Origin of the sequence: Pseudoalteromonas sp. KG3 (assembly GCF_030436385.1) — a bacterium.
Classification (GTDB): domain Bacteria; phylum Pseudomonadota; class Gammaproteobacteria; order Enterobacterales; family Alteromonadaceae; genus Pseudoalteromonas; species Pseudoalteromonas prydzensis.
In genome coordinates, this window is sequence record NZ_CP098523.1 from 657,461 (window position 1) to 715,131 (window position 57,671).

Consider the following 57,671-nt stretch of genomic DNA (forward strand, 5'->3'; position numbering starts at 1 on the left):
AAAGTTAATGACAAATCAATTGCTGACGCCAATTTACTCGCATACTTTCAATAATCGTTAATTCAATGAAGTAATAAGATGGTCAAGTAATGCACGCACATTGGTTGCCACAAACTGCCGCGGTGGATACACTCCCCAAACGCCCTCAGGTTTTGGCTGATTATTGGTTAAAATAGGCACTAGATCACCCGCCGCTAAGTCTCTTTCAATGTAATAATTGGGCAATTGAATAATACCCAAGCCTTTTTTAGCCGCGTCTGCTAACGCCCAGCCACTGTTACACTGCAAACGCCCTGCTATTTTAATGTGTTTATCACGCCCTTGTTCACAGACACGCCAGTAACTACTGTTACCGACTAAACATTGATGATATTGCAATTCAGCTAAGCTATGAGGCTCACCAAAACGCGCTAAATAGGCTGCTGAGCAGCAAATCACAAAATGACGTTCACTCAAACGGCGTGCTTTTAAGCTAGAGTCTTTTAAATGACCCAGACGAATAGCCAGATCAAAGCCCCCTTCAAGCAAGTTTTCTTGCTCATTACTCAATGCCATCTCCACTTCGACGTCGCTGTGCTGTTGCATAAAGGTGTGTACAGCAGGCATTACAAAACTTTCACCATACATCACCGGTGCCGTAAGTTTGATTTTACCTTTTGGTGTACTTTGTTGTTGTGCAAGTACCCCAGTGGCATCGTCTAGTGCATGCTGTAAGTGCTTGGTCTGATGTAAAAACACTTCCCCTTCTTTGGTTAGCACTACTTTTCGGGTTGTGCGGGTCAACAGTTGCGTGTTTAAACGCTGTTCAAGCTGGGTAACATGGCGACTTATATGCGCCACGGATACTCCCAAAACGGTGGCAGCGCGGGTAAAACTGCCTTCTTCTCCCACTGCGATAAACTCATCTATACCTGACCAGCGACTCATTATTACCATACTGTAAAAGTGTTTTATAGAAATGAAGATTATCATTGTTTGAGAAACAAATAAAATAGCGCTATTGTTTTAAACCATCCATGTAATTAATAAAAAGAGAGAGCCCATGTCAGAGTTCATTAAATCAAAAGCGGCAATAGCTTGGGGACCGAATCAACCATTATCTGTTGAAGAAGTGGATGTGATGATGCCTAAAAAAGGCGAAGTCATGGTCAAAATCACTGCAACAGGTGTTTGTCATACCGATGCTTTTACACTTTCTGGTGCAGATCCTGAAGGGATCTTCCCTGCTATTTTAGGCCATGAAGGTGCAGGTGTTGTCTTTGCTGTTGGTGAAGGTGTAACTAGTGTTGAAGTAGGTGATCATGTGATCCCGCTATACACCGCTGAGTGTGGTGTATGTAAAATGTGTACCTCAGGTAAAACAAACCTGTGTTCAGCAGTACGCGAAACCCAAGGTAAAGGGTTAATGCCAGATGGCACCACCCGCTTTTTCAAAGATGGTCAACCAATTTATCACTACATGGGCACGTCAACGTTTTCTGAATACACAGTGCTGCCAGAAATTTCTTTAGCCAAAGTAAATAAAGAAGCCTCTTTAGAAGAAATTTGCTTACTAGGCTGCGGCGTAACAACGGGTATGGGTGCAGTGACCAATACGGCAAAAGTGCAAGCTGGTGATACGGTAGCTATTTTTGGTTTAGGTGGCATCGGGTTATCAGCCATTATTGGCGCAAAAATGGCCGGAGCGTCACGTATTATCGGCATAGATATTAATACCTCTAAGTTCGACCTTGCGACTAAATTAGGCGCTACAGATTTGATCAATCCAAAAGACTTCGACAAGCCAATCCAAGAAGTCATTGTTGAAATGACCGATGGCGGCGTTGATTTCTCATTTGAATGCATCGGTAATGTTGATGTTATGCGTTCAGCCCTTGAGTGTTGCCACAAAGGTTGGGGTGAATCGGTGATCATTGGTGTTGCCGGAGCAGGCCAAGAAATTTCGACTCGCCCGTTCCAGTTAGTCACAGGTCGCGTGTGGCGTGGTAGCGCCTTTGGTGGCGTGAAAGGCCGTTCACAACTACCAGAAATTGTTGAACGTTACATGGCCGGCGAATTTGCATTAAATGACTTTATCACTCATACCATGGGCCTTGAAGACATTAACGACGCATTTGATCTGATGCATGAAGGTAAAAGTATTCGTACTGTTATCCATTACTGATCAAAGTAGCCACACTTAAGGTGTGGCTTTTTAGCGAGGATATTATGTTAGATAATTTAAGTTCTGCAAAAGTCAGCGGTGGTTGGCATAAACAATATAGTCACATTGCAAACAGTACTCATTGTACAATGCGTTTTGCGATATTTTTACCGCCAGGTGCAAGCCAAACCAATAAAGTGCCCGTGTTGTATTGGCTATCAGGGTTAACTTGTACCGATGAAAACTTTATGCAAAAAGCAGGTGCCTTCAAAAAAGCTGCTGAGTTAGGCATAGCTATTGTTGCACCAGATACGAGTCCCCGTGGTGACAATGTGCCAGACGAGGACAGTTATGACTTTGGCCAAGGTGCAGGTTTTTATGTTAATGCCACACAAGCGCCCTACAACACTCACTACAATATGTATGAGTATGTAGTAAATGAGCTACCGGCTTTAATTGAGCAACACTTCCCAGTGACCGATAAAAAAGCTATTAGTGGTCATTCTATGGGTGGCCATGGCGCGTTGATGATTGCCCTACGCAATCCACAAAATTACACCAGTGCCTCGGCGTTTAGTCCCATTGTGAACCCAATAAACTGTCCGTGGGGGCAAAAAGCGTTTAGCCAGTATTTAGGCGATGATAAATCGACGTGGGCACACTATGATACCTGTGAGTTAATGAGTCAGGCCAATGAAACTGATTACCTACCCATGCGTATTGATCAAGGTGAAGCTGATAACTTTTTAGTTGAACAACTAAAAACTGAACACTTATTTATGCAAGTAAATGGCAAAGGCTACCCTGCAGAAATTAATATGCATGCAGGTTATGACCATAGTTACTTTTTCATCAGTAGCTTTATTGACGAACACCTATTATTTCATCAATCGTATTTGCAGGCTCAGTAGTCTGCTTCTGTGTGAGGTTGTCAGGCGTTACTTCCTCACACTCTTTTAGTGTTTTAGTCACTCTTTTACAGATCACTTGCGGCTCTGCTTGCTGTTGTACTAAGCCAACCAAAAACCTATCTACTTCAATACCCAAATCAGTAAATGATAAAGTCTGTTGTTCAGCAACTGGCACTGCTTTTTGTGGTGCAATATGTGCCGGAGAAAGCGCTAAATCTGCATCAGCGTTTTCATCTGCTTTTGTATAAATAGTACTATCAACAAGCACCCCCGCAACCGTGCATGCTGTGAGTGAACATGAAATCGCTATGACTAAAAACAACGTCCTATACATAAACTATCCCTAAACCTTAGAGCAAGACAAACAATCATCGTACTTCTAATTATAGGGTCATACCCAGCATAACTAAAAAATAAAGTTTGTAATAAACTGTAGGTGTTTACTTAACCCTGTAAAATTTACTCAGTCACTTTTAATCTCATTTACATTCAATAACAAGCTATTGAAATTAAAGTATAAATAGTAGGTGGATTATTGGATTACTTTTTGCTTATTGATATTTAGTCAATAACGCAGGGAAAAATAAAATGGAATTCGATATACAGTTCGACGAAATGCTAAAAAACTTAGTCCATTTAGGTATAGCTTACATATTGTCTTTACCTATGGCGTACGATCGTGAACATTCACATCATGGCGCGGGCTTGAGAACTTTTCCTTTGGTGGCTGTGGCATCTTGCGGCTATGCTTTAATAGGCATGTCAGTACTGACCTCGTCTGAGGCAGAATCAAAAGTGCTAGAAGGAATAATTACGGGGATCGGTTTTATAGGGGGCGGTGCAATATTAAAAAACAAAAACTCTACTTACGGAACAGCTACCGCTGCAAGTATCTGGAACATGGGCTTAATAGGTATAGCAGTAGCATTTAGCCGTTTTGAAATTGCCATATTAATGGCCTTTATTAATTTTGTAACCCTAAGATATGTAAAACGTTTTAAATAAAGAAAACCGGTATCGCTACCGGTTTTACAATAAATTATGCTTGGCTATTTTCAGCCTGGCTTGCCATAAACTCGTTAAAAGTACCGTGGAAGTTAACCACTTTTTTGTCACGAATATCAATAATACGCGTTGCCAAAGATGATACGAATTCACGGTCATGGCTGACAAAAATTAACGTCCCTTCAAAACCTTTAAGCGCATTATTTAACGCTTCAATGGCTTCCATATCCATGTGGTTTGTCGGCTCATCCATAACTAACACATTGACATCTTGCATCATCAACTTGCCAAACAATAAGCGGTTTTTCTCACCACCTGAGCAGTTTTTAGCTTTTTTATTCGCATCATCGGCGGTAAACAATAAGCGGCCAAGCATGCCACGTACCATTAAATCGTTATGTTTAGCTGTACGCCACTGTGACATCCAATCAAATAACGTTAAGTCGTTATCAAAATCTTTGCTGCTATCTTGTGGGCAATAACCAATAGAAGCATTCTCTGACCACTTCACAACGCCATGGTTCGCTTCAAGTTCACCTACTAAACAACGAATAAAGGTTGATTTACCAACCCCATTTTCACCAATAATCGCTAGTTTTGAACCGGCTTCTAAAATCAGCTCGCCGCCTTCAAACAATACTTCGCCATCAAAACCATGGCCGAAATCTTCTAAAATCAATGCTTGGCGGTGCATCTTTTTACCTTCATCAAAATACAATGACGGCGCCATACGGCTTGATGATTTAACCTCATCTAAACTGATTTTATCCATGCGTTTAGCGCGTGAACTTGCTTGCTTGGCTTTTGATGCGTTAGCACCAAAGCGATTTACGAAATCTTGTAACTCTTCGATTTCCGACTGCTTCTTGGCATTGCCTGCAAGCAACTGTTCACGTATAAGCGTTGATGCTTCGATGAACTTTTCATAGTTACCTGGGTAAATACGCAGCTCGCCGTAGTCAATATCAGCCATGTGTGTACACACAGCATTTAGGAAATAACGGTCATGAGAAATAATGATCATAGTACATTTACGTTGGTTAAGCTCCTGCTCTAACCAGCTAATAGTATGAATATCCAAGTTATTTGTAGGCTCATCCAGTAATAAAATATCTGGATTTGCAAACAAGGCTTGGGCAAGTAGCACGCGCAGTTTCCAACCAGGTGCCACTTGCGACATTAAGCCAAAATGAAACTCTTCTTCAATACCCGCTTTTAACAAGATATCGCCAGCACGACTTTCTGCACTGTAGCCGTCCATTTCAGCAAACACACTTTCCAGCTCAGCCACTTTCATACCATCTTCTTCACTCATTTCAGGGAGTGAATAAATACGCTCACGTTCTTGCTTTATTTTCCATAATTCAACATCGCCCATGATCACCGTATCAACTACCGTGTATTGCTCAAAGGCAAATTGATCTTGGCTCAAGTTACCTACTTTTAAGCCAGGCCCGATTGACACATTGCCTGACGTTGGCGCAAGCGAGCCATTGAGGATTTTCATAAAGGTTGACTTACCGCATCCATTTGCGCCAATTAAGCCATAACGGTTACCGTTACTGAATTTAGCTGAGATATTTTCGAACAAAGGTTCGGCACCAAACTGCATGGTGATATTAGCGGTAGAGATCAAGATGAATTTCCTAAGCAATTACTGGCAAGTTAACGATTCATAAGTAAGGAAAAGTTAATACAGACAATAAGACGGTATAAAGAGGACGCGAATTATACAGGCAGCTTGGCGACTAGTCGAGCTTAGTCTCACTTATTGATCAGCAATAACAGTTAATCTATAAATAATGCTTTATCTGGTTGCTTGTAATGTGCAAAGAGCATCTGTATGTCTTCAACAAGCACTCTGCCCGTGGAAAGCTGGGGTAAATTATCTAAAGCAAAAAAACCAATTTCAGACACTTCTAAGTTAAGCTTAGGTGCGCCACCAATCAATTCACATAAGAAGAATAGTTTATAAATATGCTGTGCAGATATAGGTAAATAAGCATGAAGTGCGCGATCTTTTAATGCAATTAACTTAGGGTTAGTGACCTGATAACCTGACTCCTCTAGCACTTCACGTATGATCCCTTCGCGAGGAGCTTCATTAACATCAGCCCAGCCTCCTGGTAACGACCATTTATCGTCAGTTCGTTCTCGCACTAGCAAGATTTTATTATCAACAATTACGCCTGCGCGCAAATCAACTTTAGGGGTTGGATAACCTTGTTCATCAATAAATAGGTTTTCAACCCTACTGACAGGTTGCTCAGCAAGCGAGGCTAACATTTGGTGACTAATATCAGCTAATTGCTCATAACGCTCCAAGTCATAACCATCTTTTGTATAGGTTTTACCTGTTTGACTAATGGCCTGTATTTGTTTCGCCCATGCTAACCACTGCGACATATAACTTTAATCTCGATTTAATCTAGCTACTTTTGATTCTACACAACAAAGCCGTGAATACAAAAAAGCGAAGGCACTGCCTTCGCTTTTACTCAAATAAACCGCTTATGCGAGCTTGTCTGAGGCGACTTTATAAGTTGGATCTTCTATTACATTCACTTCAACTAAATCACGTGCTTTATGCAGTAACAGAGCGCAATCTTTACTTAAGTGGCGAAGGTGCAACTGCTTGCCTGCTTTGGTGTATTTATCAGCTAACGCGTCAATGGCTTCAATAGCACTATGATCGGCGACTCGGCTGTATTTGAATTCGATGATAACGTCTTTCGGATCGTTTTTAACATCAAATAACTCTGCAAATTTTTTCACTGAACCAAAAAATAATGGCCCATGTAGCTCATAAACTTTAGAGCCTTGTTCATCAATGTAATTGGTTGTGAAAATATGTTTTGCATGTTGCCATGCAAAAACTAAGGCTGAAACAATTACACCCACACATACCGCAATAGCTAAATCAGTAATAACAGTCACGCCTGACACTAACACAATAACAAACGCATCTGACTTTGGTACACGCTTCATCATTTTGAAACTCGCCCACTCAAATGTGCCTAATACCACCATAAACATCACGCCAACCAGTGCTGCAAGTGGGATCATTTCAATTAAGCCTGCAGCAAACAAAATAAACGCGAGCAACATCACTGCTGCAGTTATCCCTGATAAACGCGAGCGGCCACCTGAGTTAATATTGATCATCGATTGACCAATCATTGCACAGCCACCCATTGCACCAAAGAAACCACAGGTTACATTTGCAGCACCTTGACCAATGCACTCTTTATTACTTTGACCACGGGTTTCTGTTATTTCGTCAATTAAACTCAATGTTAATAAAGATTCAATTAAACCAATCGCGGCTAAAATAAGCGCATAAGGGAAAATAATTTTAAATGTTTCTAAAGTAAACGGCACCATTGGGATATGGAATTCAGGCAAACCACCAGCAATCGTCGCGGCACTGTCACCTGTCATGTCTTTTAAGAAATCAAGTACTGTACGTGCTTCTAGATCAAAGCCCATCACAATGGCAGTGACTGTTACAATAGCCACTAAGGTGGATGGCACCGCAGTCGTTAACTTTGGTAAAAAATGAATTATAGCCATAGTTAATGCCACAAGTGCCAGCATTATCATCATCGGCGTGCCGGTCATCCATTGCACACCACCTGCGCCATCAGACACTTTAAACTGGCCAAGTTGGGCGAGGAAAATAACGATCGCGAGTCCGTTTACAAAGCCCAGCATGACAGGATGCGGAACCATACGTATAAACTTACCCAGTTTAAACACCCCAGCCAGTATTTGCAGTAGCCCCATCAGTAGTACAGTCGCAAATAAATATTCAACCCCATGATCTAACACTAAACTTACCATAACAACAGCAAGTGCACCGGTTGCACCAGAGATCATACCTGGGCGGCCGCCAAAAATAGCGGTGATCAAGCCAACAATAAATGCTGCATATAAACCAACTAAAGGCTCTACATTTGCAACAAACGCAAATGCAACAGCTTCAGGCACGAGCGCAAGCGCAACCGTAATACCTGATAAGATATCGTTTTTAGCAGAGCTTGGCGCCTTGCTTAGTAAGTTAAACATTGAATTCCTCTTGCGGGTATGGGATCAAAAAAGCGCTGAATTCTAACCAATTAAGTTAAGGTTAACAATTGCGGGAAGGGGAACAGGCTAAAGTATACAATTATTCTAGCCTGTTTAAAGCGATATTAAAGTGGTAATGATGTACTGCGTTTTACACACGTCATGGTTACATTTGAATGTACTTCTTGAACAAGCTCAAGGTTTAATAAATTATCTCGCACAAACTGTTCATAGCCTTCGATGCCTTTAGAAATAATTCGCAGCATAAAATCCATAGTGCCTGCCATGCTGTAACATTCCGTTACTTCATCATAACTTAAGATCAGTCGTTCAAACTCAGCTAGATTAGTGCGACCATGATTCGATAAACGGACGTGCGCATACACTAACATATCAAAGCCAAGTTTCTTTTCATCTAATAGGGCAACTTTGCCTTTGATGTAGCCATCTTGCTCAAGTTTTGCAATACGACGCCAACACGGTGACTGAGATAGGCCTACTTTATCGGCTATGTCTGCGGTCGAAAGACTAGCATCTTGCTGTAACAGTGCCAAAATTTGGCGATCTACGTGATTTAGAGACATTTTATTTCTTTTTTATTTTACTAAATTGATTAAATTATACATGGCTTTAGCAATCGAGTCTTGTGTTTTTATGCATTTTTTATGCTTAACTAACCATATTTACCACTAATAAATGGATTCGATATGCGCTCTGTAACTACTTTAGTGTCAGGTCCATGCCCTGAGAGTATTCTGGTTTCATCTGGCAAAGTGAGAATTTGTTGCTTAATTGAGTTGAGTAACTGCTGTGCATCCCCTTTCGGAAAATCAGTACGCCCTACTGAGCCTTTGAAAATCACATCACCAACAAGAACAATCTTATGCTCAGCTTCATAAAAGACAATATGGCCTGGGGTGTGACCCGGACAATGACGGATCTCAAAGCGCAATTCACCTAATGGGAAAATATCACCATGATTTAGCCAATGCTGCGGATAAAAAGGAGTAACCGGTGCAAAGCCAAACATTTGTGCTTGCATGGGTAATGCATCAAACCAAAATAACTCGTCTTGCTGTGGGCCAACTATATCAACGGCAAAATGTTCAGCGAGCACTTTGGCAGCGCCAACATGATCAAGGTGACCATGAGTCAATAAAATACATTGCAGATTAAGCGCATGCTTAGCGAGTTCAGCAATGATTTTTTCAGCATCACCACCTGGATCGACCACAGCAGCTTGGCGTGTTTGTTTACAAATAACAATCCGACAGTTTTGTGCGAAAGCGGTGACTGGTAGAGTAATAATTTCCATAGCTTAATTCTTTATTTTTGAAGTGTCTGCAAATGTCATCAGCACAGGATACTTTAAATAGGCTTGATCATAAAACGGTGTCTGTTTATAAAGCCAGTTTAAACGTGCTTGGGGATCTTTTGCAAACGCAGCATCTTCACGAATTTTTTTATCAAACTCTAGTGCTAACGCAGGTTTATCTTTGAGCATATGACGAGCATATGGTGCTAATGCGTAGTTTTCCATATACTCAGTACGTTGAAAAATAGTATTAAACTCACCCCATGCAAAAAACGAATCAGGTGCCTTTGGATGTAAAAGATGGGTGGCTAATTCACCTAACGGTTGTGCAGTATCTACTTTAGACCAACCAGTCAAATTCTTTTCAGCTACATCAACAAAGTTAAAATCAGCACTGACTCTAAAGCGACCTTCAAACGGTGCTTTATCAAACTCATGGTTTGTCACTACAGCCACTTTTAAATTTGCAGGTAACGCATCTGTCGTAACAGTTTGCACCGCAATGCCATGTAACTTAAGTTTTTCGATGATCTGTGGATACGCAGGCGGAATATAAAACGCGCTAGGCACAGTAATGGTTGTTTTGACGTCTTTTTGCCAATAGATTGGCAACGCATCATAATGTTGCTTTTCACTTAAGTATTTCACTTCCATCTGACCACTTAAGGCACTTTGGCTGCGCGTATATTTAATGCCTTCAAATGCCACGGTATCGGGCTGTTTAGCGTAGCTACGCTCTACAATCAGTTTACTTGGGACAAATGCCTGCTCTTTTTTAACTGCATCTGCTAACTGCTGGTGATGCTGTGCTAATGCTGATATAGCCCCATCTAAAAATACATAGGTGCCAAGCACGCGTTGCTTATAGGGTTTAAGCGAATGGTTTTCAACAAGAATAGTAGGTAAAGAACGTAAATCGCCCCAACCGTTGGAATAGCGAGGCGTGGCAACCCACCCTGCTAAGCCCTTTTTAAACTCACGCTTATCCATGACAAATACTAACGGCCCGGGAAGGTGGCCTTGCGCTTGTAATTTTTCGTCAATTACCGGTTTAAAATATTGATTGAGCGCATCTGAAACACTCGGTGACTCACTAGCAAACACCGGATTGTAGCCATAAGTGACGTCGTACTGATAATCTGCGCCGTCGGTGACGTGCACATCAATATATAAATCCGGGTTAAACTGTTTGATCACCTTTAATACGCCACGCACTTCTGGGGTATCTAGCTTAGTGTAATCACGGTTTAAATTAAGATTGTTAGCATTGGTGCGAAAACCCATTTCTACTGGGCCACGTTGGTTTATGCGGTTAAACTGGCTACTACGCTCATGACCATCCACATTCAAAATGGGAATAAATAAGATATTTACTTGGCTTAAAATATCACGGCGCTTACCAGTTGCAATATCACGCAGTAACATGAACATGGCGTCTTTGCCGTCAATTTCACCCGCGTGGATCCCGGCTTGAATAAAAATCGTCGGCTTTGTATTTTGCATTAACTGAGTAGGCGTAAACGCGCCTTCTTCACTGGCAACAACCATTTTAATCGCACGGCCGCTGGCACTATGGGCAATAGTTTGCACTTGAAACTGGGTCGGATTTGCCGCGACAAGGCGGTCAACAAACGCCATTGTTTGCTGATAGTTAGGCGATTTTAGTCCTTTGCTAAGTTCGAAGTCAGTGGTTAATGGGCCTTTTTGTTGTATCAGTGTCAAACTATGCCCTTGCCAAGGTAGTAATGGCGGTAAATGGCTATCTAATGTGGCAGCAGTAGCACTTAACAATAATAAACTGGCGATCATAGGACTCTCAAACGTTGGCCTTTTTAATAGCTTGAAATTATAACAAGGAAAAATGACAGATCGCGTAAACTGCGGTGATTCAACAAAAAAATGCAGCCAATGACAATTCGTAAAGTTTAAAGCAGTAGTATGCGAGCATTAAAAAAGGCGCTATAGAAGCGCCTTGCCAAACAAGAATTATGTGCTTAAAACATATCTTGATAAGGATTCGTTTTAGTAAATGCAATTGCTTTGTCAAAACCTGGGATCTGCATATCGGTTTGTGAAATAACAATGTCATTTTCATCAATCATGCCATCACCAAAGCGATAAATTAGCTCATACTGGCCTAAATCGGCTTGCTGTTGGTAACTGGTTTGTGCAGCCGTGACGGTTTGATTTGTCACTGCGTATGCTTTCATCACATCACTGCCATGGCGTTTTGCTAACATTTCCATGGTTACCTTTGGAGATAACACAGTAGCTGTAGCATTATTACCACCAAAGCCTTTTGAATTGATAAAGGCGATATCCATATCAGCACATTGATAATGCTCAGTACGAATATCTAAATGTTGGTTATACACATCATCAGCCACTTTATCTATAGTGGTAATACCCGGCATAATGTTGTGACTAAATACTCCCAGTGCCATAGCTAGTTGATCGCCACTTGCAGGTGCAATGGTATGCCCTACATACGCTTTAGGCGCGGCAACTTTCCAGTTATCGATTGCAAAGGTTTGCGCTACACGATGATAAATTAGGGATTCAGTTACACGGTTTTGCGGTGTACTTGAGCCATGCGCTAAAATAAAGCTGCGTTGCTGAACAGCTTCCGCACCTAAGATATTAGCCGCTAATGCTACAGATTTTGCCATGGTGATGTAGTTACCAGGCCCAGGTGCTGTGATCGATTTTTTTACGCCATCAGCATTTACAAACACATCAGCTACTGAGCCCATGATATCGGCACCTAGCGATAATGCGAGCGCATCATCCATTAAAATCGCGACTTGCGCGCCTTCACCGATGGTAAAGCCACAGTTTTCACCAAATGGACGACTGGTACGACGATGATCTACCGTCTCAGTGTTATCTAAACGCTTTAGACCTTCTTCGTTAGCCAATGCGCCCATATTACCAAAACCTTCAATGATCTCAGGGGTAATAGCACATTCTGAAGACGCGACAACAGCGACACGAGTTCGCCCAGCTTGAATATCATTCACAGCTGCGCGTAGATTATATAAAAACGTGGCACAAGCCCCTGATGTGGTGAACGTAGTACCCACATTACCGGTAACATAAGCATTGATAAAATCAGTAGACATGGTATTTAAACCAAGTGCTAACTGTTTAGTGCTAACACGCTCGCCTTGCTGGCGCGAACGAATTAAACCACCAAGCCCTTCATCATTCACTTGCCCTACAACAGACGCAGAATAAGTACCAATTTGATCTGGTTCAACACTGTTCATGATCTGTTGCCAATCAAGGCCAGTTGAGCGAATTGCATCCGTTGCCGCAAAAATGGTGGCTTGTAAACCACGCGGTTGGTAACGACTGTTATACATACTGGCAGGATCAAAGCCTGTCGGTAATTGCCCAGCTGCTTTTATTGGGTTGTCACGGGTGCTGTCGTGCTTTATATCAAGCTCAGCACTAATGGTAACTTTTACTTTTTTATCGGCTAAATCTTCAATTAACCAGCTTGACGGAATTGGCTGCGGTAAGTCACGACGTCGTGCTTCAAATACGATAGCTTGCTCATCGCTAAGCGTTAATGTCATTTTTTGCTGCCACGGCGTTGCATCAACATCAAAATGGTTTTCTTCAATTTTACGGATCAACGTACCAGCAATAATTTGTTCGCCAAATTGTGCTTCAATATCGCTTTGCTTTACTAAATTACCTTGTTGGTCTCTTAATTCGCCCTCTTGTAATGATACAAGATTCATTAAAGTCGCTAAACCTAGGAAAGTTTCTTGACGTGCGTCGGCAGTCAAATTATCTAACACGATACGACGATAACCTTGATGAAATGAGGTACGGCCCGCGGCGTTAATTCCGCCCATGCCGACAATAACGGGTAATGCTGTCATAATTTACCTTGAGAAAACGTGTTATAGGAGAAGTAGCTAGTTTAGATGGATTTTACCGCCAACATTGTGCTTAAATAGCCAAATAACAAGCCTAACAGGCCAAACGTAACTGGTCGGAGCAATTTAATGGACAAAAATCTCAAACATAGCCCGTTACAGATCAGTATTTTGGTCTATCAGCATTTATTGATCACTAGTTTAACGCTACCTATTGAGATGCTCAGAGCGGGAGAAGCCTACGCAAAAGGTCATGCAAAAGGCGATGGAATAACAATGCAGTTTAGGCCACTGCTGATCAATTTGATTGCAGAAGATAACAAGCTGATTCAAAATCGCAGTGGCTTGGCAATTTTACCTGAATACACCTATGCCGACGCTCCGTATAGTGACTTGATCATTGTTCCTGGTATTTGGCGCAACCCTCGCCCTGTTGTTAGGACAAATCAAGGCTTAGTAAAGTGGCTTACGAGCAGTTGGCAGCAAGGTAGTTCAATTATTGGTGTGGGTACTGGTAACTGTTTAGTCGCTGAGGCCAACCTATTAAATGGTCACCCAGCGACAACCCACTGGCATTACGCAGAGCAATTTAAGCGTGATTATCCACAGGTATTACTCAAACCTGACTTTTTCATCACCCAATCAGAACGTTTATACAGCGTGGCAAGTTTGAATGCGTTAGCAGATGTGATCGTGCATATTATTAGTCAATATTATGGACAAGCAGCTGCTCAGCATGTTGAGCGTAACTTTTCACACGAAATACGCAAACCTTATGAAGATCAGCGCTATCTTGAGGGAGCTGTAGATAGACACCCTGACGAACTGATTGCGCAAATTCAATTTTGGCTAAAAAACAATTTAGCCGCAGAGCAAAGCCTAACCGAGGTGGCGCAATTATTTGGCTTAAGTTATCGTTCGTTTACACGCCGGTTTAGAGTTGCGACCAATCAAAGCCCGATTGAATACTGGCAACAACTTCGGGTGCAAACGGCAAAGGAGTTATTAGCATCATCAAACTTATCAATTCAAGAAGTGGCACTAGAGGTGGGCTATAACGACCAAGGGCATTTAACCCGCGTGTTCAAAAAATTACTCTCGCAAACCCCCAGTGATTACCGTAACGTGGTGAGAAGAAAGTTATTTGGCAATTAATTAAACAAAAAACGCCACTTAATCGTGGCGTTCTTGCTCTTTTTTATTGCCTCTGTAATACCGTTTAGAGTAAATTTTCACATGCCGATGGACACCTTTACTCAAACTTTTAAACTTAGCTTCAAGCACATCCACCCCATATAAAATCCCAACGACCAATATCGACAGTTTAATTGCTGCTAATAAGTTATTAGTCGCGATCACCACCCCTATGGCTGCTAATACCCAGATTGTGGCAGCCGATGTAACTCCTACCACAGCACCATCTTTAGCGAGCATCACTCCAGCACCTAAAAAGCCGATGCCAGTAATAATTTGACCAACCACGCGCGAGTGGTCAATCACATCACCATGGAGCATAAACGCTGTAGCTAAAAACAAATAAGTACCTAATATAATCAGTACTGAGGTTCTTATTCCTACTGGTTTGCCCCGTAACTGGCGTTCCATACCAATCAAAGCACCACAAAATGCAGCACTGCCAATAGCTGACCAAGAATAAGGGGCAATATCTAAAAGTTCATATACTGTCACTGTATTTCCTACTACAACATCATATCGCTAGCGCCAAAGCGGTGCTCAAGCGAGAACTGCCAAAACTAGCCATTTTCATAAAATCACTTCTTGCGATTGGTACGTGTTGGCAATCAATCGCCAGTTGTTTGTCGCTTTCACAAAACGGATCGTGAACATATAAACAATGCGCATCCAAGTGAGTCACACACACCCAATGCGGCGATTTTTTACCATCAAAACGATAGGTGCTGATCAACAACACCACGGCCATTTTTTCGCCAAGCCATCGCTCAATCTGTTCAAGCGTTAATTCTTGGTATTTAACATCCAGTTTGTGGTTAATTGCTTCGACTACAAATTGATTGTGGACCGTATGTAAAATCGCCTTTTTGTTGTCGTTTCTTACTCCATCAACAAACAATGTATCGCGGTTATTAATAATAACTTGCGCTTTAAAACCACGTTTATTTGCCGCAAGTGCCAGTCCTAATGGATGACAACCACCGTGACCTGAGGTCATGAATATGGTGGTTGCTTCTCGCCAAATATCAAGTTCACTGACTTGCGTGATAGTGGTTCTTTTTATTGATGACATTGCCATCAATAAAGCCGCAGGGCCACAGGTAAACTCGGTTGTTTGCTGATACCACGGTGTGTCCCGCGTAAACTCAAGCTCATTGGTATTACGAATGTTTTTTTGCATTCGTAACGCATCACTGTGATCGTCGTAATAATCGCTATATTGACCAAATACCCGATAGCCAAGTTTTTTATACAAGGCAATGGCGGCTAAATTATTGACTGCCACTTCAAGGCGCATAAACACCCGCCCACGCTCAGCCGTGGCACGTTCAAGCGCGTTTAGTAATTGCTGAGCAATGCCTTTACCTTGTGCTTGTGGTGTTACTGCTAACGAATATAAACGGGCTAAACGTGTGCCTTTATGACACCACACCAACCCGTACCCAAGTAATTGATTAGCCGATTCAGCGACTAACAAGATACCGTGTTTCGCTATGATCCAACGCTTTAAACTACGTGCGCTTAATCTATCTTGGCTAAAACTTTGTTGCTCTATTGCAAGTAGTGCCTGTAAATCAGCCTCTGTGGCAGCGCGTACTGCCACATTATGATCAGACATTAACCTCGACCTCGGGCTTCAAGCCGCTGTTTAAATTCATCCATGATGATCATATACAGCTCATCGCCCAGGTAGCCATCTTCAACTTTATGATCAATGCTTGGGTTATCGTTTACTTCAAGCACATAAGCACGGCCTTGATGCTCTTTTACATCAACGCCATACAAGCCTTTACCAACGGTTTTACAGGCTTTTAGAGCTGCATCAAGCACCGCTTTTGGTAGCTCAAAGGTTGGCAGCGTTTCAAAACCACCAGAGAAAAACCGTTTCGCATCATGGTTGTATATTTGCCAATGATTTCGCGCCATTAAATAACGACACGCATAAATAGCACGACCATTTAGCACCCCTACTCGCCAATCATACTCGGTATACATATACTCTTGAGCTAGCACTAAAGCGCTAAATTCAAACAACTCATTGAGTTTAGCAACCAACTCGGTGCGATCCGCAACTTTATACACCCCCTTAGAAAACGATCCTTCCGGCATTTTTAGCACTAACGGATAGGTGAAGCTATCTTCAAGTTGAGTGATGGTTTCATCACTTTGATCTGCCACCACCAAGGTTTTTAAACTCGGCACTTTTTGGTAATTAAACGCATCGTGTAAATACACTTTATTACAACAACGTAAAATAGACTCTGCGTCATCAATTACTACTAATCCTAAGCTCTGTGCTTTGCTTGCTAAACGATACGTTGGATGATCAATTGCTGTGGTTTGACGAATAAACAACGCATCAAACTGAGCGATATTATCTATCTCATCAAAACTCAGTGCCTGCGCATGAATACCATGTTTACCGGCAGCTTTAATGAAGCGTGCAATCGCATCTTTATCACTTGGTGGTACTTTTTCATTGTGATCGACCAAAATTGCCATATCCCAACGAAAACGTTTTTGGGTGCTACTAATGCGCCACTGCGTTTGCGTAAACTCAGTTAGTTTAGCTACAAAGTCCTGGTGCTGTTGGTCATTCAATGACGCCAATGAACCTTGTTTTAATAGCCCTTGTTGATCAACAAATAAAATGGGTGATGGGTACTGTTTAAATACGGCTTTGGCTGCTTTACTTTGTAATTCATTAACTGCATGACCAAAGTATAAAGCATCAGTAAGCACGCCAATGTTGAGCATCAAAGTTTGCCCGCTGCGCAACGCATTTATGGTTTTAACACTCGGTAAAACTTGGTGTTTACGTGCTTCTGCAAGTAATGAGCAATAATAGCCTTTACTCAAGTATTGGCTTGAGTCGCATAAATTAATAATGCGCGTTTTTGGCTCATTATGCTTTGGATAATCTCGTAAGTAGGTATTGAAGGTAATTACGTTTTCGAATGAGTGAGCAAGTGACTGCTCGTTGTTATCAACCACAATCAAGGTTTTAAACACGACTTTTCCTAAAATAAGTCAAAATAAAAATATATAAAAATCAATTTAAATAGAAACACCCATACTGCTAAGTAATAGTTGTGCATAACACATGTACTTAACAGGATGGGTGCTTTAGATTTAGCTACTGCTTAATCTACAGGTGATTTATAAAGGGTTTTTATTCGTCTTACCAACGAGTAATTTTTAGCGTTAGGATAAGTAAATTTAATCAATGACGTTACAATTAGAATATCTAAAAAAACGCCTTTTAGAAAGTATCGAACCTCCATCTAAACCATTGAATATAATTGAATTTAAAAATGTATTGTAGCCGTAATTGATGGTTTAAAGTAGGTTAATAATAGTCAATTGTTGGCTTTTCCCGGCAATACTCAATGTCACCTCATCATCGCATCGCTTATTTAATAGTGCTTTACCTAATGGCGCATGGGGAGTCAGTACTTGAACCTGATATTGCTTATGTTCGACAATTAATCCTCCCGCATTTGGTCCCATATAAAACCATGCCTGTGCCCCTGTTTCATACTCAACACAGACCAACGCCCCCACTATAACTTTGTCGCTGATGACTTCTTTAAAGCTTTGTTCAAATTGTTGAATACTCAGATAACATTCATTCACTCGTTGCGCCTGCCCTTGTGCTAAGTAAGCTGCCTCTAAGCCAAGTGTGTCGTATTTGTTTTCTGCGACATTCTCTTCATGGGTTGCTGCGTCATGTGCTGTTTTAGCCGCTGATTTTGCGGTTTCTAACTGAGCAGCTAAAGCAAAGCGTAAATGCTCTATGAAATGGGTTTTATTGATCATGTTATCTATTCGTCATCAGTAATAAAGGCAAAGGAATTAGTTGACGCTATTAGCGCTTATTTAGCAATCCATGGCGTCACTTTTAGCAATGGTGTAGAGATAGCAAATGCGGTTTTATCATCTTGCCATTGCTCATCGACACTGACATGACAAACCGATTCTTGACAGTCAAAAGCTGGATCAGCGATAGTCACTGGTGAAGTAAATGTCAGTACCACTCCTTTTTGCTCAGGTAATAAAAAGCTCATTAATTTACTAACAAAAAATCCAGATAAGTTGGAGAGTAACTCATCAAACTCGCCGTCAAGCTGGTATAACTGGTGCTTATTTAGATTACTGTTAGTGAACTCGCGAGCTTCTATTTGCAGTTTTAACTGACAATCATGGTTTTCATTAAGTGGCTCAATCACAACCACAGCTTTGTTTGTATCAAGCTGTTTGTCGTACGGTAATAATAACTGAGCTTGCTCTGTGTAATTGAGTGGAAATTCTTCTCGCTCAGTAATAATGCGGCCATTTTTAATTAAACATTCCTCATTAGTGGCTATATCAGTGATATAAAAATTAACTTGGGCAAATTGAAAATCACCTTTATTAACCACTTTTAATCGGTCGTAAAAACCATCATAAGAAACCACAAACTCTTTAGCTTGAGCAGTAAATGCAGCCATAGAAACAACAGCAGCAGCTAGCAGGTTGGAAATATAACGATTGGTATTATTCATCAAAGTAAGCTCTATTTTGGTTGATCATCTGATTTAGTTCTTCAATATACTCTTCACCGCGCTCAGAATATGAAGTCAATCCGTAGCTCAATTGAGTAGCTGTGATCGGTTTCTGTTGCTGACGTAAATCGGCGCGAATATTGCGTAACTGTTTATAAGCTGCATGGGTATTAATGTTTTTGAAATATGAATTAACCGCTGCACGCACAGATTTAAACGCTGCAACTTCATGTTCTGCGCCGCTGTTACGGCGATTCGGCACCATACCGCAGCCTTTGCTATAACACCATTGACCAAAAAAGTTTAAACCAATGCGAGCAAAACGTGAGGTTCCCCATGCAGATTCGTTGGCAGCTTGCATCAATGCCAATTCTTTGGGAATGATGTCAACGCGACGCAGCGCTTGCTTTAACACTAAACTGTCTATGGTCGCTGGTAATTTATAACTATTTAAAATCGTTTTAACTTGTTTAGTTTGTGTACTACTTAGTGGCTCGTCATATTGCACCATCATCAACGCAATTTCTAACGTAGCTCGCTGTTGTAAAATCTTCTTATTTTCAGCTTCAATATGTGGACGAATAAAGTCGAAAAACGCATGTTTTTTTTCTTTTACATCAGTAAAACTATTAAAATCAGGTAGTTTGACATTGTGTAAGGGTTTTTCTGGTTTTTTAATTGCGGGTTTGGTTGCAATTGTTTCATTATCAATTAATGAAGTCGATTTTTCTATGAATGGGTAACTCAACGCCCAGATAAAAAATAGGCTAACAATTAAACGAAAAAGGAACTTTAGCATGTATTCTCTCAAAAAAACTAACATATATGCATGGTCTATCCACATGCATGTGACTGGCCATTATACCTAACCACTCAAATAAAGGCGAATATCCACACCTGAATGATTTATAATCTAAAAAAATCGGCTACAATTAAGCTCATATAAACCTTGAAGAAGTTTTGGATATTCATTTCATGGAATTAGATTGGCAAAGTCGTATTATTGATCAAAAGAAACACCGCCCTAATGATAACCGCTCACCTTGGCAGGTGGATCGCTCCCGTATAATCCATGCAGCCGCATTTCGTCGTTTACAGGCAAAAACTCAAATAATGGGCATTGGCTTAAATGATTTTCATCGCACACGGTTAACCCATTCGTTAGAAGTGTCACAAATTGGCAGTGGCTTACTTCGCCATCTAGAAAAACAACACCCTGATTTTAACCATTTTCCCGATCCCAGTTTACTTGAAACACTGTGCTTAGCTCATGATATAGGTCACCCTCCTTATGGCCATGGTGGCGAAATTGCGCTTAATTATATGATGCGAGATCATGGTGGCTTTGAAGGCAACGCGCAAACACTCCGAATTGTATCAAATCTTGAGCCATACAGTGATGGCCACGGTATGAACTTAACGCGGCGTACTTTGCTTGGGTTTATCAAATACCCTGCTTTTATCGATGATTTATGGCACACCATACCCAATCACGAACCACAACGCGCTTATATCAAAGCGGATGACTGGCGACCAGCGAAAGGCCTTTATAGTGATGATAAAGCGACGTTCGACTGGATCATAGCCCCACTCACTCCCGCAGATAAACAGCGCTTAGGCCACTTTAAAGCAATTGATGAGTTTCGCTCTAAAACCAGCTTTAAATCCCTCGATGCTGCCATTATGGAACTTGCCGATGATATTGCTTATGCAGTGCATGATCTTGAAGATGCCATTGCAACGGAGCAAATCACCCTTAAAGAATGGCAAAATCACGCTTTGCCTGCACTTGCCCACGTTGAGTGTGAATGGTTAATACACAGCAAAATAACCGAGCGGCTATTTTTAGGCAGCGAAGCACAACGAAAAGATGTGATTGGTGAATTAGTAAACTTGTTTATTACTCAATCATCTATTACACATACTGACTGTGTATTTGATAGCCCAATTTTAAATTTCACTGTGGTATTGCCTGAAAGTTACCAGCAGCTACTCGATGCACTAAAGTCATTCATTTATCAACGACTGATACGCGCATCACATATGCAGCAAATTGAATTTAAAGGGCAAAAATTAATCATTGAATTATTTGAAGCATTTGCCTGTGAGCCCTTACGGCTATTGCCCGAAACAACGGCGAACATATTTCGTCAAGTACAACAACAAAACGGCAATACGCAACGGGTTATTTGTGATTACCTAAGTGGTATGACAGACGAATATGCGTTTAAAACGCATCAACGTCTGTTTTCAAGTAATAATTAAAAACTCACCATGACAAAAACATTGCAAGCCTGTTTGATAGCCCTGTCAGTAGTTTTAGTAACGCCCAGTTATGCTAAAACCCCTCCTTCAGAGTCGCGATTTGAACAGGTTCTCAGTACAGCACATGCTTTATATAAAGATGTACAAGCAGGTGCAAATGCAGATTACATTCCTGCTCTAGCTAAGGTCGATTCCAACTTGTTTGGTATTGCCATCGTAACGGCGCAAGGCAAAGTGTATAGCAAAGGTGATGTTGATACGGAGTTTTCAATTCAGTCAATTTCCAAAGTATTTACCCTCTCATTAGCAATGGAGCAGCAAGGCGCGGATGCTATTCAAGAAAAAATTGGCGTAAATGCAACGGGCCTGCCATTTAATTCAGTGACCGCCATCGAGCTTAATCAAGCGCGTGCCGTAAACCCTTTGGTTAACGCAGGTGCTATGGCGACTGTCAGCTTACTCGACGGCGATACCGATAAACAAAAATGGGGCTCAATTGCGCATTGGTATAATGATTTTGCAAACCGAAAATTAACGGTACTTGATGATATTTATAAGTCCGAATCAGCGACCAACGGCCACAACCGTGCCATTGCTGAATTATTAAAATCATACGATCGTTTTTATGCTGACGTTGATTTAGCGCTTGATGTATACACTCGCCAGTGCTCTGTGGGAGTCACCACAAAAGATTTAGCAATGATGGCCTCGGTGCTGGCAAATGCAGGCGTACACCCTATCACGGGTAAAAAACTGATGGAGCCAGAGAATGTATCCCGTGTATTAGCGGTAATGACCACCGCGGGACTATATGAAACCAGCGGTGATTGGGCATATCAAGTGGGTCTGCCAGCAAAAAGTGGCGTTGGTGGTGGGATCATTGCCGTGGTACCGGGTAAATTCGCCATTGCGGTATTTTCACCAAAATTAGATAAAGCAGGTAACAGTGTACGCGCACAACTTGCTATTGATTATATTGCTGAAAAAACGGATGTAAGAATATTTTAAACGATTAACAAGAAAAAATGCCGCAGCAATTGCTGCGGCATTTTTTCTTGTATTACTCAATTACAGTGATTTAATACCCATGTTGTAAAGCGTAAAGCCATAGATATCTGCATATTGATCAATAATTTTGCTGGTTGGTGTACCGGCACCGTGACCTGCGTTAGTTTCAATGCGGATAAGATACGGATTGTCGCCTGCCCCTTTAGCTTGCAGTTCTGCAGCAAATTTATATGAGTGTGCTGGCACTACACGGTCATCATGATCGCCCGTAGTGACCAAAGTCGCAGGGTATTTAACCCCCGTTTTCACATTATGAACTGGTGAATACCCTTTCAAGTACGCAAACATTTCTTTACTTTGCTCACTGGTACCGTAGTCATAAGCCCAGCCGGCTCCAGCTGTAAATGTATGATAACGCAGCATATCAAGCACACCAACAGCAGGGAGTGCGACTTTAAATAGTTCTGGGCGTTGAGTCATTACAGCACCCACTAATAAGCCACCATTTGAACCCCCTCGCACCGCTAAGTAATCACTTGACGTGTATTTTTCGGCATTTAAGTATTCAGCTGCGGCAATAAAATCATCAAATACATTTTGCTTTTTAAGCTGTGTACCTGCATCGTGCCACTTTTTACCATACTCGCCGCCACCACGAATATTAGCAACCGCATAAACGCCGCCTTGCTCCAACCACGCTGCAATTGTTGAGCTAAAGCTTGGTGTCATACTGGCATTAAAGCCACCATAACCATATAAGATTGTTGGGTTTTTGCCATCTCGTTTTAAGTCTTTTTTATAAGAGATGATCATCGGCACCTTGGTACCATCTTTAGATCTATAAAATACTTGCTCAGACGTGTACGCCTCTGAATCAAACTGCGCACCAGATTTACGATACACTTCAGAGTTCCCCGTGTTTACATCAAACGAATAGGTGTTACCCGGTGTGGTGTAATTGGCAAATGAATAATACAAAGTGGTACTTTCTTTTTTACCACTAAAGCCACGCGCAGTGCCCACACCTGGTAGGCTAATTTCACGCACTAACTTACCTGTTTTATCGTATTGTTGCACTTTAGAAATAGCATCGACCATGTACTTAGCAAAAAAGAAATCGCCACCTTTAGACATGCTTAATACATTGTCTGTTTCTGGGATCAAATCCTGCCACTGCGCAGCTGTTGGGTTTGCCGCATCTACCGTCACCACTTTTTTATTCGGTGCATTTAAGTTAGTAACTAAAAATAACGTGCTGCCATCGTTATCTAATAGATATGTGTCTGAGTTGGTATCACCAACAATCGTCACTAACTCACTATCAGGCTTGGTTAGGTCTTTAATAAACAGTTTATTACCTGAGGTAGACACGCTGGCTGATATTAATAAATAACGGTTATCACGGGTTACTGAGGCACCAATGTAACGGTGTTTTTGTTCATCCGTACCGCCAAAGATCAGCGCATCGGTAGATTGTGCTGTGCCTAACTTATGGTAAAACAGTTTATGTTGATCAGTCTTTGCAGAGAGTTCACTGCCTTTAGGCTTATCATAGCTTGAATAGTAAAAGCCATCGTTACCGACCCAAGACAAACCACTGAATTTTACATCAATTAATGCTGATTCAAGTTGCTCTTTAGTCTCGGTATTAATAATGATCACTTTACGCCAATCGCTGCCACCTTCAGAAATCTGATAAGCAGCCAATGAGCCATCTTCAGAGAACGTAAGACCCGACATTGAAGTCGTACCATCTGCACTGAACTTATTTGGGTCGAGGAATACCTCAGCTTCGCCTTCACCTTTTGTACGATAAAGTACATATTGATTTTGTAAGCCATCATTTTTATAGAAGTACGTGTAATCACCTTCAGTAAATGGCGCTGTTACTTTTTCATAGTTCATCAGCTTTTCAAGGCTGGCTTTTAATTTATCGCGATAAGGAATATTCTCAAGGTACGAGAAAGTCAGGTTATTTTGTGTTTTAACCCACTGTGCAGTATCGCTGCTCATGTCATCTTCTAACCAGCGATAAGGATCTGCAACCTGTTCATCAAAATATTGATCAACAACAGTCCCTTGTTTTGTTTCAGGATAAGTAATAGATTGAGTAACAGTCATGGTTGGTTTGGCATCTTTTTCCGCGGGCATTGATACTGATGGTGATTCAGTACAACCCCAAAGCGCAACTAAAACGGCGCAGCTAATGGCTTTTTTTAACATTGTTATGATCTTTGGTTTATTTGTTAGAACTCGCACGGTATAAATTTAGTTTAAGCTTGTCTAGTACAATGAGATCAATGCACCTATTATCTGTAAAGAATTGTAAAACCCTGTATGTTAACCCTTAATAACAAAAAAGATAACTAACATGAAGAGTACGCCTGAATTTACCAGTTTTAAACGCTTTTACCCTTACTACTTAAAAGAGCATAGAAATGTAACCTGTCGTCGCCTGCATTTTGTTGGCAGCTCCTTAGTACTGATAATCATTTTATACGCACTGTTTAACCAACAATTTATGTTATTGTGGTTGCTTCCCATTGTTGGCTATGGCTTTGCCTGGGTTGGCCATTACTTCTTCGAAAAGAACCGCCCCGCGACCTTTAAATACCCGTTTTATAGCTTGTGGGGTGACTGGGTGATGTTTAAAGACATGTTAGTCGGAAAGATTAAGTGGTAGTAAATCTGCTACCCTTTTTACAGCATTGCTTTGAAGTAATTATCGAGCAATAAGTCGATATCTAGTCCTGTTTTTGTCGCGCTTCAGTGATATAGTTAACACCATTTTCGCTATTCAAGATATTAAAATGTATCGATTATTTGAACGGATGATTAAGCCGTTTCCACAGCAACAACCTACTCAGCCTCCAGCAACGTTATTTGCGTTTTGCCGTCATTACACCAAGGGCATGGAAGTCTCGCTGTTCTTTATGTCGCTTAGTGCAGCATTACTAGCAATTTTAGAGGTATCTTTATTTAGTTATATGGGTCAGCTTGTTGATTGGCTCAGTGCTTATACACCCGAAACATTATTTGTTGAGCAAAAATCTGAACTCATAAAAATGGCGCTTGTGCTGCTTGTTGTATTGCCGACGGTGGTATTTTTTCATTCAGCAATACTACATCAAGCTTTATTGGGGAATTACCCAATGTCAATTCGCTGGCTTGCACACCGTTACCTGCTACGTCAAAGTGTCAGCTTTTACCAAAACGAATTTGCCGGACGGATTGCTACCAAAGTAATGCAAACCTCCCTTGCTGTTCGCGAAACGGTGATGAAATTACTCGATGTACTTATGTATATTGTGGTGTATTTTGGCGCGATGGTGTTTTTAGTTGCAGAAGCTGACTGGCGGTTAATGATCCCATTACTGGTGTGGTTAGCTTTGTATATTTTGATTCAAATGTACTACGTGCCTAAGCTCAAAAAAGTAGCCAGTTCACAGGCTGATGCCCGCTCTGAAATGACAGGTCGCATAGTTGACAGCTACACTAACATTTCCACTATTAAATTATTTTCTTACACACAACGTGAAGAGCAATACGCAAAAGACAGTATGGATGTGTTTTTACAACCTGTTTATAAGCAAATGCGCTTAGTTACTAGCTTGAATTTTGCTATTCAAACCCTTAACTACTTCTTGGTATTTAGCGTTGCAGCACTGTCATTGTATTTATGGACCCTCAGTGCTATTAGTGCTGGCGCAATCGCGATTGCCGTCAGCTTAGCGCTGCGCTTAAATGGCATGGCACAGTGGATCATGTGGGAAATTAGTGGCCTATTTGAAAACATTGGCACTGTTGCCGATGGTATGAAAACTCTATCAAACCCGATAGAAGTTGATGATCAACCCAATGCCGACACCTTGCAAGTCAGCGCAGGTGCTATTGAGTTTAAACAAGTACACTTCAATTATGGCAAAGCCGCCAATGAAACTCAGCGTGGCGCGGTGATCAATAGCTTAAACTTAAACATTAAAGCCGGTGAAAAAATAGGTTTAGTGGGTCGCTCTGGAGCTGGTAAATCAACGCTGGTTAATTTATTACTGCGTTTTTACGATGTAGATAGCGGCAGTATTAATATTGACGGTCAAGACATCTCAAAAGTGAGCCAAGAAAGCTTACGTAAGTACATTGCGATGGTCACCCAAGATACCTCTTTATTACACCGCTCGGTAAAAGAAAATATCTTATATGGCCGACCCGACGCCAGTGATGAAGAAATGTTGTGCGCGGCCAGACAAGCCAAAGCACTTGAATTTATCGCCGATCTTGAAGACAGTAAAGGTAATAAAGGCTTTGCCGCGCAAGTTGGCGAACGAGGTGTAAAACTCTCCGGCGGACAACGCCAACGTATCGCCATTGCCCGCGTGCTGCTTAAAAATGCCCCAATCCTGATTTTAGATGAAGCAACCAGCGCGCTTGACTCTGAAGTCGAAGCAGCTATTCAAGCCAGCCTTGATGATTTAATGACAGGAAAAACTGTGATAGCGATTGCCCATCGACTCTCCACTATTGCGCAAATGGATAGGCTTATCGTGCTTGATGACGGTGGTATTGTAGAGCAAGGTAGCCATGACGAACTGCTGGCGAAAAATGGCATTTATGCCGCTTTATGGGCGCATCAAACCGGTGGTTTCATCGGTGTAGAATAACTTTTACCTAACCACAACACCTCGCTAAGTTGCAAAATCGAAACCCAGTATTTTGCAACTTAACCAGCTAAATTTTTCTGCACACTAAAAGCCAGCCAAGCTTCAAGCAGCATTGCAATTAAAATCGATTTAAACCTCTTTAAAACCAAACTGTTGTGCGTTTCTATGGCAATTACTCTCATTGTTGTTGCTTGTTAAAATGGGTTGCTATTGTTGCAAAGTAACGCCTTGATATTAAACCCGTGTTAAACGCTGGGTTCTGCACCTTGAGGTGGTTTGGGTATACTGCTATAATCGCGGCCTTTCATAGCCGGCGTAATTTGTCAGAGTCTCTTTTCTTTAGCTCTGTAATACGTGTAAACGCTAGTAGTTTAATGACAGCAACCTGTATAAGCGAAATTATCCATGAGCGAAAATAGTCACATTAAAGTCATCGTTGGCATGTCCGGCGGTGTTGATTCTTCTGTATCAGCTTATCTATTAAAACAACAAGGCTATCAAGTTGAAGGCTTGTTTATGAAAAACTGGGAAGAAGACGATAATGATGAATATTGCGCTGCGGCAGATGATTTAAAAGATGCCCAAGCGGTCTGTGACAAGCTTGGTATTGAGCTGCATACAGTTAATTTTGCCGCAGAATATTGGGATAACGTGTTTGAGTATTTCCTTGCTGAATATAAAGCAGGTCGTACACCGAATCCAGACATCATGTGTAATAAAGAAATCAAATTCAAAGCCTTTTTAGAATTTGCAGCCACCGCCCTTGGTGCTGACTTTATTGCCACCGGCCATTATGTGCGTCGTGAATTACGTGATGACAAATACGTTATGTGTCGTGGCCTTGATGATAATAAAGATCAAAGCTACTTCTTATATACATTAAGCCATGAGCATATAGCACAAACGCTGTTCCCAGTTGGTGATATAGCCAAACCTGAAGTGCGTCGCATTGCAGAAGAGCAAGATTTAATTACTCACGATAAAAAAGACAGCACTGGTATTTGTTTTATCGGCGAGCGTAAATTTAAAGACTTTTTACAAAAATTCTTACCTGCACAACCGGGTGTTATTGAAGACACCGATGGCAATAATGTTGGTGAGCATGAAGGCTTGATGTATCACACATTAGGACAACGTAAAGGTTTACTAATTGGTGGCATGAAAGAAGGCTCTGGCGAACCGTGGTACGTGGTTGATAAAGATCTAGATCGCAACGTATTGGTTGTTGGTCAAGGTAAAGATCACGCCCGCCTATACAGCAATGGCTTAAATGCTAACCAATTACACTGGGTTGACCGTGCTGGACCAAAAGGCACCACGCGCTGTACAGTAAAAACGCGTTATCGCCAAGAAGACATCAACTGTACCCTACTCGTTGGTGATGATGGTTTCGCAAGAGTGTTATTTGATGAGCCGCAAAAAGCCGTAACGCCTGGTCAATCGGCAGTATTTTATGCCAATGAAGTGTGTTTAGGTGGTGGTATTATTGACTCGGTGATCAAATAATGAATGAAAACCAAGTCATGGCACTTGCAGCCATGTGCCAAGTTGCCAAACAAGTACAAAAAATTGCACAGTATGGCAGTAGTAATGACTACGAGTTAGAAAAACTGTTAAACAGCATTGTAGAAACATCGCCAGAATCACCCAGCGATGTGTATCAAGGCACTGAAAATCTGCGTGATGGTTATAAATGTTTACTTAATCAACTCAGTGCTGGTGAAAAGAAAGATGTAGAAATCGTCAAATACGTTGGCGGTTTAATGCAACTGGAACGCGCTTTAAGCGCCAAAGCAAGTAGCTTAGCGGAACTTGGGAAAAGCATTGAAGATGTTAAACGACGCCTTGATCACTTTGCCATTACCGATGACACTGTGATAGCTGCCCTTGCCGATATTTATTCAAAGGTGCTTAGCCCCCTTGGGCACCGAATTCAGGTTTATGGCAAACCTGATTTATTAAAACAGCAATTAGTACAACACAAAATACGTGCATTATTATTAGCAGGTATTCGCAGTGCAGTATTGTGGCGACAAATGGGCGGTAAACGCCGCCACTTTTTCTTTGCGAAAAGAAAAATCATCGCCATTGCTAAAAACCATATTTAATTATCGTTCAAAACTAAAATTTAGGAGTTATTATGGAGCTTTCAGCGTTAACAGCTATCTCTCCGGTGGATGGTCGCTACGGCAGCAAAACCACTGAACTACGCAGTATTTTCAGCGAATTTGGCTTGATCAAATACCGTGTAACAGTCGAAGTTCGTTGGTTACAAGCCCTTGCAGCTGCGGATGCTATCCAAGAAGTACCGGCATTTAGCGACGAAGCCAATGCTTTACTTAACGCGATTGTTGATAACTTCAGCGAAGCCGATGCCCAGCGTGTAAAAGATATCGAACGTACCACTAACCACGATGTAAAAGCGGTTGAGTACTTATTAAAAGAAAAAGTAGCGGATAACGCCGAGCTACATGCAATCAATGAGTTTATTCACTTTGCGTGTACATCAGAAGACATCAATAACCTATCTCACGGTTTAATGCTCACTGAAGCACGTAATGAAGTGTTACTGCCTTACTGTGACCAATTACTTAATGCAATTAAAGAAAAAGCCATTGAGTATAAAGCAGTACCTATGATGACCCGTACGCACGGTCAACCAGCAACACCTTCAACTATGGGTAAAGAATTTGCTAACGTGTATATGCGCTTAAAGCGTCAACGTGATCAAATTGCCCAAGTTGAAATGTTAGGTAAAATCAATGGCGCAGTTGGTAACTACAACGCTCACTTAAGCGCATACCCGGATTACGATTGGCATAACCATGCAGAACAATTTGTAACGAGCCTAGGGTTAACATTCAACCCATTCACGACACAAATTGAACCGCATGACTATATTGCAGAGCTATTTGATGCAATTGCACGTTTTAACACGATTTTATTAGATTTCGATCGTGATGCATGGGGCTACATTGCACTAAACCACTTTAAGCAAAAAACCATTGCTGGTGAAATTGGCTCATCAACTATGCCACATAAAGTTAACCCAATTGATTTTGAAAACTCAGAAGGTAACTTAGGCCTAGCGAATGCCATCTTTGGTCATTTAGCACAAAAACTACCTGTTTCTCGCTGGCAGCGCGACCTTACAGATTCAACAGTACTGCGTAACCTAGGTGTAGGCATGGGCTATGCGTTAATTGCATACCAATCAACACTTAAAGGTGTGAGCAAGTTAGAAGTAAATGAGCAACGTTTACTTGAAGAGCTTGACCAAAACTGGGAACTGCTCGCAGAGCCAATCCAAACCGTAATGCGTAAATACGGCATTGAAAAACCATATGAAAAGCTAAAAGATTTAACTCGTGGTAAACGTGTAAATCAAGAGATCATGGCTGACTTTATCGATGGTTTAGATTTACCAGAAGAAGCAAAAGTTGAAATGAAAAAACTAACACCGGCTAACTACATTGGTCGTGCAGTCGAGTTTATCGACAACCTAGTTTAAGCTTTTAGCTAAAATGTTTACAAAGCGAAAGGTAGCCCTTTCGCTTTTTTATTCCTATCGAGTGGTGATCATCATGTATCAATTAACGATTAACAACCTTACAGAACAAGAATTTCTATCTGAATATTGGCAAAAAAAGCCGCTATTGATCAAACAAGGTTTTGTAGATTTTGTCGACCCACTTGATGCAAATGAACTGGCAGGCCTTGCCATGGAAGAGAGTATTGAGTCGCGTATCATTACCAATCAGGATAATGATTGGCAAGCCTACCACGGACCATTTGAAGATTTTGACTTACTCAAAGAGCAGCACTCAACTCTATTAGTACAAGCTGTGGATCATTGGCATCCAGCTGCTGCCCAGCTACTTGAACCATTTCGCTTTATTCCTAACTGGCGAATTGATGATTTAATGATTAGTTTTTCAACTCCCGCAGGTGGTGTAGGCCCACATTTAGACCAATACGATGTGTTTATTATTCAAGGCGAAGGCAAGCGCCATTGGCGTGTCGGTATGCCGGATAGCAATTTAAAACAATTTGCACAAAATAAAAGTCTCTTACAAGTTGAGCAATTCCCTGCTGTTATTGATTGTATCCTTGAACCAGGTGACATTTTATATATCCCGCCAGGCTGTCCACACGAAGGTTACGCAGTAGAAAATGCGCTTAATTATTCAATTGGTTTTCGCGCGCCTAATCAGCGTGATTTACTTTCAAACTTCGCTGATCACATTATCGATAAAGAAGCTGGTAATAGTCGCTATCAAGATCCTGACATTATGCTTCGTGATTCTAAAGGCGAGATCCAAACAGCCGAAGCCGAAAATATTAAGCAATTAATGCAAGCAATGCTAAATGATGATGCTTTATTTAAAACATGGTTAGGTACAACACTCAGTCAGCCAAAACATGAAATGGATTTAATGCCACCTGAAGATTTATTTGATAGTGAACAAGTAGCTGAGCTATTAATGGATGATGAGATTATTTTTGAGCGTTTAGGTGGCACTCGTGCGTTATATCAAGTTTTTGAAAACGAAATACTTCTAAGCGTCAATGGCGAGAACTATCACCTTCTTGTTAGCGATCTTGCAGCGGTTAAATTACTCACCGATCACACCGAAGTGACAGCAGAGCAATTAAATAGTTCAAAAAATAGTTTAGTTTTTGTACAAACCTTTACTACACTTCTTAATGAGGGGATTTGGTTTTGCTAGGAGTGTGTTTTTATGGGCTATCATATCAACAAGGTCGAGTGGGAGTTAGGGAAGGAGTTATTACAACAGATCAGAGAGCGGGTCTTTGTATGTGAACTACATATTCCCAAACATATCGAATTTGATAATCTTGATCGGTATGCTCATCATATACTAGTAACTGATGACAGTCAGGGGCCTGTTGCAACAGGGCGATTATGTAGTGATGGCCTGATTGGCCGCATTGCGGTGCTGCCAGAGCATCGTAATCGCTCTGTGTATCGCTCACTGCTAACATATATTGTTGAACTTGCACAGCAACAAGGCTGTGATTGCGTCAGCATTAATTGCATTTTAAATGAGGTAGAGCGATTTAAACGCAATGGCTTTGAACAACAAGGCCATGTATTTATGGAAGCAGGTATTCCTCGGCTGCGAATGCAATGCCCGATAAATCGATTTAATACCAAACCATTTACGCTGGTGCATTAATTTGATCAATAAAGCGAACTAATTAAGCTGCAAAGTCAGCTAGTTAGTTCGCTTTAGTAAAACTAATTATTTCGAGCTAATAACGTTATTTAGCTTCGTTTTTCCACAACTCTTCTCTTTCGTACATCTCATAAAGACCATGTGCACGATTAATTAAAAGATTAGCAAAATCAACTTGCGTTTTATCACGCGCGCCGCCGCTGTGAATGATTTGATCAGCTTTTAACTGCCATTGCAGAGAAAAATAACGCAATGCATCACGGGCATTTTCAGCAACCGATGCTAGCGCATGATCCGTTGGGAGGCGACCGGTGATCACCCAATAGATTTTTCCGTCTTGAGCTTTAAACTTCCACAAAGCACATAATGGGGCAATAAATCGGCTTTCTTTTTCTATTAAGCTTTTTGGCATCACGCCTTTTTCAGCTAAGTGCTTTTGTGCATTTTGAAAACACTCGCGTTGCCATGCAATACTCTGCTGCTTTGCTTGTTCTTGTTCTTCTGGTGTTAGCGGTTTAGCTTGTTTTGATTCCACTTGTTCTTGTTCCATTACAATAGTTACTCTTTTACAACATTTTTTACACTTTAAGGGCATACAATTTATGGTGCAAGCAATAAACGACAAAACTTCCTCGTTGTCCGTGTGTTTGTTTGCTATTCAGCCAATAAACGAGGTTATGTTAGCGATAGCTGGTTCTTGCTGTTAAACGGTTAAATAAACCAGGAAAAAAACGCTTAATCGTTGGCGCCCAACCACTGATCCCCTCACCTATTACAACTTCATCTTGCCCTTTCGCTATGGCGTTGATCATCTGCTTAACCGCAAGCGTGACATCCATACCATTTTCAATTGAGTGTTCTGCCTTATTTTGCGCTACACCATGTTCATTAAGTGAATTATGGGCAATAGCGGTTTTTATAGAACCTGGGCAGATTGTCAGGCAATGAATATTTTTATTTGCAACCTCTGCGCGCAAACAATCCATAAAACCTACGACTGCATATTTAGAGCCAGAGTAACCCGTTCTAAACTGAGAGCCAACTTTGCCTGCGACACTACTGATTGATACTACAGAGCCACCGCCATTTTTAACCATACTCGGTAACACCGCTTTAGTGAGTGCCACTAAACCAAAGTAATTCACTTCCATTAACTGGCGGTATACTGAAAAATCATTTTCTAAAAATAAACTACGCTGCGACACGCCACCGTTGTTGATCAAAATATCAACTTTACCAATGTCATTAATGTTTTTAGTTACGTACTCAAGCACTTGCTCTGGTTGAGATAGATCAAGTGGAATAACTTTATGTTGAGTGCCTGCTAATTCATTACTTAGCTGCTGGAGTTTTTCGACATTACGGGCTGATAAAATAACCTGCGCGCCCAACTGCGCAAACTGAATTGCTAACTCTTTGCCAATACCTGAGGATGCACCGGTGATCCACACTGTTTTATTATTAAAATTCATTAGTTACCTTTATTGATATTGGTTGTTTAAGGTTTAGTTGGACCTGCAATTTCAGTCACTTCATGTTCGAGTGTTTTATAGAAACCCAACATAAAAAGTAGCTCTACAAGCACAAACAAAGGTCCAATCACAAGGCCAACTATATCGTCAACAAACGCCGGTTTTTTGCCTTCATAATAATGGCCGATAAACTGTAACAGCCAACCAAGCACAAAAATCCCTACACTGATCAGCAACCAGTGACTAAAAGTGAGTTGCGCAATTGGTGCAGCGACAATAGATAATAACACTAACAGCACGGCCATAATTAATCCCAATGACACACTGAGCATTAAGTAATAAACCACTGACGCGAATACCGCAATCTGTGCGCCATTAAGCGCAAACGCTCCGATTGGTATATGAATACGTGCAAGTAAACAAATAACCGCAAATACAATCAAGGGGATACCAAAAAAGTGCGTTAGAACATTACGTTTTGAGCGGTGATATAAACCATAATTACCAAGTTGTTGTTGTAAGGTTTTCATCTTGTATTCTCGTTTTATTGGCTAATAAAACTACTTTAGCAAATAACTATAAAGTAACAATGTCTGATATCCGACATTTAAAGCTAAACTAATGCACTTATAATTTTTCCTTTGTCATGCTCGGGCGCTTTAGCTTGCAGCTCTCGGCCCTTTTGATACTCGTGCTCAAGCATCTTTTGCAAATTTTCCATTTGTTCAGACAGCGCGCTTGTATCACCGTCTTGATCGTGTATTTTCTTTGCTAACTCTTCAATTGCAGCCTTAAGCTCAGCTATTTTTTCTTTATCAACGCCTAATCGTTGATAAATAAGTGCTTCATTTGCCTGTTCGAGGAAATTTTTTTCATAGCTTGGGTTTTTAAGCGCAGTTACTGTATCAACTTGGCTAGTATTTGCCATATCCGGCAATTCAGTTGCCGCTTTTGGTGGCATCACTGTTTGTGTTTGATCAGGCGCACGATATGGCTGCGTACGGTACTGGTTATGAAAAGTAAGTAAGCTCATTGCCTCAATTCCATTGAAAAGATGGGTCACCTCCCATGCTTAGCAATTATGAAGCCAGTTAGGGACAAACGGATAAGAAATTTACTGCGTTAATGCCGCCAGCTTTGCTTTATCAATAATTTCGATGCGTTGATAATGCAAAGATACAATGCTTTTTTCGCTTAGCACTTGTAGAATTTGATTGATTGTTTGCCGAGTTAAGTAGGTCATATCTGCAAGTTGCTGCTGCGATAGCATCACAGTTTCGCGATCACCCGACCGCGAAGTAACAGCCATCACAAGCAGCCGTTTACAGACTTTTTGCTGTGCAGTTAATAGCGCATGATCTTCCAGTGATGTAAATAATAAACACATTTTATGCGATAGCAGTACACCAAAGTCATGCCAATACACAGGTTTAAGGGTCAGTAATTGCAACAGTGAACGATGTGGTACATGCAGTAATCGGCTCGGTATTTGTGCATGTACATCATGAGTGCGCAGGCCACCATCAAATAAAGCCACTTCGCCAAACCAAATAGCAGAGTCAATAAAACTCAAAACTGCCTCTTTGCCATCGCTATTTGCGCCACTGACTCGTATTACCCCATTAAGTACAACGTATAAACCTGAGTTTTTATCACCACGTAAAAATAACGCATCACCAGCATCAAGTTGTATAACCTTTGCATGTTGCAATAACGACTGCTGAAACTCATCACAGCGACTACTAAACCAATTTCCTTGGTTAATTATCGCACGGTCCTGTTCATTCATTGCGGTTTACTCTACATTAGTTAATGCACAAATAATAAAAGGGATTGCTATGTTAAACAAAATTATTTACAGCAGTTTATTACTAAACAGCATCTTGCTAGGCACCTTACCTTCACCAAGTTTTGCAGCAGCTTCTAATGAGCAGCTAAACGTAAATCTTCAAAAAGCCAACCACAGTGTCAGTGAAAAAGTAATCACTTGGCGACGCCACCTCCATCAATATCCAGAGCTTAGCAATCGCGAATTTGAAACCGCTAAATACATTACCAAGCACTTAGAAGCACTGGGTTTAGAAGTACAAACTGGGGTAGCCCATACCGGTGTGGTTGCTAAACTCCAAGGCGGCAAAAAAGGCCCCTTAATAGCGCTTCGTGCAGACATGGATGCCCTCCCTGTGACTGAACAAGTTGATTTACCGTTTGCTTCTACACAGACCTCTACCTACCGTGGTAATGAAGTTGGTGTTATGCATGCCTGTGGTCATGATAATCATGTCGCCATTTTGATGGCTGTGGCCGAATCTTTGGCTAAAGTTCAAGATGACTTAGCGGGTGATGTATTATTTGTCTTTCAACCGGCAGAAGAAGGTGCCCCTGAAGGTGAAGAAGGCGGCGCTGAACTGATGCTCAAAGAAGGCTTATTTAAAGAAAAACCTGAAGCCGTATTTGGTTTACATGTAACCAGCTCGCTAAATACTGGCCAGATTGGCTTTCGTGAAGGGCCGCTGATGGCCAGCTCAGACTCGTTTTCAATCAATGTGCAAGGGCAACAAACTCATGGCTCACGGCCATGGAATGGTGTTGATCCGATCGTTGCGGCCTCGCAAATAATTATGGCTACACAAACAATTTCGTCACGCCAAGTTGACGTCACTAAAGCGCCTTCAGTGATCTCCTTTGGGGCAATTAATGGCGGCGTACGTTCAAATATTATTCCTGATAATGTCGAGTTAATTGGTACTATTCGTACTTTTGATCAGGCAATGCGTGCTGATATTAAAAAACGCTTGACGAAAACCGCACAGCTAGTTGCTGAATCAGCCGGTGCTAAAGCGGATGTGCACATAGATCATGGTTACCCTGTAACAGTCAATAACGTTGCGTTAACGCAAAAAATGACGCCGACGTTAGCTAAAGTCGCGGGTCAAAGTAACATTATCACTACTGATCTCATCACTGGTGCTGAGGATTTTAGTTACTACGCGTTAGAAACGCCGGGGCTATTCTTTTTCCTAGGTGTAACACCGCAAGGTCAAAATGCAAAAACGGCTGCAAGTAATCATTCGCCACAGTTTTTCGCCGATGAAAAAGCTTTACAATTAGGTGTCAATGCGATGACCCAGTTAGTTGTAGATTATTTTGCTATGACAAAATAATCTACGCAGAAACACTAATGCTATAAAACGAATATACCCACACTAGGTGGGTATATTCATAAAGTACTTAGCTGCTGATTTTTAAAGTGAATTTAAAAATGTCAGTACTGCTGACTGGTCATTTACTGACAAACTTTCATAAGCAATTTTTGAAGCTTGCGCTTCTCCATCATGCCATAAGATAGCTTCTTCTATCGTTCTGGCGCGGCCATCATGTAGGTAGCTTGGCTGTGCAGTACAAAACTCATTGCCTTGCCCGCCGAGGATATTATCTACCCCACCAGTCACACAGGCAGATAAACCAATGCCCCAAAGCGGCGCTGTTCTCCATTCAGCACCTGTAGCCAAGCCTTCGCCTAAGTTATCGGCTAATCCTGGCCCCATATCATGCAGTAATAAATCAGTATATGGGTGAATAGTTTGTGCTCTTAGCTCAGCCAACGGGTGATATTCACTGGTTTCGAATGTGCCAGTATGGCAACCTTCACAGCCAATTGAGGTAAAGAGTGTTTTGCCTAATTGCACTTGCGGATCGTCAAGGTCGCGCTGAGCACGTACACCAAGTAAAGCAATGTATTTACTCAATTCGTCAAGGTGTTGATCAGACACTTCAACACCTGCATTACCACAACTTGATTGTGATGCGCCGCAGTCTGGATTTGGGAAAACCGAATTGGTCACCCCCATATCAGTATTAAAAGCCCCCGCTACTTGGTGCTTAATAGATGCAGCCGCAGCTTTATAACCAAAGCGTCCTAAACGTGTTTGGCCTGTAATAGGATCAGTTACCCGTTGTGCTTTACCCGAAATCCCATCGCCGTTATTGTCGTGCTCATCAGCTAAAGCTAATACTGCACTCTCTGGGATCGCCTCAAGTAAACCTAAACCAACTAATTGGGGGGCAATACGCGCTGAATAACGCGCTGGGGTGGTTTTACTAAATTGGTAGTTAGGCGAGCGTAAGCCATTACTTTCTACCCATGATGCAATAGTAACATCCCCTTCACCTTGTGTAGCATCGTTGATCCCTACGTTTTTAGGCTGTAATACATTGCCTAATAATGGATGTGTGTTGCCATTAATATCAGCTACTTTAAATACCCACTTTGCCAAAGAGCCACCTACTTCTGGTGGCGCAGCGCGACCATTACGTACGTGACATCCCGCGCAGCTATCATTAATATAATGCGGGCCTGACTTTCCTACAACGGCATTAAATACACCATTTTCACCATTTAGCTCATCGTGCTCACCATTGACAAAACTACTGTGATGAACACGTCGCCCTTGCACAAATGTTTGGCCATTTAAGCTCGATAAATTAGTCGCCATTTGCATAAAGTGATTATCTGGCTCATTGGTATAGTTATAAGGAAGTGTGGTTTTACCACCTAGCCAACCTTGCTCGGCAATCGGGTATGAATCTTCTCGTTGTGATGAAGGATCGTTAAAGTCCCCTACTGTTTTCCAAGGTACCAATCCTTCACCGACAATATATAAGTAAGTAGTACCATAATAGTTTTCACGGCCCTCTGGTGGCGCATCCAGAAATTGGCTAACCTCAAACTCCATACGCTGGCCAACTTCAAGTGGTAAAGAACCACCAGCAGGTTCCCAATTTAATGGTCGATAATCATCAATAATGACGCGATAACGGTATTGATCACCTGAACCGCTGATCTTATTAAAGTCTGTATCATAACTACCATTATCCAACTCAACCACAGCACCACCGCCAAAGTAATTGCCATGGTACTCAGCAACAGTTCCTAAACCGCGATACCAAGCGCGAAACTCTCGTGCACCTAGCTTCCACTCAGTAATAAAGGTCACTTCTATCCGCGAGCCACCTTTGGCGACAAAGTCTGCTATTTCAAATTGCGCAGTACGGTGCGCCCAGTAATGGGATAAATAATGATCATAAATTTGAAATTGATCTTCCTTGGCATGACGGTCACGACCACGATCTGCAAACCGGGTAATTAACGCATCTCCTCGGTCATAGCTAATAGCCGGCTCTAATTGCGTAGTCGTATCGTATAGAGGGATCACATTGCCTAGGTTGATCTCACAACCTTGACTATTTACTTGGCTGCCTGCAGGTGTATTTGGGCATTGATCTTGGCTGTCACTCACCCCATCATTATCACTGTCATTTTCTGTTTGGTTGGCAAGGTTAAATTCTAGCCAATTTAAATTAAATTCACCGCCCGTCATTTCAATACGAACAGTGTGCACACCTTCATTTAAAGTAACAGACGCGATTGTTTGACTAATAAACGTTTGCCAGCCACCTGTTGTAGGCACAGCATCAGTGGCAACAGTGTTACCATCAATTAATACTGTGTAAGTGCCATTACCAATTTCTGATGCAACACGAGTTGTTAAGTTATACGTACCTGCACCAAGGTTAGCTTGAAACTCAAGCCACTCACCCGCGGATGTCCAACCTACATTGTAACCACCGCCACTATCACTTGTGGTTTCAATGTCGACATCATCGTTGCGATATTCTCCACCAGTATTACCCGCGTCATTATCTAAATAGTTACTGTAATCTTCAGCTTCGAGACGAAGTTGCTCGGTTACCACTATACTGCAACCTTGAGCATCAACAACATCACCCATCGGCGTGTTTAAGCATTGATCAATATCATCATTGACACCATCGCTATCTCCATCACCATTATTCCCTGAAGCTGGATCTGAAAATGTATGCGTTTGTTCAGCTGTGTCTGTAACAACACCATCATTTTGTAAGTAGGTAAACCAAAAGCTAACCACATCACCAGCCACGAGTCCTGTCAGAGTGAGTTCATTCCGGCCATTGATAACTTGCATGCGCACATTTTGTTGACCACCGCCGTTTACCGTATAATGCACATCAGCCCACCCTGTGGTATCAACGTAAAAAACAAGGCTATCCGTTGAGGGCTGCTCTAATCCTTCAGGCAAAATAATCACAGGGCAGCCTGTGGCATCAACCTCAATACCAGCTTGGGTACCAGGGCATTGGTCAAGGCTGTCATTGACACCATCTTGATCGCTATCGTTTGGCGCACTACCGCCGCCAGTCCATGTAATATCATCAATGGCCATTTGGAAGCTATAATTTGGCTCCTCAGTTGCGACCGATACAATATTAAAATGATTTTTAATCGATTGTAATGCGACCATGCTCCCAGCTAAATCAGTTATAGGAATACTTACTTCACTCCACTGACCGTCTCGCACCAGCCCATATTGGTTAATATTGGCTGGAAAGGTGATCCAATTCTCATTAGTGTAGGTATCTGCTATGCCTATTCTAAAACTAACATCAGCAGGAATTTTAATATTAAAGTTAAGATGGCCATCTCTAAAATTACTCATATCACGTGCTTGACGACTTTGAATACCTGCGCCAAACCATTGATTTGGCGTATATTGCCAGGCAATAACGTCGCTCCCTTCATAAGCCTCGGTTGTGCCTTGACTGAGTGAATTTTGATTCCAGATATAAATATCAGCATTGCTGCCAGGCACTAACGCATTATCGCTTGGGCCTTCACTAAATACATTAAATGTGCCCACTTCTGGTTGTGTTAAATTGCCATTAAATACTTGCCCTTGGCCGTCAAGTTCATAAATTCGCACATAATCCACAACCATTTTTCCAGGTAGTGGCGCGCTCACCTGTTCATTGCTCAACGCATCGGTAAATAAACCACCTACGGCAAGGTTCATTAACAAATAAAATGGTGCATTAAACTCACTGGATTCAGCGGATATTGGAAATGGGTTATCGTACATATCGTATTCAACCCCATTGTCTTCAACCGTGAAACGAATTTCATCCTCAGTCCAATAGGTACGGTAGGTAACAAATCGGTTTGTAAGTGGTGTTGATGACAAATGAGCGTTGTCTGTTTGATACGCCACACTTGCGGCGCATGATGGATTACCAGTACTGCAGGCTGCATCCGCATAAAAAATTAAATTTGATCCTGTATAGTTATTACTCGGTGCACCAGCAAAGCCAGCATCACTTCGCCCTGCTTGAGATTGCCCCATTTCCATGATGTCAATTTCGCCTTTAGCAGGCCAATCTGCGGTACTGGTACCGAGCATCCAAAGCGCAGGCCATAAGCCAGTATCCACATCAGACACTTTCATTCTAATTTCTATCATGCCGTATTGCACAGCTAATTTATTTTTGCTTTGTAATTTACCAGAGGTAAATGCTTTACCGCCAAGCGCTTCGTTTTTAGCTTCAAACACAAGCCCCTTGTTACCAGCTTCACCAACGATATCGCTAATGTAGACATTATTTTCGCTGTACCACTGTAGCTCTTGATTACCCCAGCCACATAAGCCTTGATCACAACCATCACCAACATCGATATTCCAAACGTCAGTATTTAAATTATTAAAATTATCTTCCCAAAGTAAATTGCCCACGGCGGCATTACTTTGCGAGGACGCGCAAATGATCAGGCTAGCAAACCCAATATTTGCAAGCCTCGTAGTTAACTTGCTGTTAGTTTTCACTGTGTGTGTCTCCAAATGTCATTTAAAAACTTCTTTCGTGGTTAGCCACTAAAGAACGAGTCCTTTTTATTCATCTCACAAACAACAGAAATGAAAGCGCTTACATTAAGATCCATAACAATCCCGAACAATTGAAATGTAGCACTTGTCAAACACACGCATTGTGGTAAACCATCCTTTTAAATAGTTTTAGCGTATGCAGAGTTATAAACTTAACATGTAAGCGCTTACATTAACAAGTTAATAACAACAATTAAAACAAATTAACTTTGACAATTTTGAGCAGGCTATAAATTATGGACCGTTGTATGATTGGAGTGTAGTCATCGGGGCTTACTAATAATGCAATAGAGTACGATTCTAGGTGCTAAGACACCTATATAATACGCGCTAGATTATAGAGTTTACCTTAAGTATTAATGAAGCAACTTATAGCAACCAGAGAGAAACACTGAGTACTTGTATCACCAGCTGACAGACATTTTATAATACTGCACACCTGCTTTATCAAACGCTGGGCCTTCAACGTCCATCCCAAACTGTTGATAAAAACTACTCGCGGTTGTACGTGCATCACACCAAAAATAGTTAATGTTCAATTGTTTTAGATATGCAATAACATGGGTGATGACTGCAGAGCCAACGCCCCTGCCCTGAAAGTTAGCTAAGGTAGCAAACTTTCTTAAGCGAGCTACATTTCCTTGGCTATAAACTGACGCGACACAAACCAATTCATCATTTAAAAATCCACCAAAGTGAGTGGCCGTTTCATCTCCCACTACTTTGCAAAATTGCAGCGGCTTCTGCGGCCACAAAACACAGTGCCTGATCGGTAACGCCTGCTGCCATGTGATTTGTTTTATTTTCATAATCCCTCAAATAAAGTAATAAACTTAGCTACAAAATGACTTCAACATATTATCTATTACGGCTATCGCGTTACGATCTTGGCTAATTCGCTTAGCTAGTAATGCTTTTTTGTCTCGTAATTGTTTGCTGAATTCAGGGCACAAACTCCCTAAAGCTTGGTAACGCTCATAGCCTACTTTGATTTCAGTTAGCGTAAAACCGATAGTCTTGCCACGCTCAATAAAAGCAAGCTCCTGAAGCTGAGTTTGACCATAATACCGATAACCATTACCCGCTGGTATTGGTGGCGTCAACATGCCAACCTTCTCATAGCACAGATCAGAAATGCAACCTTAGTCATCGAAGTTACAGGCAAGTATATTTTGCTTGATCCCATGCTTGCCAAAAAATCAACGCTACCGAGACTACGTTACTATAAAAGCCAACAACGAAATCCACTAGTTGAATTACCCAGTGCATTCCAACAACTTGAAAATAAGATTGCATACGCTTGATCACTCATTGTCAAAAAGGCCATTTCGATCATTTAGATAAAGCAGCTGAACGCTGGCTACAAAACAATGAAATTACTACATTTTGCACTAAACACGATTCCCGCTACTTAACTAAAAAAGGGATCAACACTGAAGTATTAAAAGAACAATGCAGCTAGAGCAAGGGTTAAGGTGAGAGTGAGACATTAATGATACAGTAGCCGATGACTACGCTTACTAAATAAAGTTCCGATTAAAACGCCGAACTTTTGTACGCACATTTTTCATAGGTGATGACGTATTAAACTGAATCATACGTCCCAATGTCCATTTTTCGTACCACGCTACACCATATAATTCATCGTCATTTAAGCTTGAAATAAGCAAGAGTATATCGTTGACAGTAACCTCAAGCTCCATAAGTAGATCATCGTATTTCCAGTCTCGATATTCTTCATGGAAACTTTCTGCTAAGAGTCCAAGCTGATTCCATTTATAACCAGTTTCTGGAAAATTCACATGCTGATTTTGTGACCTTAAATGAAACCATTTAAGAACAAGTTTTCCCCAACCAATCAAGTAAGCTACCGTATCGCTAACACTGACCTTTGTACCTTTTACGTTTCCGTCTATCTCGCATTTTCGGGCTGCGCTTACTGGCGTTAAGCGATAATCTGCCATTAATTTAGTAAATATCAAGTTTATGGCTAATTCCAATTCGTCCTTGTTTTCTGGTATAGAAGACATTCTTGACCTCAATTAATACAACGAAACTATAGAGTTACTCGTTTTTAATTTATTTTCATTATTAATGGCTCAACCATATCTGAGTTGCTATTTTGATTCAATCGTTTAGTGGTTTACTACTTGATTAGTAACAATCGTATTTTAGAACCGTGATGGAGCGCACTTATTCTATGTTTGCCGTAAGCGACTAACTTAACGACCGGATCGACAGACGAAATAAACGGCTTTGTTTATTGATTTAGAATTGGCTGGCGCTGTATAAAAACGGTCAAAAAGAATACTAATATCTATTGACGGAGTTAAGGCTCATATGTGTTATTCGCCATTGTCTGCCTCTTTCAGCACATGTGTAAGACGATCAATATTCTGCTTGTTTGCGGAGCCAGCCCTTTCTTTGACAGCTTTGGCTGTTTCCAAATCATCGAAAACCTGTTCCCACGTCAAGTGCGTACCTTCGCTGACAGGAAACAGTTGCACAGTAAGCTTGAAGTTTGGAGGGCAATCATGATGGATGACAATTTTGCTATCAGGCTCAAGTTCTTCGAAGAAACTTTCATTGAGATAGTTTTTTCCATCAGGTCCGTGCATCACAAACTTCCAACGACCACCAACAGTAAACTCAAAAATTTCGAATGTATTGGAAAATCCTTCAGGTCCCCACCATAATGCTAATAAATCCGGCGACGCAAAAGCGCCATATATTTTTTTAGCTGAGAATGGTAAGGTTCTTGAAGTGCGCAGTGCTCTACCTTCAGTCATGACAGTAACTCCTTAATGTGTGGGTTTAGTGCCGCATACCAACGCCGCGCATATGGGCGAAAAAAACACGTCAGCAAGTTTGTGTATCCCAGCTGTGCAGGCTGCGAATGTTTTGATAGATACCTATGGCGGAAGTAAATCTGCGATCTTTTCCTTTGCAATCAAAAACAGACATAACATGACAGCCGTATTTTTTGATGTTATTCGTAATTTTTATTTCAGCTTTGTTCATGCCCTAACATCCTATACGCTCCGATTCTAGTGGTACCTCTCCCACAAACGGCAAGCTATTATATTGCTCAATAATTCCACTAAATAGCACTTGTGTAAACAGGTAATTATAAAGGCAAAGTTAGCAGATATCTGTAAGTCGGGATCTATCCCGAAGAGTTTTTAAGCTAAAGCTTAACCTAGATGATAAATTTAACACCGAGCTAAACTTACAACTTACCGCTTAAAACTTAAAGCTTTACTTCAACCTCTCATACAACCCTGATGCTCTGCTTACTGATTTATTCATGGCCATTAATAACACTTTTTTGTCGGCGACAAGTTCGAAGGTGTTTTTGGCGCGGGTGATGCCGGTGTAAACTAACTGACGATTGATGCCTGCGGTTGCTTGGTTTGCTGGTGGCAGTACCATAGCGGTGTAGGTAAATTCAGAGCCTTGTGATTTGTGAATGGTCATGACATACACTTTATCGTGGGCGGGCAATCGCGCTGGCGAAAATGCCCGTTCACTGCCCTGCTCGTCGATAAATACTGCTTTTAATTGGCCGTTTTCATCGAGCATTAAAATACCGATATCACCATTAAATAATTTTAGCTGATAGTCATTTTGTGCAATCATGATCGGCATGCCCACGTAATGACGCTGATCTGGATTTAGGGTTATTAAGCCTTGTTGAGCAAGTTGCTTTTCAATACGGTGATTTAAGTTATTTACGCCATAATCACCTTCGCGCACGGCGGCTAGTAATTGGTAGCTGGCAAAGGCTTTATGTACTGCAGCACTGGTTGCTTGCTGGGCAATTAATTGCAGATACTCGGCGTATTTACTGGCGGCACTTTGCACCAGTTTATCAAGTGGTTGGCTGACTAAATCATAATCAAAGATCACGTCTTTAAATGCGCCGCTGTTTACCTCTTGCTCTACGTAATTGAGCTTGCCACTGTTGTTGGTATTCACCGCTTGTGCTAATTGGCCAATACCGCTTTTTGCATCAAAGCGATAACTGTGTTGTAAAAATGCAATACAATCAGCGAGTTTAAAATCACTTGGGTTACTTTGCAGTTTATCTGCGCCGTTAAAACACAATTGATTCAGCTCTGCGCAGCGCTCAACAGAATAGCTTGGTGTTTGGTCAAGCACTAAGCCTTGGCATAGGTCGCTCATTACACTGCCGGTATCTACCGAGGCAAGTTGGTCTTTATCACCCAATAAAATTAACCGCGCGTGAGCTGGCAATGCTTCAATGAGTTTTGCCATCAATGATAAATCCACCATCGAGGCTTCGTCGATGATCAACAAGTCAAGGTGCAACGGGTTGGCCGTAGAATGCCTAAATTTATTAGTAAAGGGTTTAACCCCGAGTAAACGGTGAATCGTCTGCGCACTTTGCGGTATTAAGGTTTTTATGTGCTCAGGAATATTAGTGAGTTTGTCTTTTGCGCCAAGTATTGATTCACTTAATCGTGCGGCGGCTTTACCAGTCGGTGCCACCAGCTTAATACTCAAGGGGGCATGTTGATAAAGTGACTGCAATATCGCTAATAATTTAGTCACTGTGGTGGTTTTACCTGTGCCTGGGCCACCAGTGATCACACTAAACCCTTTTGTAGCGGCCATCGCACAGGCTACTTTTTGCCAGTCTATTTTTTGCGGATCAGTGCTATCTGTTTGCTCCGTTGGAAAGTAGCGTTCAAGCAGCTGTGCGAGTGCGTGGTTATCAACCGTCACCGTTTGTTGGCTCATCTGTAATAAACGTTGTGCAAGGGTATGCTCGTACCCTGCGAGGCGGGCAAAGTACAGTCGGTTATCAAATAACAACAAGGGTTTTTCAGGGCCAACACTGGCATGATGTTGTAAGCAAATAAGTGCCTGCTCGGTGCTAAAGCCATCATTAAATGGGCTTAAACTATCTGGCACGCTTAGTACCAGCGGGCTAAACTCTGTTTGGCGTAAATTAAACGGGTTTTGCCAATCAAGTTCGTTCAGCGTTAAGCAGCTATGCTGGCTTTGCTGAGCATTACTGAGCAATAAAATCAGGTAAAAAACATCATCATGTTGATGTTCACAAAGTAATTCCGCTAGTTTTATATCAACCATGCGCACACGATTTTCACTGAGCAAATAATCCAGTAATGGCACTATTACAGGGCTAGTTTGTTGTTCGGTGTTCATAACATGGTTCCTTCACTAAACAAGCCATCTAAAATCAGCACTTGTGCTGTGGTTAGCTTTTTAAAATACACGCCTTTACCCTCGCTCATGCCACGTAAAAAGGTGTAATACACGCCGCCTAAATGTTGCTCTATGCGGTAATTAGGTAGTCGTTGTTTTAATAACCGATGCAAAGCCACGGTATAAATTAAATACTGTAAATGATACTGATGGCTACTCATTGCTTGTTCAAGGGCATCTTGCTCGTAGTCACTTGCTTGGCTACCTAAGTAGTTTGATTTGTAATCTAAAATATAATACTGATCGTCATAGCAAAAAATTAAATCAACAAAGCCTTTAAGCAGGCCTTTGACATCATAAAAGTCTAACCGGCTTTGATTAAAAGCAAACTCTTTAATTAATACCGCATTTAATTGCTTGGCTGATAAGTGACTCAGTGGCAAGTTAAATTCCATCTCCACTAAACATTGCTGCGGGGTTAACACAGCAAGGCTCAAGCCTTGTTCGTTCAATGGGCAATGTAGCGCATCGAGTATCCATTGCTCAGTGGTTGCTTGCCACTGCTCGCTAATGTGGTATTTTTTTAAACTGCGCTCAACCACAGCTGCTAGGTTTTGCTCTGCGTTAGTCGGGTGAGTTTCAGGCTGGGTAAAATCGAGTTGCTCAAAAATTTCATGTAAACAACTGCCTGGTTTTGCACCTTTCGGGAAGCTATATGGTGAGAGTATTACATCTTGCTGAGCAGCAAACTCGTCTTTTTCGTGATCTTCATCGCTGCGCCCAGGCTCTATATGATCGGTGTACTTTTTAAAACTCAAGGCACTAAAACTGGTGGCGCGCCAATTACGTTCAATACGGGCATTAACCTGATTAACAGTGAGTGTTTCACTGGGAGCTTGGCTGCTGGTAAATGTTAATACGCCCTGCTCGGCAAGTTGCTCTGAGTTAAATTGCTGATAGCCCATTGCGTGGTTTGCAGCACAAAACGCTTGTAAATGCTCACGCCACATTTGGCTGCTGGTAATGTCTAAGCCTGCAAATAATACATGCCCTAACGAGCTACTTTGTATTGCTAAGCGGCTGCTTTGTCCTTGGCCAAGGTTATACATACCAATGGCACAAAAATGCACAGCACGGGTAAGTGCAACATACAATAACCGTAAGTCTTCTGCTAAACGTTCTTGTTGGGCCTTTTCTAGTGCGTCTTCACTTTTACTTAAATCGTAGATCAGTTTACCGTCTTGATGATAAAGCGCGTCTTTAGTTTCCCTAAAGCCACTGGCAAACGGCATAAACACCAGCGGATATTCAAGCCCTTTTGACGCGTGCATAGTGACTATTTTAACTAAGTTAGCGTCACTTTCTAAGCGCACTTGCACCGCTTCGCCGTCTTGCTGGCTAACCTTTTGCGCAAACCAACGCAGTAAACGCAGCGTGCCTTCCAGCTCAATTTGCTTTTGCTGCAGTATTTCAGCCAAATGCCTAAAGTCAGTTAACCAACGTTCAACGTTATAGCCTAAGCCCTGCCATTTAGCACTAAGCTGATTATGGCTAAGGAGATGTTCCATCATCGCCATGGCACCTTGTTTGTGCCAAATTTCGCTCAGAGTGGCAAAAAAGTTTAAATACTGTTGCCACTGGGTTTCGTCTTCATGCAAGGCATAAATGGCGTTATAACTGAGGCAAAATAACGGCCCTGCTAATACCCCGCGCAGTAGCGATTCATCATACTGACCGTGTAAGGCAGTTAAAAAATTCAGTAAATGGTGGCTTAACTCTTGATTAAACACGCTATCACGCGACAAATAGACGCTGGCAATATGCGCCTCGCTAAGGGCTTTTTTCATGATTTGTGCTTCAACACGATCGCGCACCAAAATACAAATATCGGCAGCTGTAATAGGTGTTGTACCAATACAAGCTCGCCCTTGGGCAGCTTGCTCCAGCAAGGTGACTATTTTATTGGCAAAATACTGTGCTAATTGTTGCTGACCAAAGCCTTTGCTGGTTGGTTTGTTTTTTTCATCTGCGGTGCTGTCTTCGAACACGCAAAATTCAAATGCAGTGGCAGGCTTGCCATCGAGTAAAAATGACTTATCGGCTTTTTTACCTTGTGCTGCGACTGGGTTAAATGGAATGGCGTCATTATAAATAAAGCTATTAGCGTGTTTACCAAATAGCTGGTTTACGCTTTGTACTACATCGCTACTGGAGCGAAAGTTAGTGCCTAAGGTAAATTGCTGCTCGTTTACGACCGCCTGCTTTGCACCAATGTAAGTAAAAATATCCGCGCCCCTAAAGCCATAAATAGCCTGTTTTGGGTCGCCAATCATGGCGAGGGTGGTATTTTCTTGGCCATAAATTTTACTAAAAATGCCGTACTGAATGGGATCGGTATCTTGAAACTCATCAATCATCGCCACCGGAAACAACAGCGCTATTTTTTGCGCCAATGTATCGCCTTGCTCGCTACCCAGTGCACTGTGTAAGTTACTGAGTAAATCATCTGGGGTGATCACGCTTTGCTCATGCTTGCGCTTAACAATCGCGGTTTTGACCCAGCTTGCAGCATGTTGCACAATGGCAATGGCTAAGCCTTGATTTACTATAGATAAGAGTCTTGCGAGCTCATCAAATTCTGCGACCAACGGATGAGTAAATAACGGCTGATTTTTTTTATAATTACTGGCATCGCTTAAGCTATCACTGCCCCACACCGCAAACGAATATTTGCTGGTGCCAAACTCAAAAAATACCTCGTCGCCTAAACAAAATTCTTCCAGCGCTTGTAAGCTGCCTTTACGCGCCGGTGTTTTTGAACCACTCAGCCCTGAACTTTTAATTGCAGCGATAAACTCGCTCTCTAAACAGGCTTTTTTAAAGCTAGGTACTTTTGCTAAATATTGCTCGCGGGCTTGCCACACATCGTCTAACTTTATTTGTGGTGTGATCTGCGCATTGCCTTTATTTAAAATACTCGACACCTGTGAGAACAACTGCTCTGGCGCAGCGAACACTTTTAATATGGCATCGGTTTTTTCTTTATCTAGCGGGTATACAAAGGCACGCCAAAAATCTTTAATGGTCTCAAGCAGAATATCGCGCTCATCGAGAATAAACTCTAAATTAAACGCCACGCCAGATTCAAACGCATGCTGTTTAAGCATCCGTTGGCAAAAACCATGTATGGTAAAAATTGCCGCTTCGTCCATTGATTTAGCCGCCGCATCGAGTAAGTCAAAGGCACGGTGTTTATCGTCAATTGCAGCAATTACGCCGCTTATCAGCTCATCATCAGGGTCTTGACCAAGCAAGGCATCGCGGGCGGCAATAATACGGCTGCGCACCCTGTCTTTAATTTCTTGGGTGGCGGCATCGGTAAACGTCACCACCAATATTTGCTCAACACTGAGCGGCACATTAACGGCTGCAGTGGGTTCATCAGCGTTTTGCATACCAAGTAAATAGCGTAAATATAAACCCGTTATGGTATAGGTTTTACCGGTACCGGCACTGGCTTCAATCAGGCTTTGCCCTGTTAGCGGCATAGTGAGTGGGTTAAGCGCTTGCATAGTCACTCTCCTTGGCGTGAGCAAATAATGGCGCCAGCAGTTGCTCGCTCCAGTTTATAAATTCTTCTTGGCAATCGGCTAACGACTGCACGGTTAAGCGAATATAAGGGTCTTCCCCCTCGCCACGGCCAATGTATTGCGGGCTAAATTTACTCATCGCTTTGTTTATATCACCGCCGCTTTTAATGTATTCATAACCACTAACCGGAAAAAACGCCACCGGAGCTTGCTGTAACGCTTTATACAAAGCAAACCAATCGGCTAACAGCGCATCGGCAGCTGCTTTGCTAAGTGGCGCAAAACTAATTTGTTTATCAAGGCCCAGCAGTAAAGTTTCAACGTTTTGTTGCATGCTTTGTGCTGCTAAATGATAAATAAAGCCTTTGATCAGATCTTTGGCTTTAATGCTGGCACTGCGGTAAAACACCTGCTTTTGCAAATACACTTGGTTTAACCAGCCTTCTACTTGGGTGCTTTCAAGAATTAACTTAACCTCAATCGGCTCACTTTTGCCGCCCTTTATTTGCTCTTTCACTTGCCCCGCGAGTGCATCAACGCGGTGCTGCATACTGTCGTAAATAATGTCGCCCACATTAGCTTGCGGTAAATCTCCGCGCTGCAGTATTTGTGCAGTGCTGAGCGGTTGCTCGTTAATATTCGCTTGTAGGATCTCATCGAGGTAAAAGTAACGTTTTAGTGCATCTAAACTAAATGGCTCTTCGTCTTTGGCTACTTCATTAAATTGCGGTAAGCGCAAACCTAAACTTTGTTGATAAAAGCTTTCTTGAGCATGGCAGACACTGCGAATAAACACATCAAGATCAAGCTGCTCAGGCGCACTAACATTAAGGGCTGTTGCAGGCTCTGGCATTATTGGCGCAGTAGGTAGCCAAATTGGGTTATAGCTGTGATCACTTTGCAGCGTGTGGTTTAAACTTGGTTGATAATACTGGCTATTAAAGGGCTGTAAATGCTGCTGGGTAATTAAGCTCTCTGGTAATTTTTTATCGACTTGTTCAGCGTATACAAAGCTGCGACCAATGTATTCTAATAACTCGCTAACCAAGGTTGATGGCATGCGCGGTTGGTTATCAAAACACGAGCGACCAATGTAGCTCATATACAAATTATCGCGGGCACTGAGCAGTGCCTCTAAAAACAAATAGCGATCATCCAATTTACGTGATCGGTCACCTTTTTGCTTTTTAGAATACGGCACTAAATCAAAACCAATCGGCTGCACGGTGCGTGGGTAATCGGCATCATTAAGGCCAAGCATACACACCACTTTAAATGGCACCGCTCGCATTGGCATTAATGTACAAAAATTCACTTGGCCGACTAAAAAGCGTTGCCCTACGCCTTTTTCTTGAATACCTTGTTTGATTAAATAACTCACAATACGCTGCGACACTGCTTGGCTGTAATCGCCATTGTCGTGGTGCTTTTTCAGCTCGTCGAGCACGTTTTGCAGTACTAATAAATCCCAACTATCGTCGCTGTCGCTTTCATAAATTTCGGTTAATAGATTTGCCAAAATAGCGGCTTTGTTGATCAGCGTATCATCTGGGCTTAGTTGCTCTTTAAAGGATTGTAATACATCAATAAAATGTACTAATTTATTGAGCGTATCAAGCGCCATACCTTCCACTTCATCGGCGCTGTAAATACCCTTGTAAGGACATTGCTCGTCGCGCTGCGCAATCCCCAGCAATAATCGGTTTAAACCATGTTGCCAGGTATTTAACTCAATGGCGGGCAAATCAAAGCTGTGTTTATGCTCAGCATTGATGCCCCATTTAACGCCAACGCGTTCCAGCCAATACTGAATTTGCTCGTACTCATGGGCTTCAACACTGAACTTTTCGGCTATTTGGCTCACTTGTAATAAGTCGAGAATGTCTGACACCCCAAAGCGCGAAAACGGCAAATTAGCTAGGCTTGCAAACGAACTCAGCACCGGCTTTTCTTGCTCAATGGCTAAATCCGCCAACGCATAAGGGATAAAGCGCTCGTGTTGCGCACCACCAAACACCGCTTCAATATAAGGGCTGTAGGTGCCTACATCGGGCATCATGACGATGATGTCTTTCGGTGTTAGGTGTTTATTCTGGTTAAACAGATTGAGTAAATAGTCGTGTAAACGCTCTACTTCTCGAAGCGGTGTATGGCAGTCGCTGAGGGTAATGCTGGTGTCGTCACAGCTTATTGGTAATTTGCCTTGCTCATTGATAAACCATGCTTTGTCTTCGCTTAGTGATTCGCCTTTAAACGCCAGCTGATAAATCTCGCTTTGAATTTGGCCAAGTAAACTGTCATCAAATACATCAATAAAACCATCGAGCCAATTGGCGTCTAACTGAACTAGTTGCTCAAAATAATCGCGGCCAAGTTTTCCCCACGACGATAGCAGCGGATTACCAATAAAATAGTAATCTTGCTCGGGTTTGGATTGCGCGTCTAGCAAAGGTTTGATGGCATATTTAGCGGTAATTTTTGCGGCGGTTTTTTCATCAACAACATCACCCCAATAGTGCGCACTGGGGTTAAAAAAGAATAAGTTAACTTCTGTTTTTTGACTTAAAGCTGTAAACACCTCAAGTTGTGAGCTGGCAATCGCAGATATACCAAATAAATTAATGCGTTTAGGTAATAAACTAGCATCCATCAATTCAAGCGCGCTGAGCAGTTTATCTTGCATATTGGCGCGATGAAATTGGCTTTGGCCAAGTTCTTTACTGTGCTCAACAATGCGTCGCCACAGATCAGGCTGCCATGGCGCTATGCTTATGTCTACATCGTCTAGTTTATCAACGCCGCTGTCCCAGGTTGCGATCCAATGCGGCCGATACATTAAATATTGGTCGTACACGTCGGCAATTTTTTCGCACAAGGCAAAGGTTTTTTGCCCGTCGCTGTCGCCCGCTAAATAGGTTTTTAGCGGTAAGTACAGCGGTTCATCAATGCAACTTGGTAATATGGCAAACAGTTTCCAAGCAAGATTAGGTTTATTAAACGCCGATTCTTTGGGTACATTAGGCAATAACTGCTGATAAAGCTGCCAAATAAAGCTCGATGGTAATGGGAACTCAACCTGCGCAGCAATACCGAGCTGCTCACTCAAACCAATTTTAAGCCACTGCGACATCCCTGGTGATTGCACCAGCACCACTTCTTTGTCAAACACACTGGGTAAGGGATTTAACTTTAACAGTTGATGAAACTGCGCTTGCAGGGCTTCCATCCGGTTTGATTGAATAATATTGAGCATGGCGACACTGTTGTTGCTTGAGATAAAACCAGTGTAAGATATTTTCAATTACAGGGGTAGCCAAAGTCGTTAATTGGCTTTAATAAATCAGATGCTTAGCTTGATATTTAAACGCAGTAAACTCACAGCTGCAATCCATAATGCTGTGAGCCTAGCATTGTTATTTATACGGGCTAATACTCGACAAACTAAATTGGCTTTGCATAATAGTTTTGCCATCAATGCCTTTAAGCTGTAATGAAATAGCTGGATCTTCTTGTTGCCAATCAATGCTTAAATCACCGTAGTTTACTTCATGGGTAAATTGCCCAACGCGGTGCTTATTGGGGCTGACGTCTTTCCATTTTTCAGTCAACCCTGAGCTGGTCATTTCAGTTAATGGGTAATCGAGGTTGGCACTGTATTTTGAAATTTCTCCCCAGTGTGTATCACCACTGATAATAATCACCCCATTTACGCGGTGTTTTTTAATAAGTGTGAATAAACGCGCGCGGTCCTCAGGAAAATTAGCCCATGATTCCCAGCCTGTAAAATCAGGCAACAACTGCAAACTTGAGCTAATCAGCTTTATTGCTGCTGGCTTTTTCAGTTCTTGCTCAAGCCATTGCCACTGCGCCTCACCCAGCATAGACGCGCCTTTTAGCTCAGTTGGGCTGTATGGGCCTTGATTGTTTGCTTTACGTTTGGTGTGATATTCGGCTTCGCTAACAGGATTAAGCGCATCACGATTCCAACGTAGATCAGGCATGATCACCTGCACTGTTTGCTCGCCTTCTCCATACCTGTACGAAGTATAAATACCATCAGCACGAGTACGCCTAATAGATGCTTTTGGTTCTTGGAAGAAATCGAGCATAATTTGCCGAGATTGCTGTTTATGTGAGTATTCTTTGCCCGCATCGTTTTGGCCAAAATCGTGATCATCCCACATGGCGATTATCGGCGTTTGCGCTCTGAGTGTTTTAAAGCCCGGTTTTGCCCCTAGCTTTTGATACTTATCAGCCAAGACTTGCATATCGTTAGTGTCACCATAAATGTTATCCCCTAAAAAGATAAACAAATCGGCATTTTCTTTATTGATCGCATCAAAAATGGGAATCGCTTTATCTTGATGACCGCAGGATCCAAACAGAATTTTTTGTGGCGCAGTTATTTGCTCTGATGAACTAAACGCTGTAAAACTCATTAACATGCTTGCCAGCAGCGTTGTTGTGATCATAGTGCTTGCAGACTTCATTTTAATACCTCAGCGATCGCCGGTGCCATGTTAGGATTTATCTGTTGTGGGCTTTCGCCCAGCGCAGTTAATACTGTAGCAGCAACTTGCGCTTGTTTAAGCTCGGTTTTGGTTGTAACTAAACCGGTGGCTTTAATAGCAGGACCCATTGCTGCAAACCAAATATGTTCAGAGCCAATTATGCCTTCAGGAAACGCTTTACGCCCTTGCTCTGAGTTTGCTAACGCTTGTTTTGAGCTATGATGTTGCCAATCATTAGCGTGACTGCCACGGCCATGATCTGTGGTGATGATCAAGGTGGTGTTGTTTTTATAGCCCGGCGTTGTTTGAATGGTTTGCCATAAGTCTTGAATAAATGCATCACTTTGCTTAGCTGACTTTAAATAATGATCGTAAGCGCCATCATGGGCAAAATCATCGGTTTCACCTAAGCTTATCACCAATAATTTAGGCTTATTAGCCAACATATACGCTTTAGCAAACCGATAAGTAAAACTATCAAAACGGACATTGTGCCAAGGGCTTGGGATCTCATTTTGCAGCGCATTTAACAGCGCCGCATCTTTTGATAAACCTTCGGCAATTGGCATAAAGCCGGCATTGACATACACGCCACTGCGCTTATCATTAACAATAAACGGGAATACATCCCAACTGCCAAATAATGCCGTTTTGTGCTTATATTCAGGTTGTTGCTCAAGCAGTTCAAGCATGGTTTGATTTGGGTTTAAGATTTTATCATTACTGTTAATGCCCTCATCAACAAACCCCGTTAAAATTTCGTTGTAGCCTGGGTATGAGAAATACCACGGATTACTCACCGACATATTAGAGCCATTACTTCTGTCGCCAATAATCGCACCTTGTTTAGCCACCGTTTGCGTTATAAAAGGCATTAACAATTGTTGACGTTGTTTACTGTCTTCATGCCAAAATTCAGCCTTAAGTTGTTCGCTGTGTTTAACAAAATCAGGGTTGCTGAGCAAATTAGCATCCGCGCCGTTAAACACCTCTTGCCAGCGCACGCCATCAAGCGTGACTAACACTACATTTTGCGTAGCAACTGCCAATTGGCTGGTTAACAGCACTATGCCTAGTAAATTTAGTTTGATTAATTTTTTCATTTTTCACCTATAAAAATAGCAAAAAGCCCATCAATGATGGGCTTTGTGTTTACACTATAGCTTAGAAATTAGCAGTAAATGTCAGTGCTGCTGTGCGCGGTGCACCAATAAAGTAAGTAGAGCCATTACCTGTGCCACCAGCAAGGTATTGTTTATCTGTTAGGTTAGTCACTGCAAAGGCAATGTCGATTGATTTAAATGCCCCTGCATTTACTTCAGCGTAGTAGCCTGCGTTAAAATCAATCACGGTATAACCATCAACCTCATTGCGAGTGCGGGTTTGTTCATCCGTCCATGCACCTAAACGCTCACCTGTGTATTTAGCTGAAATACCAAAACGGAAATCACCGCTGTAGTAATCAGTAGAGAGCACAAACATATCACTTGGTGCATCGATTACATCATCGCCCGCTCTAAAGCTTGGCCCTGCACCATCAATTATCTCACCGTTTGCATATGAACTTGGGTCGTCAGAGGCGTATTCAGAGCTATTGTTAGTGTACGAAGTGTAGATATTCCACTCATTGGTTAGCATATAGCTTGCTGATAATTCAAAACCTTGTGATTCAATACCACCCACATTAATGTACGAACCATTAGTGCCTATGGTGTAATCAATACCGCTGGTATCACTACCTGGGGCAATAAAGGTAATACGGTTTTCAAACTCAATTGAGTAAGCGGTTGCCGTAAGGCTTAAACGGTCAGCGTTATAACGTACACCAAAGTCAATATTTTCAGCGGTTTCTGGCTCAATATCGGTAAGCGTTGAGCTGTCGCGCTCAAGTACGCCATCTTTAATTGCTGCAAAATTTTCGCTGTAACTGGCGAATAACTCGGTGCTGCTATTAAGCTGATAAAGCACACCTGCGCTAAACAGTACATCTGAGTCACTGTCTACTTTATCTGAGCTGATATCATTAAAATGGTCATACTTTTGTAACTCTACCAAATATTGCTTAGCACCCATGTTTAAGGTGAAATCGCCCAGCGCCATTGAGTCTTGCAAGTACCATTTGAAGGTGTCGGTATCAAAGGTGTTTTTATACTGAGTCCAGTATGGAGTGCTGTCAAAGTGATGATAAACACGAGCATCAATTACTTTATGCCAATCACGCGATTCATCGCGCTCTGATTGCTCATACCAAATACCCGCTTCAATATCGTGCATACCAAGCGTTAATTGGTAATTAGCGGTTAAACCTAAACGGTTTTTATCATAATGAGTATGACGATACGACATCACAGGTGTGGCATCTGCTGAATAACATGCTGGGTTTAAGCCAGGGCCCGATTCCCACGGCCAACTTAAACTTTGCGTGCAACCTTCGTTTGGCGCCAGTGGCTTACCATCACTATCTACAAAGCCATACGAGCCGGCATTACTGCCACCTTCTGTGGTTGGGTTGCCATTTTCATCAACGGGTGAGGTTAAATACGGTGGGATCCAGTCCCCTCGGCCTGAGTTTTTATGATAATACGGGCTGACTGTAAGTAATGACGACGGTGAAATAGCGTATTCAAACTTTAAATAACCTAACGTATTTTCGCGCAATGTGCTCCAACCTTCTGCAAACATTTGGTCAAAGTGAGGAGTGCCTGTCCAATTCCACGTTAGTTGATCCCAATCTGGCGTTTGTGCAAATTGTTCAAGGCTTACGCTGTTGTAGTTTGTTTCGCTAACATCGTCATACGACAAGCGCCCTGTCAGGGTTAACGCGTCAAAGTTTGATACAAATTTAAGCTCAGCATGTTGGTTATCTTTACCACCATTGCTGCCATCGCCTATCCAACGGCTTGTATCAGTTTGCGAGTAACTCACATAGGCTTGGGTGTTGTCAAAAAT

General features: G+C 41.9%; 47 protein-coding genes (1 of these 47 cut by a window edge). 14 read left to right on the forward strand and 33 right to left on the reverse strand.

The genetic code is table 11. The features are described 5' to 3' along the window. Positions 1-57: 57 nt before the first annotated feature. The gene (locus NDQ71_RS03285; RefSeq protein ID WP_192540565.1) at positions 58-927 is read right to left on the reverse strand and encodes a LysR family transcriptional regulator; all 870 of its coding nucleotides are present in this window, start codon (positions 925-927) and stop codon (positions 58-60) included. 115 nt (positions 928-1,042) lie between these two features. Here NDQ71_RS03285 and NDQ71_RS03290 point away from each other — a divergent pair, with 115 nt between their 5' ends. Next, on the forward strand, positions 1,043-2,164 hold the full coding sequence (locus NDQ71_RS03290) for an S-(hydroxymethyl)glutathione dehydrogenase/class III alcohol dehydrogenase (protein WP_192540564.1): 1,122 nt from the start codon (positions 1,043-1,045) through the stop codon (positions 2,162-2,164). A gap of 44 nt (positions 2,165-2,208) precedes the next feature. Then, complete coding sequence (fghA, locus tag NDQ71_RS03295) at positions 2,209-3,054, forward strand: S-formylglutathione hydrolase (protein WP_192540563.1); 846 nt, start codon at positions 2,209-2,211, stop codon at positions 3,052-3,054. On the opposite strand, the gene NDQ71_RS03300 is transcribed toward fghA, so the two are convergent. Further along, positions 3,005-3,388, reverse strand: a complete 384-nt coding sequence (locus tag NDQ71_RS03300) for a hypothetical protein (protein WP_192540562.1) — start codon at positions 3,386-3,388, stop codon at positions 3,005-3,007. The two genes, fghA and NDQ71_RS03300, sit on opposite strands and share 50 nt — an antisense overlap. Before the next feature lie 254 nt (positions 3,389-3,642). Here NDQ71_RS03300 and NDQ71_RS03305 point away from each other — a divergent pair, with 254 nt between their 5' ends. Continuing rightward, on the forward strand, positions 3,643-4,059 hold the full coding sequence (locus tag NDQ71_RS03305) for an MgtC/SapB family protein (protein ID WP_192540561.1): 417 nt from the start codon (positions 3,643-3,645) through the stop codon (positions 4,057-4,059). A 34-nt stretch (positions 4,060-4,093) separates the two neighbouring features. On the opposite strand, the gene NDQ71_RS03310 is transcribed toward NDQ71_RS03305, so the two are convergent. From NDQ71_RS03310 to NDQ71_RS03340, 7 genes are all read right to left on the reverse strand, one after another. Continuing rightward, positions 4,094-5,695 carry an ABC-F family ATPase gene (locus NDQ71_RS03310; protein WP_283710663.1) on the reverse strand — a complete coding sequence of 534 codons (1,602 nt, stop codon included), beginning with the start codon at positions 5,693-5,695 and terminating at the stop codon, positions 4,094-4,096. A 152-nt stretch (positions 5,696-5,847) separates the two neighbouring features. Then, entirely contained in the window at positions 5,848-6,465 is a 618-nt protein-coding gene (locus NDQ71_RS03315; RefSeq protein ID WP_192540559.1) for an NUDIX hydrolase, read from the reverse strand. Between the two features lie 105 nt (positions 6,466-6,570). Further along, positions 6,571-8,127 carry a SulP family inorganic anion transporter gene (locus tag NDQ71_RS03320; protein ID WP_192540558.1) on the reverse strand — a complete coding sequence of 519 codons (1,557 nt, stop codon included), beginning with the start codon at positions 8,125-8,127 and terminating at the stop codon, positions 6,571-6,573. 125 nt (positions 8,128-8,252) lie between these two features. After that, the gene (locus tag NDQ71_RS03325; protein WP_192540557.1) at positions 8,253-8,711 is read right to left on the reverse strand and encodes an Lrp/AsnC family transcriptional regulator; all 459 of its coding nucleotides are present in this window, start codon (positions 8,709-8,711) and stop codon (positions 8,253-8,255) included. 89 nt (positions 8,712-8,800) lie between these two features. Then, on the reverse strand, positions 8,801-9,442 hold the full coding sequence (locus NDQ71_RS03330; protein WP_192540556.1) for an MBL fold metallo-hydrolase: 642 nt from the start codon (positions 9,440-9,442) through the stop codon (positions 8,801-8,803). 3 nt (positions 9,443-9,445) lie between these two features. Then, complete coding sequence (locus NDQ71_RS03335) at positions 9,446-11,251, reverse strand: M14 family metallopeptidase (protein ID WP_301562256.1); 1,806 nt, start codon at positions 11,249-11,251, stop codon at positions 9,446-9,448. A 185-nt stretch (positions 11,252-11,436) separates the two neighbouring features. Further along, entirely contained in the window at positions 11,437-13,335 is a 1,899-nt protein-coding gene (locus tag NDQ71_RS03340; RefSeq protein ID WP_064666898.1) for a beta-ketoacyl synthase, read from the reverse strand. A gap of 126 nt (positions 13,336-13,461) precedes the next feature. Between NDQ71_RS03340 and NDQ71_RS03345 the strand changes: the two genes are divergently transcribed. Further along, positions 13,462-14,487 (forward strand): GlxA family transcriptional regulator, encoded by a 1,026-nt coding sequence (locus tag NDQ71_RS03345; protein WP_283710661.1) that lies wholly within the window; start codon positions 13,462-13,464, stop codon positions 14,485-14,487. An 18-nt stretch (positions 14,488-14,505) separates the two neighbouring features. Here the strand turns inward: NDQ71_RS03345 and NDQ71_RS03350 are convergent, their stop codons facing one another. The 6 genes from NDQ71_RS03350 to NDQ71_RS03375 all read right to left on the reverse strand — a co-directional run bounded on the left by NDQ71_RS03350 (position 14,506) and on the right by NDQ71_RS03375 (position 19,869). Further along, positions 14,506-15,021, reverse strand: coding sequence for an MgtC/SapB family protein (locus NDQ71_RS03350; protein WP_064666900.1), 516 nt, complete (start codon positions 15,019-15,021; stop codon positions 14,506-14,508). Between the two features lie 19 nt (positions 15,022-15,040). Then, the gene (locus NDQ71_RS03355; protein WP_064666901.1) at positions 15,041-16,144 is read right to left on the reverse strand and encodes a GNAT family N-acetyltransferase/peptidase C39 family protein; all 1,104 of its coding nucleotides are present in this window, start codon (positions 16,142-16,144) and stop codon (positions 15,041-15,043) included. Then, entirely contained in the window at positions 16,144-17,538 is a 1,395-nt protein-coding gene (locus NDQ71_RS03360) for a RimK family protein (protein ID WP_192540553.1), read from the reverse strand. Before NDQ71_RS03360 ends, NDQ71_RS03355 begins: the two co-directional genes overlap by 1 nt. Positions 17,539-17,865: 327 nt before the next feature. Continuing rightward, complete coding sequence (locus NDQ71_RS03365) at positions 17,866-18,342, reverse strand: GreA/GreB family elongation factor (protein ID WP_192540584.1); 477 nt, start codon at positions 18,340-18,342, stop codon at positions 17,866-17,868. 59 nt (positions 18,343-18,401) lie between these two features. After that, positions 18,402-19,070, reverse strand: coding sequence for a DUF2987 domain-containing protein (locus NDQ71_RS03370; RefSeq protein ID WP_192540552.1), 669 nt, complete (start codon positions 19,068-19,070; stop codon positions 18,402-18,404). Next, on the reverse strand, positions 19,063-19,869 hold the full coding sequence (locus NDQ71_RS03375; protein WP_192540551.1) for a glucosaminidase domain-containing protein: 807 nt from the start codon (positions 19,867-19,869) through the stop codon (positions 19,063-19,065). Before NDQ71_RS03375 ends, NDQ71_RS03370 begins: the two co-directional genes overlap by 8 nt. 176 nt (positions 19,870-20,045) lie before the next feature. Here NDQ71_RS03375 and NDQ71_RS03380 point away from each other — a divergent pair, with 176 nt between their 5' ends. Together NDQ71_RS03380 and glsA are read left to right on the forward strand one after the other, a co-directional pair. Next, a complete protein-coding gene (locus tag NDQ71_RS03380; RefSeq protein ID WP_192540550.1) occupies positions 20,046-21,335 on the forward strand; it encodes an anti-phage deoxyguanosine triphosphatase in 1,290 nt (429 codons plus the stop codon). Between the two features lie 9 nt (positions 21,336-21,344). Then, positions 21,345-22,343 (forward strand): glutaminase A, encoded by a 999-nt coding sequence (gene glsA / locus NDQ71_RS03385; RefSeq protein ID WP_192540549.1) that lies wholly within the window; start codon positions 21,345-21,347, stop codon positions 22,341-22,343. Positions 22,344-22,403: 60 nt separating this feature from the next. Here the strand turns inward: glsA and NDQ71_RS03390 are convergent, their stop codons facing one another. Continuing rightward, on the reverse strand, positions 22,404-24,566 hold the full coding sequence (locus NDQ71_RS03390) for a prolyl oligopeptidase family serine peptidase (RefSeq protein WP_192540548.1): 2,163 nt from the start codon (positions 24,564-24,566) through the stop codon (positions 22,404-22,406). Positions 24,567-24,714: 148 nt separating this feature from the next. On the opposite strand from NDQ71_RS03390, the gene NDQ71_RS03395 reads away from it, so the two are divergent. From NDQ71_RS03395 to NDQ71_RS03425, 7 genes are all read left to right on the forward strand, one after another. Further along, positions 24,715-25,026, forward strand: a complete 312-nt coding sequence (locus NDQ71_RS03395; RefSeq protein WP_064666909.1) for a DUF962 domain-containing protein — start codon at positions 24,715-24,717, stop codon at positions 25,024-25,026. 127 nt (positions 25,027-25,153) lie between these two features. After that, a complete protein-coding gene (locus NDQ71_RS03400; RefSeq protein ID WP_192540547.1) occupies positions 25,154-27,001 on the forward strand; it encodes an ABC transporter ATP-binding protein in 1,848 nt (615 codons plus the stop codon). 405 nt (positions 27,002-27,406) lie between these two features. Then, positions 27,407-28,507, forward strand: coding sequence for a tRNA 2-thiouridine(34) synthase MnmA (mnmA, locus tag NDQ71_RS03405; RefSeq protein WP_192540546.1), 1,101 nt, complete (start codon positions 27,407-27,409; stop codon positions 28,505-28,507). Continuing rightward, positions 28,507-29,109 (forward strand): high frequency lysogenization protein HflD, encoded by a 603-nt coding sequence (gene hflD / locus NDQ71_RS03410; protein ID WP_192540545.1) that lies wholly within the window; start codon positions 28,507-28,509, stop codon positions 29,107-29,109. The genes mnmA and hflD overlap by 1 nt, the downstream gene beginning before the upstream one ends. A gap of 32 nt (positions 29,110-29,141) precedes the next feature. Beyond that, entirely contained in the window at positions 29,142-30,512 is a 1,371-nt protein-coding gene (gene purB, locus NDQ71_RS03415; protein ID WP_192540544.1) for an adenylosuccinate lyase, read from the forward strand. 73 nt (positions 30,513-30,585) lie between these two features. After that, complete coding sequence (locus NDQ71_RS03420) at positions 30,586-31,731, forward strand: cupin domain-containing protein (protein ID WP_192540543.1); 1,146 nt, start codon at positions 30,586-30,588, stop codon at positions 31,729-31,731. A gap of 12 nt (positions 31,732-31,743) precedes the next feature. Continuing rightward, on the forward strand, positions 31,744-32,202 hold the full coding sequence (locus NDQ71_RS03425) for a GNAT family N-acetyltransferase (RefSeq protein ID WP_192540542.1): 459 nt from the start codon (positions 31,744-31,746) through the stop codon (positions 32,200-32,202). 85 nt (positions 32,203-32,287) lie between these two features. On the opposite strand, the gene NDQ71_RS03430 is transcribed toward NDQ71_RS03425, so the two are convergent. From NDQ71_RS03430 to NDQ71_RS03450, 5 genes are all read right to left on the reverse strand, one after another. Continuing rightward, a complete protein-coding gene (locus NDQ71_RS03430) occupies positions 32,288-32,737 on the reverse strand; it encodes a DUF4826 family protein (protein ID WP_192540583.1) in 450 nt (149 codons plus the stop codon). A gap of 145 nt (positions 32,738-32,882) precedes the next feature. Then, positions 32,883-33,674, reverse strand: a complete 792-nt coding sequence (locus tag NDQ71_RS03435; protein ID WP_283710653.1) for an SDR family oxidoreductase — start codon at positions 33,672-33,674, stop codon at positions 32,883-32,885. A gap of 26 nt (positions 33,675-33,700) precedes the next feature. Beyond that, positions 33,701-34,204: a DUF962 domain-containing protein gene (locus NDQ71_RS03440; protein ID WP_192540541.1), complete on the reverse strand. Its 504-nt coding sequence runs from the start codon at positions 34,202-34,204 to the stop codon at positions 33,701-33,703. 83 nt (positions 34,205-34,287) lie between these two features. Next, entirely contained in the window at positions 34,288-34,707 is a 420-nt protein-coding gene (locus tag NDQ71_RS03445; RefSeq protein WP_064666918.1) for a hypothetical protein, read from the reverse strand. A gap of 81 nt (positions 34,708-34,788) precedes the next feature. Then, a complete protein-coding gene (locus NDQ71_RS03450) occupies positions 34,789-35,463 on the reverse strand; it encodes a Crp/Fnr family transcriptional regulator (RefSeq protein ID WP_192540540.1) in 675 nt (224 codons plus the stop codon). Positions 35,464-35,512: 49 nt separating this feature from the next. On the opposite strand from NDQ71_RS03450, the gene NDQ71_RS03455 reads away from it, so the two are divergent. Continuing rightward, a complete protein-coding gene (locus tag NDQ71_RS03455; protein ID WP_192540539.1) occupies positions 35,513-36,838 on the forward strand; it encodes an amidohydrolase in 1,326 nt (441 codons plus the stop codon). 81 nt (positions 36,839-36,919) lie between these two features. Here the strand turns inward: NDQ71_RS03455 and NDQ71_RS03460 are convergent, their stop codons facing one another. The 12 genes from NDQ71_RS03460 to NDQ71_RS03515 form a co-directional block, all read right to left on the reverse strand. After that, entirely contained in the window at positions 36,920-41,278 is a 4,359-nt protein-coding gene (locus NDQ71_RS03460) for a di-heme oxidoredictase family protein (protein WP_301562257.1), read from the reverse strand. Positions 41,279-41,832: 554 nt separating this feature from the next. Beyond that, complete coding sequence (locus tag NDQ71_RS03465) at positions 41,833-42,237, reverse strand: GNAT family N-acetyltransferase (RefSeq protein WP_301562258.1); 405 nt, start codon at positions 42,235-42,237, stop codon at positions 41,833-41,835. A 24-nt stretch (positions 42,238-42,261) separates the two neighbouring features. Continuing rightward, complete coding sequence (locus NDQ71_RS03470) at positions 42,262-42,564, reverse strand: MerR family transcriptional regulator (RefSeq protein ID WP_367318010.1); 303 nt, start codon at positions 42,562-42,564, stop codon at positions 42,262-42,264. Positions 42,565-42,948: 384 nt separating this feature from the next. Continuing rightward, positions 42,949-43,458 (reverse strand): ClbS/DfsB family four-helix bundle protein, encoded by a 510-nt coding sequence (locus tag NDQ71_RS03475; RefSeq protein ID WP_192540534.1) that lies wholly within the window; start codon positions 43,456-43,458, stop codon positions 42,949-42,951. A 315-nt stretch (positions 43,459-43,773) separates the two neighbouring features. Next, positions 43,774-44,217: an SRPBCC domain-containing protein gene (locus NDQ71_RS03480; RefSeq protein ID WP_192540533.1), complete on the reverse strand. Its 444-nt coding sequence runs from the start codon at positions 44,215-44,217 to the stop codon at positions 43,774-43,776. Positions 44,218-44,287: 70 nt separating this feature from the next. Next, positions 44,288-44,449: a hypothetical protein gene (locus NDQ71_RS03485; protein WP_192540532.1), complete on the reverse strand. Its 162-nt coding sequence runs from the start codon at positions 44,447-44,449 to the stop codon at positions 44,288-44,290. A gap of 237 nt (positions 44,450-44,686) precedes the next feature. Next, positions 44,687-46,621 (reverse strand): exodeoxyribonuclease V subunit alpha, encoded by a 1,935-nt coding sequence (gene recD / locus NDQ71_RS03490; protein WP_192540531.1) that lies wholly within the window; start codon positions 46,619-46,621, stop codon positions 44,687-44,689. Further along, entirely contained in the window at positions 46,618-50,193 is a 3,576-nt protein-coding gene (gene recB, locus NDQ71_RS03495; RefSeq protein WP_301562259.1) for an exodeoxyribonuclease V subunit beta, read from the reverse strand. Before recB ends, recD begins: the two co-directional genes overlap by 4 nt. After that, complete coding sequence (recC, locus tag NDQ71_RS03500) at positions 50,180-53,464, reverse strand: exodeoxyribonuclease V subunit gamma (RefSeq protein WP_192540582.1); 3,285 nt, start codon at positions 53,462-53,464, stop codon at positions 50,180-50,182. The genes recB and recC overlap by 14 nt, the downstream gene beginning before the upstream one ends. A gap of 160 nt (positions 53,465-53,624) precedes the next feature. After that, positions 53,625-54,656, reverse strand: a complete 1,032-nt coding sequence (locus NDQ71_RS03505) for an alkaline phosphatase D family protein (RefSeq protein ID WP_301562648.1) — start codon at positions 54,654-54,656, stop codon at positions 53,625-53,627. 41 nt (positions 54,657-54,697) lie between these two features. Further along, on the reverse strand, positions 54,698-55,825 hold the full coding sequence (locus NDQ71_RS03510; RefSeq protein WP_301562260.1) for an alkaline phosphatase family protein: 1,128 nt from the start codon (positions 55,823-55,825) through the stop codon (positions 54,698-54,700). Positions 55,826-55,886: 61 nt separating this feature from the next. Next, positions 55,887-57,671, reverse strand: the 3' portion of a protein-coding gene (locus tag NDQ71_RS03515; protein ID WP_301562261.1) for a TonB-dependent receptor. 567 nt of this gene lie beyond the right edge of the window; the window shows 1,785 of its 2,352 coding nt (coding positions 568-2,352); its start codon lies beyond the right edge, outside the window; it ends in the stop codon at positions 55,887-55,889.

Bases quoted from the DNA above. Each gene is read 5' to 3' on its own strand.
- NDQ71_RS03285 (WP_192540565.1), bottom strand. From the start codon at position 927: ATGAGTCGCTGGTCAGGTATAGATGAGTTTATCGCAGTGGGAGAAGAA.
- NDQ71_RS03290 (WP_192540564.1), top strand. From the start codon at position 1,043: ATGTCAGAGTTCATTAAATCAAAAGCGGCAATAGCTTGGGGACCGAAT.
- fghA (WP_192540563.1), top strand. From the start codon at position 2,209: ATGTTAGATAATTTAAGTTCTGCAAAAGTCAGCGGTGGTTGGCATAAA.
- NDQ71_RS03300 (WP_192540562.1), bottom strand. From the start codon at position 3,388: ATGTATAGGACGTTGTTTTTAGTCATAGCGATTTCATGTTCACTCACA.
- NDQ71_RS03305 (WP_192540561.1), top strand. From the start codon at position 3,643: ATGGAATTCGATATACAGTTCGACGAAATGCTAAAAAACTTAGTCCAT.
- NDQ71_RS03315 (WP_192540559.1), bottom strand. From the start codon at position 6,465: ATGTCGCAGTGGTTAGCATGGGCGAAACAAATACAGGCCATTAGTCAA.
- NDQ71_RS03320 (WP_192540558.1), bottom strand. From the start codon at position 8,127: ATGTTTAACTTACTAAGCAAGGCGCCAAGCTCTGCTAAAAACGATATC.
- NDQ71_RS03325 (WP_192540557.1), bottom strand. From the start codon at position 8,711: ATGTCTCTAAATCACGTAGATCGCCAAATTTTGGCACTGTTACAGCAA.
- NDQ71_RS03330 (WP_192540556.1), bottom strand. From the start codon at position 9,442: ATGGAAATTATTACTCTACCAGTCACCGCTTTCGCACAAAACTGTCGG.
- NDQ71_RS03335 (WP_301562256.1), bottom strand. From the start codon at position 11,251: ATGATCGCCAGTTTATTATTGTTAAGTGCTACTGCTGCCACATTAGAT.
- NDQ71_RS03340 (WP_064666898.1), bottom strand. From the start codon at position 13,335: ATGACAGCATTACCCGTTATTGTCGGCATGGGCGGAATTAACGCCGCG.
- NDQ71_RS03345 (WP_283710661.1), top strand. From the start codon at position 13,462: ATGGACAAAAATCTCAAACATAGCCCGTTACAGATCAGTATTTTGGTC.
- NDQ71_RS03355 (WP_064666901.1), bottom strand. From the start codon at position 16,144: ATGTCTGATCATAATGTGGCAGTACGCGCTGCCACAGAGGCTGATTTA.
- NDQ71_RS03370 (WP_192540552.1), bottom strand. From the start codon at position 19,070: ATGAATAATACCAATCGTTATATTTCCAACCTGCTAGCTGCTGCTGTT.
- NDQ71_RS03375 (WP_192540551.1), bottom strand. From the start codon at position 19,869: ATGCTAAAGTTCCTTTTTCGTTTAATTGTTAGCCTATTTTTTATCTGG.
- NDQ71_RS03380 (WP_192540550.1), top strand. From the start codon at position 20,046: ATGGAATTAGATTGGCAAAGTCGTATTATTGATCAAAAGAAACACCGC.
- glsA (WP_192540549.1), top strand. From the start codon at position 21,345: ATGACAAAAACATTGCAAGCCTGTTTGATAGCCCTGTCAGTAGTTTTA.
- NDQ71_RS03390 (WP_192540548.1), bottom strand. From the start codon at position 24,566: ATGTTAAAAAAAGCCATTAGCTGCGCCGTTTTAGTTGCGCTTTGGGGT.
- NDQ71_RS03395 (WP_064666909.1), top strand. From the start codon at position 24,715: ATGAAGAGTACGCCTGAATTTACCAGTTTTAAACGCTTTTACCCTTAC.
- NDQ71_RS03400 (WP_192540547.1), top strand. From the start codon at position 25,154: ATGTATCGATTATTTGAACGGATGATTAAGCCGTTTCCACAGCAACAA.
- mnmA (WP_192540546.1), top strand. From the start codon at position 27,407: ATGAGCGAAAATAGTCACATTAAAGTCATCGTTGGCATGTCCGGCGGT.
- hflD (WP_192540545.1), top strand. From the start codon at position 28,507: ATGAATGAAAACCAAGTCATGGCACTTGCAGCCATGTGCCAAGTTGCC.
- purB (WP_192540544.1), top strand. From the start codon at position 29,142: ATGGAGCTTTCAGCGTTAACAGCTATCTCTCCGGTGGATGGTCGCTAC.
- NDQ71_RS03420 (WP_192540543.1), top strand. From the start codon at position 30,586: ATGTATCAATTAACGATTAACAACCTTACAGAACAAGAATTTCTATCT.
- NDQ71_RS03425 (WP_192540542.1), top strand. From the start codon at position 31,744: ATGGGCTATCATATCAACAAGGTCGAGTGGGAGTTAGGGAAGGAGTTA.
- NDQ71_RS03435 (WP_283710653.1), bottom strand. From the start codon at position 33,674: ATGAATTTTAATAATAAAACAGTGTGGATCACCGGTGCATCCTCAGGT.
- NDQ71_RS03440 (WP_192540541.1), bottom strand. From the start codon at position 34,204: ATGAAAACCTTACAACAACAACTTGGTAATTATGGTTTATATCACCGC.
- NDQ71_RS03445 (WP_064666918.1), bottom strand. From the start codon at position 34,707: ATGAGCTTACTTACTTTTCATAACCAGTACCGTACGCAGCCATATCGT.
- NDQ71_RS03450 (WP_192540540.1), bottom strand. From the start codon at position 35,463: ATGAATGAACAGGACCGTGCGATAATTAACCAAGGAAATTGGTTTAGT.
- NDQ71_RS03455 (WP_192540539.1), top strand. From the start codon at position 35,513: ATGTTAAACAAAATTATTTACAGCAGTTTATTACTAAACAGCATCTTG.
- NDQ71_RS03465 (WP_301562258.1), bottom strand. From the start codon at position 42,237: ATGAAAATAAAACAAATCACATGGCAGCAGGCGTTACCGATCAGGCAC.
- NDQ71_RS03475 (WP_192540534.1), bottom strand. From the start codon at position 43,458: ATGTCTTCTATACCAGAAAACAAGGACGAATTGGAATTAGCCATAAAC.
- NDQ71_RS03480 (WP_192540533.1), bottom strand. From the start codon at position 44,217: ATGACTGAAGGTAGAGCACTGCGCACTTCAAGAACCTTACCATTCTCA.
- NDQ71_RS03485 (WP_192540532.1), bottom strand. From the start codon at position 44,449: ATGAACAAAGCTGAAATAAAAATTACGAATAACATCAAAAAATACGGC.
- recD (WP_192540531.1), bottom strand. From the start codon at position 46,621: ATGAACACCGAACAACAAACTAGCCCTGTAATAGTGCCATTACTGGAT.
- recB (WP_301562259.1), bottom strand. From the start codon at position 50,193: ATGCAAGCGCTTAACCCACTCACTATGCCGCTAACAGGGCAAAGCCTG.
- recC (WP_192540582.1), bottom strand. From the start codon at position 53,464: ATGCTCAATATTATTCAATCAAACCGGATGGAAGCCCTGCAAGCGCAG.
- NDQ71_RS03505 (WP_301562648.1), bottom strand. From the start codon at position 54,656: ATGTTAATGAGTTTTACAGCGTTTAGTTCATCAGAGCAAATAACTGCG.
- NDQ71_RS03510 (WP_301562260.1), bottom strand. From the start codon at position 55,825: ATGAAAAAATTAATCAAACTAAATTTACTAGGCATAGTGCTGTTAACC.